Below are 41,965 nucleotides of genomic sequence, written 5' to 3' on the forward strand. Positions count from 1 at the left end.
TGAACGCCCCCACCAGGCGCTCGGCATGGACTGCCCGGCAGAGCGTTACGCACCCTCAACGCGGCCCTATGCCGGCCTGCCCGATCTCGATTATCCGTTTCACGACAAGGCCGTCACCGTCACCACCTGCGGCCGCATCTGCTATAACAGAAAGAAGATCAATCTCAGCCTCGTCTTCGCCGGCCAGACCGTCGGCATCAAACAGGTCGAGGATCACATCTGGCTGGCCAGCTTCATGGACTACGATTTGGGATATTTCGACGATGAGACATGCAGGCTCGAACCACTCCAAAACCCGTTCGGGCCAAAAGTGTTACCCATGTCTCCGGTATAAACCGTAACCTATGTGTCCAGAACGGACCTGGAAATATTGGCTCCCCGGGCCGGATTCGAACCAGCGACCAACCGGTTAACAGCCGGTTGCTCTACCACTGAGCTACCGGGGAACGGAGGCTCTTTGAGCAAGTGGCGCAGCCTATAGCAAACCCGTTTCGGCTTTGCAAAGCAGCATTTCGCATTTTGCCGAGACTTTTTCGCGCGGTGGTTTCTCGCAATCGGCTTTGCCCGCCCACATATTAGCCGTCTTGGCGACGAGCGCGGAACCGAAAGGGCGGTCGCGGCTTTCGTAAGATGGCATTATCGAGCCCCCAGACAGGCAGTTTTTCGCAATGACGGCAGCGGACGAAAACCGGATACCCGCACGAAAGATCTCGGTTTTCGGGCGCGAATTCACCATGCCGCAGTCGCGCGGTCTCAGAATCACCATCGGCGTGCTTTTGACGATTGGCGGCCTTCTCGGGTTCCTGCCGATCCTTGGCTTCTGGATGGTGCCGCTCGGACTGCTGGTACTCTCCTACGAAATCGCCATGGTCCGTCGCCACCGGCGCCGCTTGGTCGTCTGGTGGGAGCGGCGACGCCGGCCGGACTGAGCGGCCCTTGCCGGCGCATCTCGCACGGCGGTGGCCTTCGAAAGAGAATCAATCCTGGCGCCGTCTCTCCGTGCCGCCGACGGATTCCTCCGAATCGGGTTGTGTGCCTGCCTTCAAATCCTCGCTGATCTCCTTCAGGACCGCGGAAGCCGAGGCCAGACGCGCGCGATCACGCGGCGACAGCCTGCCGGTGCCTTCAATTCTCAGGCAGTCGATGGCATAGCGCACCAATTCCTCGCATCCCAGCAGCGACACGCTTTCCGTTTCGTGCGTCTCGTCCCTTGGCTTTGCCGTGGGCATGGCGCAGTCCTCCCTGTCTCTCAACGCAAGCCGGTGCGCGGCGTTTCGTTCGATCATCCGCCATGCTTAACGGATTGCTAATAGGGCGGTTGTGACGGCGATCCGACGGGGGGCGGAGCCGGCGCAGAGGAAAGCGTTCTGAATACGTCGTGGCCGCTTGACGGCATTTTCGCCGCAACCTATTGGAACCGGGTGGAACGCCGGGAGCAAAGAGGCCTCGTGGCGGAGTGGTTACGCAGAGGACTGCAAATCCTTGCACCCCGGTTCGATTCCGGGCGAGGCCTCCAATCTCAAGGCCAGGCTCCCGCGCGTCAGCGCCGGAGCCTGAGCGTCCTGTCCAATGGACCGCGATTGTGTCGCGGAAAGCGAGGCTTGGAACATGAGCGCTGATTTTTCCGAACTTCGCATAAAGATGGTCGATGGTCAGGTTCGCACCACCGACGTGACCAGCGCGCCGTTGCTCGACGCGATGCTTTCCGTGCCGCGCGAGGTTTTCGTTGGCGATCGCCAGCGGGATCTGGCCTATATCGACGAGGACATCCGCATCACCGGCAGCGCCGATGGCCCGCGCTACCTGATGGAAGCTTCGCCGCTGGCCAAGCTGATGCAACTGGCCGAGATCAGCGTGGCCGATTCGGCGCTCGATGTCGGCTGCGGCACCGGCTACGCCTCGGCGATCCTGTCGCGGCTGGCGAGATTCGTCGTGGCGCTCGAAAGCGATTCGGCCTTGGCGCAAACCGCCGCGTCGACCCTGTCCGGCCTGGGCTGCGGCAATGTGACCGTGGTTCAGGGCGCACTGGCGCAAGGCCATGCGGCAAAGGCACCTTACGATGTCATCTTCATCGGCGGCAGTGTCGGCAAAGTGCCGGCGTCGCTGCTCGACCAGCTCGCCGAGGGCGGACGCCTGGTCGCGGTCGAAGGACAGGGCAATTCCGGCGTGGCGCGGCTTTTTGTCAATGCGGGAGGGGTTGTAACCGGGAGAAGGGCATTTAATGCGGCAATTAAGCCACTACCCGGCTTCGAACGTGGGCATGCTTTCGAATTCTGAATGATTTGGCCTTGCAGCAAAGGCTTTGTCATGGTCGCTTGCATTTGAACGATCGTTGCTGATCCCAGACTGGGGGCACTTTGGGCCGAGCGACAGGGAACATGAAACACGCCACGCCGGCTGCTCCAGAAGGAGAAGCCGGCGCGGCGCGGTTCCCATGGAAAACGAATGAGGGATATACCGTGCCGTCAGTACGCAAATCACTTTTCACCGCCGTCCTTGTTTCGGCGACCGCGCTATCCCCACTGGCTGCATCGGCTGAAACCATCACCGGTGCCCTTGCAAAAGCCTATCAGTACAATTCCACACTGAATGCGTCGCGTGCCGGCGTGCGTGTGACCGACGAGAGCGTGGCCATTGCCAAATCGGGCTGGCGTCCGACAGTTACCGGATCGGCCAACATCGACTACACGAACACGCGCCGGGCAAATGACGGCGGCAATTCGAAGCTGACAAGCGGCAGCTACGGCATCCAGATCAACCAGTCGCTGTTCGACGGTTTCCAGACGAGAAACAACGTGGCGGCGGCTGAATCCCAGGTCAAGGCGTCGGTCGAAAGCCTGCGCAACACCGAGGAGAACACGCTGTTCAGCGCGGCCACCGCGTATATGGACGTGATTCGCGACCGGCAGATCGCGGTGTTGACCGAGCAGAACCTGCAGTTCCTGACAGAGCAGGCGCGCGCCGCGCGCTCGCGCTTCGACGTCGGCGAAGGTACGCGCACCGATGTCGCGCAGGCCGATGCCCAGCGCGCCTCGGCGGTGGCCTCGCTCAGTGCTGCGCGTGCGCAGGCATTGGCCAGTGCCGCGACCTATCACCAGGTTGTCGGCGACGAGCCGGGCAAGCTCAAGCCAGCCGCGCCATTGGGACGGTTGCTGCCGTCGAGCCTCGACGCCGCGATCGCGATCGGCTCGGCCGAACATCCGGCCATCCTTGCCACCCAGCATCTGGTCGACGCTGCGGCGTTCTCGGTGAAATCGTCCGAGGGCGCGCTGTTGCCGCAGCTGTCGGCCTCGGCCGGTATTTCGGAAAACTACCGCAAAGCCATCCCCGACGTGACGGGTTCCAACGGCAATTCGACCTCGGCCAATATCGGCGCAACGCTGACCATCCCGATCTATTCAGGGGGCCGGACCTCGGCGATCGTGCGGCAGAACAAGGAGTCGCTCGGGCAAGCGCGCATCCAGGTCGACGTCAGCCGTGACCAGGTGCGCCAGGCCGTCGCCACGGCATGGTCGCAATACACCGCCGCGCAGCAAAGCGTATCCGCCAACAGGCAGGTGATCGAAGCCGCACAACTGGCACTGAACGGCGTCATCGAAGAACGCAATGTCGGCCAGCGCACGACGCTCGACGTGCTCAATGCCCAGGCTACCCTCATCACCGCCAAGATCAACCAGGCCAATTCCGAACACGACGTGGTCGTGGCGAGCTATGCCATCCTCTCCGCGATCGGCCACCTGTCGGTCGACCGGCTTGCGCTGCAGGTGACGAAGTACAGGCCCGAAGAGCACTACAACGCCGTCAAGGACAAGTGGATCGGCCTGCGCACGCCGGACGGCCGCTAGGCCTTTCGTTCGCACGGCGTTTCCGGGCTGAGCGGTTCGATCGGAAACGCCTGACTGTCGTTGTCCTTCGGTGGGTTGCTGCGGGGACCGTCACATGGCTTTGGCGGAATCGCTCTAATCTGTTGAAATCCCACATGTCCCCAGATTGGGGATTCTCGTACGGCGATCCGTCGGTTACGCTGTCGTCATGATTCGAATCCGGCTGTTGCCGGAGCGGAAACCTGTAACGGGTCACAAGGGCGGCGGATGTGACGATGGCAACGGCAAGCAGCGCACAGCGCGAACCCTCCATGGAAGAGATACTGGCTTCCATCAGGAGGATCATCGAAGACAGCGACAACGGTCGTAAGCAGCCCGGCGAGGCCGATGAGTTGCAGCAGGATTTGGAGCCCGCGCCGAGTGCTGTTGCGGCCGCCGACATAGACGCGTTCCGCGCCGAACTGCGTGCCGTTCCCGAGGTCAGGAAACCGGTCGCTATGGCGGAAGCCCAGGCGCCAGCCGTACAACCGGCGATCACACGCACGGAAGCGCCGCCACGTGCCGATCCGGCTGTTGGCAGGACGCCGACGACCCTGGCCGAGGTCGGCGCCCGGGTTGCCGCCGAGCCGGTGCCCAGCCGCGACGCGCCAGCGGCTCCCGCGGAGCTTGCGGCGAGTGAAGCCATTATCGCCGATTGGCGTCGCGAGATCGCGGCGGTTGGCGAGCAAGCCAAGGCGATGCCGGACCGGAGCATCCGCAAGTCAGCGGCACGGCCGGAGGTGGCGGCGAGCGAAACGGCGGTGGACCCCGCGACCGAGCGGTCTTCGTCGAGCGATGCTCCGGGCGCGGCCCAGGCGCGCGCGGCGGCAAACGAAGCGCATGCGGTGCGTCCCGCGATTCTTTCCGAACATACCGGCCGGCAGGTTGCTGCCGCCTTCGGCGAACTGTCCGACGCCTTTGCCAGCCGCGGCAAGAAGACATTCGACGAGATGGCCGAAGAAATGCTGCGGCCGATGCTGCAGGATTGGCTGGACAACAATCTGCCGACGCTGGTCGAAAGGCTGGTGCGCGAAGAGATCGAGCGCGTGGCACGCGGGGCACAGTAGCGTCCAGACTTGCATTCCAGAAGAAACGCCGCCGTCGAGGCGGCGTTTCTCGTTGTAGCGAGGTCAACCGCTGGTCGCCGAACTGGCGAAGGCGATCAAATTGCCGTCGGGGTCGCCGACAATGAAGGTGCGGGAGCCCCAGGGCTCGGTTCGCAACGATGCCTTACGGCCGTCCGTTGAAATGAACAGGGCCGCGCCTATCTGCTTGTGATGATCCCGGGCGGCCCTCGCGGTTGACTTGACCAAGACCTTCCGATTTACACCGAACCAGCAAAATCCCGACAGCGCGGACCGTTCCCCATGCTTGAAAAGACCTACGACGCCAAGACCGTCGAGCCGAAGATCGCCAGGGTGTGGGAGGAAGCCGATGCGTTTCGGGCCGGCGCTGGGGCGGAGGAGGGGGCCGAGGCCTTCACCATCGTCATTCCGCCGCCCAATGTCACTGGCTCGCTGCATATGGGCCATGCGCTCAACAACACGCTGCAGGACATCCTGGTGCGCTTCGAGCGCATGCGTGGCAAGAACGTCCTGTGGCAGCCCGGCATGGACCATGCCGGCATCGCCACGCAGATGATGGTCGAGCGCCGGCTGATGGAAAAGCAGATCCATCGCCGCGATCTCACCCGCGAAGAATTCATCGAGAAGGTGTGGGAATGGAAGGCCGAATCGGGTGGGTTGATCTTCAACCAGCTGAAACGTCTCGGTGCCTCCGCCGACTGGTCGCGCGAACGCTTCACCATGGACGAGGGCCTGTCCAAGGCCGTGCTCGAAGTGTTCGTCACGCTCTATAAGGAAGGGCTGATCTACAAGGACAAGCGCCTTGTGAACTGGGACCCGAAACTGTTGACCGCAATCTCCGATCTCGAGGTCGAGCAGCAGGAGGTCAACGGCAATCTCTGGCATTTCCGCTATCCGATCGAAGGCGCGGCCTTCGATCCGGAAAACCCGAAAACCTTCATCATCGTGGCGACGACTCGTCCCGAGACGATGCTGGGCGACACGGCTGTCGCGGTGAATCCCGACGACGAGCGGTTCCAGCATCTCATCGGCAAGAACGTCGTCCTGCCGATCGTCGGGCGCAAGATCCCTGTCGTGGCCGACGAGTATTCCGATCCGGAAAAGGGGTCCGGAGCGGTCAAGATCACGCCGGCGCATGATTTCAACGACTTCGAGGTCGGCAAGCGCCACAAGTTGCCGGCGATCAACATCCTCACCGTCGAAGCCGCCATCAAGCTCAGGGATAATGAGGACTTCCTCGCCGGCCTCGAGGTGACGCCGGAGCGTCAGGCGGTATGGGACGAACTCGACGGCCTCGACCGTTTCGTCGCGCGCAAGAAGATCGTCGAACTGATGGAGGCCGGCGGCTTCCTCGACAAGGTCGAGCCGCATCGCCACGCGGTGCCGCATGGCGACCGCGGCGGCGTGCCGATCGAACCGTTCCTCACCGAACAGTGGTATGCCGATGCGGCCGAGCTCGCCAAGCCGGCGATTGCCTCGGTGCGCGAAGGTCGTACCAACTTCGTCCCGAAAAATTGGGAAAAAACCTATTTCGACTGGATGGAGAACATCCAGCCCTGGTGCATTTCACGCCAGTTGTGGTGGGGACATCAGATTCCGGCCTGGTATGGGCCGGACGGGCGCGTCTTCGTCGAGAAGACCGAGGAAGAGGCGCTGAGTGCGGCGATCGAATATTATTTGGCTCTGGAAGGGCCATGGAAGGCCTGGGTCGAGGACAAGCTCGAGAACTTCAAGCCGGGCGAGATACTGATCCGCGACGAGGATGTGCTCGACACCTGGTTTTCGTCGGCGTTGTGGCCGTTCTCGACGCTTGGCTGGCCGGACCAGACACCGGAACTGAAAACCTATTACCAGACCGACGTGCTGGTCACCGGCTTCGACATCATCTTCTTCTGGGTTGCCCGCATGATGATGATGGGCCTGCACTTCATGGACGAGGAACCGTTCCACACCGTCTATGTCCATGCGCTGGTGCGCGACAAGAACGGCGCCAAGATGTCGAAGTCGAAAGGCAACGTCATCGACCCGCTCGATCTCATCAACGAATATGGCGCCGACGCATTGCGCTTCACCCTGACCGTGATGGCGGCGCAGGGGCGCGACGTGAAGCTCGACCCGGCGCGTATCGCCGGCTATCGCAATTTCGGCACCAAGCTGTGGAACGCGACGCGCTTTGCCGAGATGAACGAAGTTGCGCGCAATGACGATTTCTGGCTGAACGACGCCAAGCTGGCGGTCAACCGCTGGATCCTGACCGAGTTGACGCGCGCCGCGCGCGAGATCACCGACGGCATCACCTCGTACCGCTTCAACGAGGCGGCTGGAGCGGCCTACCGCTTCGTCTGGAACCTGTTCTGCGACTGGTATCTGGAACTGCTGAAGCCGGTGTTCATGGGCACGGACGAGGCGGCCAAGGCTGAAAGCCGCGCCTGCGTCGCCTTCGTGCTCGACGAGATCTACAAGCTGCTTCATCCGATGATGCCGTTCATGACCGAAGAGTTGTGGGCGCAGACGGCGGGCGAAGGCAGGGAACGGGCCTCGCTGCTGTGCCATGCCGCATGGCCGTCACCGGATTTCGAGGACGCGGAAGCAGCCGCCGACATCAACTGGCTGGTCGATCTCGTCTCCGGCATCCGCTCGGTGCGCTCTGAGATGAACGTGCCGCCGGCGGCCATTGCGCCGCTCGTGGTGGTCGGCGCCAACGACGTGACGCGCGAACGACTGGTTCGCGAGGAGTCCGCGATCAAGCGGCTGGCGCGCGTCGGCGACATCTCGCTCGCCGATGCGGCACCCAAGGGGTCGGCGCAGATCGTGCTCAACGAGGCGACGATCTGCCTGCCGCTTGGCAGCCTGATCGACCTCACGGCGGAGGCCGTGCGGCTGCAAAAGGAACTGGTCAAGGTGACCGAGGAAATCGCGCGCCTGCACAAGAAGCTGTCGAATGAGAAATTCGTCGCCAGCGCGCCGGCCGAGATCGTCGAAGGCGAACGGGAAAAGCTCGCAGAATATCGCGACGCGCAGGACAAGCTTTCGGTGGCGCTGACCAGGGTTCGTGACGCCGGCTGAAGGGCAGATTCGGGAGATTTTAGCGCCCTCTAAAATGGGCGGTCTCGTGCCTCGAAAAACCGGCATTCCGTTGCGTTAATGTTGACGTAAACGGAAGTTTTTGCCCCATTGTTGCCATAATGTAACAATGGGGCCGCAGACCGCCTAAATCGGCCTTTTTTGAGCCTTTTCGGTCGCTTTTTCCTTTTTTTGGAGCGGTGAACCTCACCAAAGACCGTTTTTTGGGGTCGCGGCGTCCGCCTGCATTATGCCCGAAATACGTTGGGCGAACATGTACATGTACGCCCAACGTATTCGTTATTGCACCGTTAACGTGAATTGGTTCTAGCTTGATCCACTAGTTATTCGGGGAGGACATCCATGAACAATTCGCGTCTGAAAGCACTGCTGGGGGCGGGGTGCTTTTCGCTGGCTTTGATGGGCTCGGTTATTCATCCGGCGCATGCCGGCGGTCTGGAGCGCGGCGGCTACGATATTGACCTGCTGTTCGATCCGGCGCCATTCACTACGGAAGCTGAAGCGACCTATGTGATGCCAGATCGCAAGTATGAGAATGCGCGTGGTCCGGGCGGAGCAAATCTCGGCTTGGGCACCTCAGCCGATGGTGCCGAGGGTTATTGGGTTCCGCGCATTGGGGCCAAGGTCCAAGTTGTGCAAGGCGTCGATTGCATGGTCGACTATTCGCAACCCTGGGGCGCGCACACAGCGCCAGGTATATGGAACGGAGCGCTCTCCAATATCGAAACCGATATCAAGAGCGACAACTACGCAGGTACCTGCTCCTACAAGATGGATGCCGGCAAGGGCCAACTCCGCTTTATCGGCGGTTTGTTCTACCAGGATATCTCGGGCTTTAAGGAAAGCCTGGTGAATGTTTTTCCGGCACTGACGGGTCGTGTCGACCTGAAAACCAGCGGCTGGGGCTGGCGCGCGGGAATTGCTTACGAAATCCCCGACATCGCGTTGCGCGCAAGCTTGGTCTACAACTCGAAAGTCAAGCTCGACAATATCGAGGGAACACTGGATCTCACCAGTATCGGCAGGGGTATTACCCCCATCTACGGCTCAACGCAGTACATGCCTGATACCCTGGAGTTGAAACTTCAGTCAGGCATCGCGCCCGGCTGGCTCGCCTTTGGCTCGGTCAAGTGGGTCAACTGGAGCCTGCTGCAAAGCGTTCCGATCTGCCCGGTGGGTTTCCCCGCTTCGTCATGCTTCACCGGTTCGCCGGCCGCGGTGACTTCGCTCGATCTGATGTATCGTGACGGCTGGACCGTCACAGGCGGTCTGGGCCACAAGTTCAACGATCAGTGGAGTGCCGCCGGCCAGCTTTCGTGGGATCGTGGCACCTCGCATGGCTATGGCGCGCAGACTGATACATGGACGCTGGGTGGTGGCGTGGCCTATACGCCGTCGCCGAGCGTCGAAATTCGTTTGGCGGGAGCGGTCGGCGTGTTGACCAGCGGTCACTCAGGAGAATTGGCCGGTGAAAACGGCTATATTGCCGGCGAGGATGCCAGCTACGACTTCGGCAACGATCTGGTCACGGCAATTTCCGGTGGCGTAAAGATAAAGTTCTAAACTATTGAATATTATTGGAAAGGGCCGGGCGTTGCCCGGCTTTTTCATTTAAGCCGACATCACTGGTATGTCCGGTACCCAAGCGCCGTTGCATATAAGCCGCACTCTCGGCCGCCTCGCGCAATTGTGACGTTTCAGCAACACTTTCTGAACAACCCCTCCGCTAAGGGGCAGGCCGAGGAAATTGCCTATTTCCCGCCATAAACCCGGCGCACCTCGATCTTGTCCCGGGACATGCGTCAAAAGGCTCGGCGATGGGACAGGCCGCACCGCCCGCGGCAAGGATGAGAATGGACGCCAAGGTCATTTCAAAGGCTAAGCTCCCTAGCCGCCATGTGACTGTCGGTCCGGCGCGTGCGCCGCACCGGTCCTATCTCTATGCCATGGGCTTGTCGGCGGCCGAGATCGCGCAGCCGCTGGTCGGCGTCGCGTCCTGCTGGAACGAAGCAGCACCCTGCAACATCTCGCTGATGCGCCAGGCGCAGGTGGTCAAGAAGGGCGTCGCAGCCGCCAACGGCACGCCGCGCGAGTTCTGCACCATCACCGTCACCGATGGCATCGCCATGGGCCACCAGGGCATGAAGTCGTCCCTGGTGTCGCGCGAGGTCATCGCCGATTCGGTCGAGCTCACGATGCGCGGCCATTGCTACGATGCGCTGGTCGGCCTCGCCGGCTGCGACAAGTCGCTGCCCGGCATGATGATGGCTATGGTGCGGCTCAACGTGCCGTCGATCTTCATCTATGGCGGTTCGATCCTGCCCGGCAGCTATCGCGGCCGCCAGATCACGGTGCAGGATGTGTTCGAGGCGGTCGGCCAGCACTCGGTCGGCACGATCGACGATGCCGAGCTGCTTGAAATCGAGCAGGCCGCCTGTCCGTCGGCCGGTTCCTGCGGCGCCCAGTTCACCGCCAACACCATGGCCACCGTCGCGGAGGCAATTGGCCTCGCGCTGCCCTATTCCTGCGGCGCACCGGCGCCCTACGAAATGCGCGACCGTTTCAATTTCGCCTCGGGCGAAAAGATCATGGAGCTGATCGCGAAAAACATCCGCCCGCGCGACATCGTCACGCTGAAGGCGCTGGAAAACGCGGCGACCGTGGTTTCGGCCACCGGCGGCTCGACCAATGCGGCACTGCATCTGCCGGCGATCGCGCATGAGGCGGGGATCAAGTTCGACCTGTTCGACGTGGCGAAAATCTTCGAGAAGACGCCCTACATCGCCGACCTCAAGCCAGGCGGCAAATATGTCGCCAAGGACATGTTCGAGGCAGGCGGCATCCCGCTGCTGATGAAGACGCTGCTCGACCACGGCTATTTGCATGGCGATTGCCTGACGGTCACTGGCCGTACTTTGGCCGAAAATATGGAGCACGTTGCCTGGAATGAACACCAGGATGTGGTCCGCCCGGCCAACAGACCTATTACCCAAACCGGCGGTGTCGTGGGGTTGAAGGGAAACCTTGCCCCCGAAGGCGCGATCGTGAAGGTCGCGGGCATGGCGGAGTTGAAATTCTCCGGCCCGGCGCACTGCTTCGATTCGGAAGAGGAATGTTTTGAGGCAGTGACGAACCGCGCCTATCAGGAAGGCGAGGTTCTGGTCATCCGCTATGAAGGACCACGCGGCGGCCCGGGCATGCGTGAGATGCTGTCGACGACTGCGGCACTCTACGGCCAAGGCATGGGCGGCAAGGTGGCGCTGATCACCGATGGCCGCTTCTCAGGCGCGACACGCGGCTTCTGCATCGGCCATGTCGGGCCGGAAGCGGCGGTGGGCGGCCCGATCGGTCTCATCAGGGATGGCGACGTGATCACGATCGACGCGGTGAACGGCACGATCGAGGTGGCGCTGTCCGAGAGTGAGCTGGCGGCGCGAGCGAAGACATGGAAGGCGCGCACGACCGACTATCAGTCTGGCGCGATATGGAAATACGCACAGACGGTAGGGTCCGCCAGGGATGGCGCGGTCACCCATCCGGGCGGTGCGAAAGAAACACACTGCTATGCGGATATCTGAGTTGTTGAAGTCAACACCAGAGTTGTTGAGGTCATCCGTCCTTTCGGCACTGGTCGCGGTTGCGATCTTTGGCGCCGTGGGCCAGGCCATGGCCTTCGACGACAAGGTGTTCGACGACAAGACCGGCGTGAAGCCGCAGTCGAGCCCCTGGGCGGTGTTCCAGTTCGGTTTCTCCGCCTACAAGAGTGGCCACAAGGAGCAGGCCGCCGAGGCCTATAAATACGCCGCCGAAAACGGCCAGATCGGCGCCACCTGGAAGCTTGCCCGCATGTATGCCGAAGGCGACGGCGTGGCCCGCGACGATTATGAGGCGTTCAAGTTCTTCTCGGAGATCGTCGACCAGGACGTCGAGCCCGGCTCTCCGGAAGAAAGCTACGTCTCCGACGCTCTGGTGGCGCTCGGCGATTATCTGCGCACGGGCATTCCAGGCAGCCCGGTCACCGAGAACGAGGTGGCGGCGCAGGAATACTACATGCGCGCCGCCGCCAACTACCGCAATCCGAACGCTCAGTTCGAGATGGGCCAGATGTTCCTGAAGGGCGAGGGCGGCGTGAAGGCCAGCGTCAAGCAGGCCGGGCGCTGGTTCCAGCTCGCCGCCGAGAAGGGCCATGCCGGCGCACAGGCGACGCTTGGCCACCTGTTGTTCCAGAGCGGCAAGATCGTGCGCGGCCTGGCGATGATGACCGCGGCCCTCGAGCGTGCGTCGCCGGCCGATCAGCCCTGGATCCGCGGCATGCAGGAAGAGGCGTTCGCCGCAGCCGGCGAAGCCGACCGCCGCACCGCGATCTCGCTGGCGGACGATATCCTGACCAAGGGCAACAACACCGATCAGTAGGCTCTTTCTCCCGTCACCATGCGACGAGCGGAGGAGCGATCCGTGTAGTGGACGAAAAGCCAACTGCTTGGCTTTTCGAGCGACAAACGCCAGCAAGGCACTGAGGGGCAGCGTCGGCCTATCAAGGCTCGTCTCGACCTGAAGGCGAGGCAATCCAGAAGAAAATCAGTTTTCGGTCGGTTCCGTCGGCACCATGCTTGGCTCGGGTGTCGAGATCGGCGTGACGTGCACCTGCGGCGCCATGGTGTTTGAGGGGCAGCTATCGCCAACCTTGGTCCAGGATGTGTTGTTCAGCACCATGTCGCAGCGAGCCAAATGACTCTGATCGGCGACCCTCAGGCAGGCGACCTGGCCGACCGGATAGGATTTTCCATTGGCAAGACATTCCTGCGCGGCGAAGGCCGGCACGATCGCGACCGTGGCGAATGCCAAGCCGATCGGACAAAGAGCAAATCGAATGGTCATGGGAACCCCGGCCGCCATGATGATCTCCCATCATGCGTCGGAATGTGGCGAGATGAGGTCCTCCGGTATCGGCGTGCCCGGCACTAGCCCGCAGCGGCAGGCCCCAGGTCAGGCCGGCAGCAAGGCGAGGTCGATGGCAACCGGGACGTGATCGGACGGTTTTTCCCAGGCGCGCACATGCTTTTCGATCGAGGCCGATGAGAACCTGTTCGCGGCTTCCGGCGACAACAGCAGATGGTCGATGCGGATGCCGTTGTTCTTCTGCCAGGCGCCGGCCTGATAGTCCCAGAAGGTGTAGGTGTCCGAGGCATCGGTGACCGCGCGCACCGCCTCGGTGAAGCCGAGGTTCAAAAGCCGCCGGAAGGCTTGCCGCGTCTGCGGCTGGAACAGCGCGTCGCCCAGCCAGTTCTCGGGAAATCGCGCGTCGACCGGCTCGGGGATGACGTTGTAGTCCCCGGCCAGCACCAGCGACTCTTCCAGCCTCAGGCGCTCCTGCGCCCAGCGCTCCAGCCGCGCCATCCAGGACAGTTTATAGGGAAACTTCTTCTCGTCATCGATCGGGTTGCCGTTCGGCAGATAGAGCGAGGCGACGCGAAGCGCCCCCTTGTCGGTCGAGAACACGCCTTCGATGAAACGCGCCTGTTCGTCGGCATCGTCGCCCGGCAGGCCTTTGATAACCTCGTCGAAGCGCAGCTTCGACAGCAGCGCGACACCGTTGAAGCCCTTCTGGCCGTGGATTTCGACATTGTAGCCAAGCGCCTCGATCTCGGCGCGCGGGAACTGTTCGTCGACCGTCTTGATCTCCTGCAGGCAGACGATGTCGGGCGCGCTTTCGGTCAGCCAATGGGTCAGGTTGCCGATGCGGGCGCGCACGCCATTGATGTTCCAGGTGACGATTTTCATGACGGTCTCATTGTTCCTGCGGCGGAAGGCGTTCGACGAGTCCGATCGTATTGCCTGCCGGGTCCTTTATAAAGGCCATCCATTCGCTTTCCCCCGCCGGACCGAACTGCCCCTCGGTGTCGCGATGGACCAGCGTCGGCGGCGCGGTGAAGGGAATGCCGGCTGCCCTTGCCTCGGCGTGGAAGGCTTCGAGGCCAACACTATCGAGATAGATGGTGCCGGCCGGGATGCCATCGGTGAACAACAGCCTGACATCGCCGGCCATGATGAAGGCGATGCCGGGCGGATCGTAGCGGGCATGAACGCTCATGCCGAGGACATCGCGCCAAAAGGCCAACGTCGCGTCGAGGTCGCGACCGGCGGAGAGCGCAACCTGACGAACCGCGCCGGTTGCGGGCATCTCGGTCCTAGATGGAGAAGCTGGTGCCGCAGCCGCAGGAGGCGACCGCATTCGGGTTCCTGATCTGGAACGACTGGCCCATCAAATCGTCGACGAAGTCGATGACCGAACCGCCCATGTAGACCAGGGACAGATCGTCGATCAGCACCGTGGCACCGTCCTTTTCGATGGCGACGTCGTCGTCGTTGCGTGTGTCGACGAGGTCGAACTTGTAGGAAAAGCCGGAGCAGCCGCCGCCTTCGACGGAAACGCGCAGCGCTGTCTTGCCGGCTTCGGCCGAAACAATCCTGCCAATCCGCTTGGCGGCAGCCTCGGTTATCTCGACTTTCATGGCGGTCTTGGCATCCGCGCCCATAGGCGTCACCTTGCTTTCGGTTTCACATGATAGGTATGAAGCGCGACGGGGCAAGTCAACTGCGGCAGCATCAGCCATGACAAATGAGCTTGGCGACATCGGATTCGGCTATCGGCCGCGCGCGGCCTATGCCACGGATCCGGCCCGCTCGCGCGGCCGGCTGTTCGACGAGGTGGAAAGCCCGACCCGCACACCGTTCCAGCGCGACCGCGACCGGATCATCCATTCGACGGCGTTTCGGCGGCTCAAACACAAGACGCAGGTCTTCATCGCCCATGAAGGCGACCACTACCGGACAAGGCTGACCCATTCGATCGAAGTGGCGCAGATCGCGCGTGCGCTGGCGCGGGCGCTACGCGGCGACGAGGATCTCGCCGAAGCGGTGGCGCTGGTGCATGATTTCGGCCACACGCCCTTTGGCCACACAGGCGAGGACGCGCTGAACGAAAAGATGGCGGCTTGGGGCGGCTTCGACCACAACGCACAATCGCTGCGCATCGTGACCAGGCTGGAGGCTCGCTACGCCGAATTCGATGGGCTCAATCTGAGCTGGGAAACGCTGGAAGGTCTGGTCAAGCACAATGGTCCGCTCACCGACAGCAGCGGCCAAGGCCTGAAAGGGCCGGTACCGCAGGCGATCCGCGATTACTCGCAATTGCAGGATCTCGAACTTGACCGGTTCGCCGGCATCGAGGCGCAGTGCGCGGCGATTGCCGACGACATCGCCTACAACACGCATGATATCGACGATGGGCTGCGGTCAGGGCTGTTGACGCTGGACATGCTGAAGGGCGTTTCGCTGCCCGGAACGATCCTGACGAGTGTGCGTGAGCGCTATCCCAGGCTTGATGACGTGCGCACCGGTCACGAATTGATGCGGCGGCAGATCACGGCCATGGTCGAGGATGTGATCAAGTCGACGACCGCCAATCTGGAGCGGATCAGGCCGCCGAGTGCCGACGCGGTGAGGGCGGCGGGCGAGACGATGGTGACCTTTTCGGCCGAGATGGCGGAAGCCGAGAAGGAACTGAAGGCCTTCCTTTACAAGCACCTCTACCGGCACGAGGAGGTCATGCGGGTGCGCGCGGACGCCGAGCAGATCGTCAGGGACCTGTTCGATGTCTATTTTGCCGATCCGCGCGCCATGCCGGACGGCTGGCGCGAAGGGCTGGACCACGCGCAGGATCGCATCAAGGCGCGCAGCGTCGCCGATTTCCTGGCCGGCATGACCGACACCTACGCGCTCAAGGAACACAGGCGTTTGTTTGACCGCACCCCGGATTTGAGCTAGGGCGGGCTCGATTTGCCGGCCAAAGGGCCGGATTCGTCACAAAGCCGCCAGAGCATACACCATGAACATCTTCGCCGATTTCACCGCGCGAGTCGTAAAAGCTGTCGAAGCGCTTGACCTGAAAGACAAGGACGGCGTTTCGCCTGATCTGTCGCGTATCGCCGTCGAGCCGCCGCGCGACGCCACACACGGCGATCTCGCGACCAATGCGGCAATGGTGCTGGCCAAGCCGACCGGACAAAACCCGCGCGCGCTGGCCGAGAAGCTGGCGGAAGCGCTACGGGCCGACAGGGACGTCGCCGCCGCCGAGGTCGCCGGTCCGGGTTTCGTCAATCTGCGGCTCAAGGACGGTTTCTGGCAGGCGCATCTGTCGGCGCTTCTGGGCGAGGGGCGCAATTATGGCCGTTCGACGATCGGCGCCGGCCACAAAACCAACGTCGAATATGTCTCGGCCAACCCGACCGGGCCGATGCATGTCGGCCATTGCCGGGGTGCCGTCGTCGGTGATGCGCTCGCCAACCTGATGGCGTTCGCCGGCTACGACGTGACCAAGGAATATGTCATCAACGACGCCGGTGGGCAGATCGACGTGCTCGGCCGCTCGGTCATACTGCGCTACCGCGAGGCGCTCGGTGACGACATCGGCGAGATACCACCAGGGCTTTATCCGGGCGACTATCTCGTCCCTCTTGGCCAGGCGCTAGCCAAGGAATTTGGCCGGGGCCTGCTGCAGATGCCGGACGAGGAGGCGCTGGCCATCGTCAAGGATCGCGCCATCGATGCTATGATGGCGATGATCCGCGAGGACCTTGCGCTGCTCAACGTCCACCACGACGTGTTTTTCTCCGAACGCACGCTGCATGCGGACAATGCCCGGAAGATCCGCTCTGCGATCAACGACCTGACGCTGAAGGGCCATATCTACAAGGGCAAGCTGCCGCCGCCCAAGGGCGAGAAGCCGGACGACTGGGAAGATCGCGAACAGACGCTGTTCCGCTCGACCGCCGTCGGCGACGACATGGACCGGGCGCTGGTCAAGTCCGATGGCTCGTTCACCTATTTCGCCGCCGATGTGGCGTATCTGAAGGACAAGGTCGATCGCGGCTTCGTCGACCTGATCTATGTTCTCGGTGCCGACCATGGCGGCTACGTCAAGCGCCTGGAAGCCTTGGCGCGCGCGATTGCCGGCGACGACGTCAAGCTCACCGTCCTCTTGTGCAATCTGGTCAAGCTGTTTCGCGATGGCGAGCCGGTGCGTATGTCGAAGCGGTCCGGCGACTTCGTGACGCTGCGCGAGGTGGTGGAGGAAGTCGGACGCGATCCGATCCGCTTCATGATGCTCTATCGCAAGAACGATGCGCCGCTCGATTTCGACTTCGCCAAGGTGACCGAGCAGTCCAAGGACAATCCGGTGTTCTACGTGCAGTATGCCTCGGCGCGCTGCCATTCGGTGTTCCGGCAAGCGAGCGAACAGTTGGGGGAGGCGAATTTCGATCGCAACGGCCTGGCGGCCGCGGCAACGTCGCTGACCGACGAAGGTGAAATCGGCCTGATCCGAAAACTCGCTGAATATCCGCGTCTGATCGAGTCCGCCGCTCTTGCGCTCGAGCCGCATCGGCTGGCATTTTATCTCTATGATCTGGCTTCCAGTTTCCATGGACATTGGAACCGTGGCACGGATAATCCGGACTTACGTTTTGTTAAGGTTAACGACCGACAATTGACGCATGCCAGACTAGGGCTGGTGCAGGCTGTTTCGGATGTTCTCACGTCCGGCCTGACGTTGATCGGAGCCGCCGCGCCCACCGAAATGCGTTAGGTTTGACTAAAAAACCTGTCACCTTTTGCCCACATTGCGCTGGTAAGGGCCAACCCTGCGCGACGTCCAAGGCGTCCGAATGAGTGCGAGTTCGGGAACAATAATGGCAGACAGAACCCAGCTGAGAGTAGCCGACAACAACGATATCGGCGAGGATGATCCGTTCGCGGAACTGACCAGGATCATGGGATTCGACCCGCGCCAGCCGGTCAAGCCGGCCGAGCCGAAAGCCGCTGTCACCGATGGGGCCGCGGGAGAGGGCGATTTCGACATCGATCTCGAGAAGGAACTGATGGGCGAGTTCGACGCTGTCGATAGCGTTGCTGCTCCAGTTGTCGAAGCTCGTGAGCCGGCATTCGAGCCGATGACCGTCGATGTGGCGGACGACGATCTTGCGCTGTCGCTCGATGACGATTTCCACCTGGACATGGCTGAAGTCGATGACCAGACGGTCGCCGCAAGCCATGCGAACCCTGGCGCCTCGGAAGCCGTGCTGTCCGTCGAGCCTGCCTTTGACGCCGATTTCGACAGTGCCGTCGCCAGTTCTCTCGAAGACGTTTCGCCCTTCGATGACGATCTGCCAATGGACGACGAGCTTGCCGCCTCCCTCGACCAGGATTTCCATATCGAGGACGAGGCAGCCGAGACCCGGTATGCCGTTGAATCGCCGGTTGCCGAAGTGCCGGTGGCCGTCGAGCCGGCCTCCAATCATGAATTCGACGATGCGGTCGCGATCTCGCTCGAAGACAAGCTGGTGCTCGACGACCATCCGGCGGATCAGCGCCAAGAGGCTGCTGTCGAATATCCAGAACCTGTACTGGCCACCGCGAGTGAGACCCAGGCGATCTCCGAAGAGGATTTCGTGGGTCACTTCGACGACGCCCTGGCAGATGTCGACGTGGATCTTGACGTTCAGGCGGATGAGCCAGAGGCTTTTGACGACACGCAAGCGCACCAGTTGCTTGCCGATGCCGTCGACACGACCGACGAGGTTCCAGGTGTTGAAGCCATTTCGGACCATTCTTTCGACCTGAATTTGGACGAGGCGGTTGCCCAGCCTGGCGAAGAGCCCGTCGCTGAAATCGCCGCGGCTCCGGCGCAGTCGGCGCCCGTGGCAACCATTGCGCCGCCAGTGCAAGCCCCCATCGCGGACGAACGAAGCCTCGAAGACGAGTTGAACGCGCTTCTTGGCGCCATGACCGCGCGCACGCCGCCAGCGGCCAAGGAGCCGGTCATGGCTCAGCCTGTCGTGAACCAGCCGGCCGCGATACCCGTTCAGCCGCCTCTCGGCGTGACAGCAAAGGACGCGGAGGAACCCGCCGATCTTGTTGGTGATCTCGACTGGGATCTCGATGAGGCAGTATCCGAGGATGTGCATCACGCCGGATCCGCCCAGGCCGCCGGCGCCAACCTCGACGACCTGTTGCTCGATGAACTTCAGGACCAGGATTTCGGTTCGGATGGCGCTGAACAGGGCGATGTCGATCTCGACAATGATGCCTTGGACGCCGCCCTGGCCAAAAGCATCGATTCGCATGACGAAACAGCGTCCCGGCGGGATCAAGCCGATTCGCTCGATTGGCTGGCGGATCGCTCCGCACAGTCGGAGCCGGCCCGTTCCTGGAGCCGCGTGACACCGGTCCCCCAACAGCCGGCATTTGCCGCGCAGCCTGTCGCCTCGACGGCGGCCAGGACGGCAGCGCCGGAAGTGGCCACGGTGCCTTCCTACCGTTCGGCCGAGCCGGTTGCAGCTGCTCCCTATATGGCTCCGGTGTCGGCACCGCAGGCGCCGCAGTCCTCGAGCTATGAAAAGATGCCCGATGTCGAGACGGTCGATGTGCCGGAGCGTGTCGTGGCGCTGGCTGACGATCTCGACATTCCAGAGTTGCATTTCGAGGAAGATCAGCCGGCAGCGTCGGGTTATGACGATCTCGACGCCGAATTCGCCAGCCTTCTGACTGAGATGAATTCCGTGGAGGTCGCGCCTGCCGACGCCAGCGCCGCTGCTTATGCCGACGAATCCTACAATGCCGGGTACAATCCGGGATATGACAAGGTCAATCTGGGATATGGCGCAGCCAATCCGGGATATGACGGGGTCAATCCGGGATATGACAGCGTCAATCCGGGATACGACACGGTCAATCCCAGATATGGCGCGGCCAATCCGGGATATGGCGCGGCCAATCCGAGATCCGAAGAGCCCAGGCAAGCTTATCAACCGGAAGCGCGGACCTATGCGGCACGGCCGGCGAAAATGGCTGGCCGCGCGTCGGCGGTTTCGGCCTATGCCGATGCCGCCGAAGGCTTCGACCTCGACAATCTGCCCGGCAGCCAGCCGGTCTCGCAGGCGGACGATTTTACCGTCGATGAACTCGACTACGATCCCGAACTGGACGAAGCGATGTCGGTTCCAGGCCTCGGCCAGCGGGAAGCCGCCAGGTCGTCGGGCCGGCGCGGCCTGTTCATTGCCGCGATTGTCGGTGCCGTCGCGGTCGCTGGGGGTCTTGGCGCCTTCGCGCTCTCTTTGGGCGGCAAGGGCGGCAGCGAAGCTCCGGTGATCGTCAAGGCCGACAATTCGCCGATCAAGATCAAGCCGGAAAACCCGGGCGGCACCGTGGTGCCAAACCAGGACAACAAGGTCTATGACGCGGTGGTCAAGGGTGCGAAGCCCGCCGAGCCGGTCCAGCAGAAGCTTGTCACCAACGTCGAGGAACCGGTGAACGTGCAGGCGAAGGACGCGGCCCGCGCCGTCGATCTTTCTCCCGATCAGAACGCTGCCGCCGGCACGGATGGCGGCGGCGACGTTTCGACCGCTGGCGCGGCCCCGGCCGACAACGCGGCGCCCGCGCCGAAGTCGGAGGATCGCATCGCCCAGGTCCTGCAGGACGCCGACAAGGGCACCAACAATAATGTCGTTGCCGTTGCGCCGCGCAAGGTCAGGACCATGGTGGTCAAATCCGACGGCTCACTGGTGGCGCGCGAGGACCCGGCACCGGCGGCACCTCAGGTGGCCGCGGCGGAGCCGACCGATCCGGCGCCACAGCATGTGGCGCCTGCCGGTCAGGCTGAGGCCGACCAGACTGGCACCGACCAGACTGGCACTGACCAGACTGGCACTAACCAGACTGGTACCGATCAGACCGGCACCGTGGCGCCCGCCGCCGCGCAGGCCGACGATGCGCCGGCTCTGAAGCCCGCCGCCAAGCCTGCCAAGGCTGAAGCCAAGGCGCAGTCGGCCAACACGCCAGCCAAGGTTGCGATTGCGCCGCAGCGTCCGTCCGACCAGCCGGTCGACGTGGTCGGTGAGGTCAAGCCCGATCAGGTCGCTTCCATCGATCCGGCCTCGACCGCGACCGGCAGCGGTTCGTGGTCGATACAGATCGCTTCGCAGCCGACGGTGGACAGCGCCCAGTCGACCTACCAGGATCTGCAGCGCCGCTATGGCAGCGTGCTTTCCGGCCGCACGGCCAACATCGTTAAGGCCGAGATTGCCGGCAAGGGCACGTTCTACCGCGTCCGCGTTCCGGCCCAGTCGCGCAACGATGCCATCAATTTGTGCACCAGCTACAAGGCTGCGGGCGGCAACTGCTTCGTCTCGCGCTAGACCTCGATCCATCCCTTCAAAGCCGGCGCGGCCCAAGGCCACGCCGGCTTTTTCATATGGCGATATTCATATGCCTGACTTTTTCATGTGGAAGCATGTCTTGCAGTCCGCCGCATGCGGTCAGGCATGATTCCCTTTGATCGCGCGAAGCCCTAGACTCCTGAAATGACCGAATCAAAATCCATGATCCTCGGCTGTGCCGGGAAATCGCTCACCCGCGAAGAAATCAATTTCTATCGCAACGAATGCCCGTGGGCCTTCATCCTGTTTGCGCGCAACATCGGCGAGGCCGAGCAGATCCGCGATCTGGTCGCCGAGATGCGCGACTGTATCGGACGCCCCGACGCGCTGGTGTTCATCGACCAGGAAGGCGGCAGGGTACAACGCCTGCGGCCGCCGCTGGCGCCGAATTACCCGGCCGGCGGCGCCCTTGGGGCGCTGTGGCGCGATGACCACGACGCCGGTGCCCGCGCCGCCTGGCTGATGGCGCGGCTGCATGCCTTCGACCTGCTGCGCTACGGCATATCGGCGGATTGCCTGCCGGTGCTCGACGTGCCGATCGAAGGGGCCAGCGATGTCATCGGTGCGCGCGCCTACGGCAAGGATCCGCGTCCGGTCATCGAACTCGGCCGCGCCGCAGCCGAGGGCCTGATGTCGGGTGGCGTGCTGCCTGTGATGAAGCATATTCCGGGGCACGGCCGGGCCTTTGCCGACACGCATTTCGAACTGCCTGTCGTCGACGCCTCGCTCAGCGATCTGCAGCGGCACGACTTTGCTCCGTTCCGCGAGCTCAACCATCTGCCGATGGCAATGACCGCGCATGTCGTCTACAGCGCGATCGACCCCAAGAACCCGGCGACGACTTCCGGCAAGGTCATCGACGAGATCATTCGACGCGAGATCGGCTTCGATGGACTGCTGATGAGCGACGACACATCGATGAAGGCACTTTCTGGGGATTTCCCGACAAAGGCGGCCTCGATCCTTGCGGCGGGCTGCGATCTGGTCCTTCACTGCAACGGTGTTTTTGAGGAGATGGCTGGCATCGCATCGCGCACCACGGGGCTTGAAGGCAAGTCGCTGGAGCGCGCCAAGCGGGCGATGACCTATATAAGCAAGCGCGACGCGGCCGAAGAAACCGAGATCCGTGCCGAATTCGCCACCTATTTCGACGCGGTGGCCTAGCAAGAGGACGTGACAGGCAGTGGCGGAAGCATTGGAAAGCAAGGCCGCGAAGGCTGCACCGATGGACCGCCTGTGGGCCGAGAACGATGAGTCACGGCTGACGGGCGACCCGTCGCTGGTCGTCGACGTGGCCGGCTTCGAAGGCCCGCTGGATCTTCTCTTGCATCTTGCCCGTACCCAGAAGGTCGACCTGGCGCGCATTTCCATCCTGGCGCTGGTCGAGCAATATTTGACCTTTGTCGAGACGGCGCGGGCGCTGCGGCTCGAACTTGCCGCCGACTATCTGGTGATGGCGGCATGGCTGGCGTTCCTCAAATCAAAGCTCCTGATCCCAAAGCAGCCGGGCGAAGAGGGCGAAAGCGGCGAGGAACTGGCGGCGGTGCTGCAATTCCGGCTAAAGCGGCTCGAAGCCATGCGCGACGCGTCGGCGCGGCTGGTCAACCGCAACCGGCTCGGCCGCGACGTGTTCGCGCGCGGCATGCCGGAAATGGTCATCATCGAGAAGCGCAACATTTATTCGGCTTCGCTCTACGATCTCTTGACCGCCTATGCCCAGCAGCGGCAGAAGCAGGCGATCACCAATGTGACGATCGCCAGGCGCGGCGTCTGGTCACTCAAGGATGCTCGCGACATCCTGACCCGGCTGATCGGCTCGTTGCGCGACTGGACGACGCTCAACAGCTTCCTCATCCAATATCTGACCAGCCCGCAAGAGCGGCGCACCGCGATCGCCAGTTCGTTCGCGGCCACACTGGAACTGGTGCGCGAGCGCAAGATGGATATGCGGCAGGACGAGGTGTTCGCACCGATCTATCTGCGCGACCACCGCGCACAGACAATCAAGGCAGTCGAGGTGGCATCATGAGCGAACGCGCCAACGCTTCGGTTATTCCTTTCAAGATGGACGATGAGCCGGAAGAGGGTGAGATCGACCAGGCTTCGGTACAGAATCCGGCCGAGCGGCTGCATATGGCGGAAGCCGTGCGCATGGCCGAGGCGATCGTGTTCGCCAGCGCCGAGCCCGTCAGCGAAAAGCAGCTCGCCGCACGGCTTCCCGATGGCATCAACGTCGCCCTCGCCATGACAGAGCTGCAGCAGATCTACGCCCGGCGCGGCGTCAATCTGGTGCGGGTCGGCGACGCCTGGGCGTTCCGCACCGCCGGCGACCTGGCCTTCCTGATGAGCCGCGATACGGTGCAGCAGCGAAAACTGTCGCGGGCGGCGCTCGAGGTGCTGGCGATCATTGCCTATCACCAGCCGGTGACGCGCGCCGAGATCGAGGACATCAGAGGCGTCGAGACCTCGAAGGGGACGCTGGATACGCTGCTCGAGACGGAATGGGTGCGCATGCGCGGCCGGCGCAAAACGCCCGGCCGTCCCGTTACCTATGGCACCACCGAAACCTTCCTCGACCATTTCGCGCTCGAGGAGATCCGCGATCTTCCAGGTATGGAGGAACTGAAGGGTGCCGGTCTGCTCTCAGGCCGCATGCCATCGAACTTCTCCATACCGCAGCCGCCCGCCGATCCCGACGTGCTGACCGAGGACGAGGATCCGTTGACCGACATCGATCTCGAGGAGCTCGGTCTGCTGACGCCGCGCGTCACGGAAGATTGACCACGAGCGCCTATCAAAAGCCGCTTTACGCCTTTACATGCGCCGTTTGGTAGCGGGCCGCTTCGCTGAAAATGCGTGACATCCGACACCCTTTCATAAACTCTGTCGCGGTTGTGTTTGAATCCCAACGCGAAAACGCATAGATCATCGCCAGGGAAACCATTCGAGAGAGATTTGCTATGGGTTCATTTTCGATTTGGCACTGGATGATCGTGCTGGTCATCGTGCTTCTGGTGTTCGGCCGCGGCAAGATCCCCGAGCTGATGGGCGACATGGCCAAGGGCATCAAGAGCTTCAAGAAGGGCATGGCCGACGACGACGTCGCCGACGATAAGCGCACCGTCGAACACCGTGCCGATGAGACCGTTTCGGCCGCGAAGGAAAAGGCCAGCAAGAGCTGAGCCAAAGAGTTCTAGTCGGAACAGATTGCCATGTTTGAAGTCGGCTGGACCGAAATGCTGGTGATCGCGATCGTCATGATCGTGGTCGTCGGGCCAAAGGATTTGCCCAACATGCTGCGCACCTTTGGCCGCACGGCGGCGAAGCTGCGCGCCATGGCGGGCGACTTCCAGAAGCAGTTCAACGAGGCGTTGAAGGAAGCCGAGCTCGACGACGTCAAGAAGTCGGTCGACGAGCTCAGGGGCCTGAGCCCGGTTGCCGAGATCAAGAAGCAGCTCAATCCGTTCGAGCAGGCTGCGGCCGATGTGCGCGCCGGCGTCGACGCCGTGATGAAGCCGAAACCAGCCGCCGATCCGTCGGCCCCCGCCGCTTCGACGCCACAGGCGGCCGAGCCGTTGAAGAACGGTGCAACGACCATGCCTGGCGTCAACGGGCCTGAAGCCACGACACCAGCCCCGATTTTCCCGGCGATGACCGATGAATCGGTGGTGGCGGCATCCACGGAACCTGCCATTGCGCCGAAGGCAGCTAAGAAAACCGCGAAGACGGCACCGGCTGCGAAGGCGCCGTCCAAGACCTCGACGTCCGCGAAGACCGTGACGGCAAAAGCCGCGCCCGCGCCCAAGGCATCGACCAAGGCCGCGACAGCGGCAACGCCTGCAGCCGCGGCCGTGACGAAGCCTGCCGCCGCCAAGTCGACCGCCGCCAAGGCTGGGACGAAAGCCGAACCGAAGCCTGCTCCGGCGAAGAAGCAGGCGACCAAAAAGACGGCTGGAGCCGCCAAGTGAGCGTTTCGGACAAGGAAAAGGACGAGATCGAAAAATCGTCGGCGCCGCTGATGGAGCACCTGATCGAGTTGCGCAGGCGGTTGATCTGGTCGCTCGGTGGCTTCTTCGTAGCCTTCCTGGTCTGCTTCTTCTTCGCCAAGAGGCTGTTCAACATTTTGGTCGTCCCCTTCAAATGGGCGACGAAATGGGCGGGGCTCGACCCGCACAAGGTCGAGCTGATCTACACCGCGCCGCAAGAGTTCTTCTTCACCCAGGTCAAGCTCGCCATGTTCGGCGGCATGGTCATCGCCTTCCCGTTGATCGCCACGCAAATATACAAATTCATCGCGCCCGGCCTCTACAAGAACGAGCGCAATGCCTTCCTGCCGTTCCTGATCGCATCGCCCATCCTGTTCCTGATGGGCGCCTCGCTGGTCTATTTCTTCTTCACGCCGATGGTGATGTGGTTCTTCCTCGCCATGCAGCAGGTCGGCACGGACGACCAGGTACAGATTTCCCTGCTGCCGAAAGTGTCGGAATACCTCAGCCTCATCATGACGCTGATCTTCTCCTTCGGCCTGGTGTTCCAGCTGCCGGTGGTGACCAGCCTGATGACGCGTGTCGGCATGCTGTCGTCCAAAGCGTTGGCGGAAAAGCGCAAATGGGCGATCGTCATCGCCTTCATCGTGGCCGCGGTGCTGACACCTCCAGATCCGATGAGCCAGATCGGTCTGGCCATTCCGACCATCCTTCTCTACGAGGTCTCCATCTGGGCCGCGCGATGGATCGAGCGGGATCAGGAAAAACAGCGGCTTGCGCGCGAGAAGCAGGAAGCCGGCGAGACCGTGGCGGACAAGGCGCCGGACGAGCCGCCAGCGCCAGCTGCTTCGTAGGACAACAGGGCCGGGCCAGCGTCGGAAAACAGCAATTAGCCCATCTTGCATCGATCAAGGATGCGGTTTACCCCCTCTGACTGAAACGCATCGCCATAAAGGCGGTGCGTTTCAGTTTTTGTTTTGAGCATGTCGTTGTCCCAAAACCGCTGCGCACTTTTGGGCGACATGCTACCCGAGGAGCGTTCACACCATGCTTGACATCAAATGGATTCGCGACAACCCGAAGGCCCTTGTCGAGGCGCTCATCAGGCGCTCGTGGCCGTCGGCTGAGGCGCAGTCCACGGTGGATGATCTGATCACCCGGGATGAGGCGCGGCGCGAGCATGTCACCGAACTGCAGACCAAGCAGGAGCGCCGCAACGCCGCCTCGAAGGAGATCGGCAACGCCATGCGTTCGGGCGATGCCGCCCTTGCCGAAAAACTGAAAGCCGAAGTCGGTGAGATCAAGGCTTTCATCCAGAACGGCGAGGCGCGCGAGCGCGAGCTCGACAAGGCGCTGAACGACGCGCTGGCGGTGCTGCCCAATGTGCCGTTCGACGACGTGCCGGTCGGCAAGGACGAGCACGACAATGTCGTCAAGCGCACCGTTGGTGAAGTGCCGACGCGTCCGAACTGGGTGAAGGAGCATTTCGAGATCGGCGAAGCGCTCGGCATGATGGATTTCGAGCGCGCGGCAAAGCTGTCGGGCTCGCGCTTCACCGTGCTCAAGAGCGGCCTGGCGCGGATGGAACGCGCGATCGGCCAATTCATGCTCGACCTGCACACGACCGAGCACGGCTATGAGGAGATCATTCCGCCGCTGATGGTGAAGGACGACGTTCTGTTCGGCACCAACCAGTTGCCAAAATTCGAGGAGGATCTGTTCTTCACGCCACACGGGGAGGGCAGGCTTGGACTGATCCCAACCGCCGAAGTGCCACTCACCAATCTCGTGCGCGAGGAAATCACTTCGCATGAAAAGCTGCCGCTGCGCTACACCGCGCTTACGCCCTGCTTCCGTTCGGAGGCAGGCTCGGCCGGCCGCGACACGCGGGGAATGCTGCGTCAGCATCAGTTCTACAAGGTCGAACTCGTGTCGATCACCGACCAGGAGTCTTCGCTGGCCGAGCATGAGCGGATGACACAATGCGCCGAGGAAGTCTTGAAGCGGCTCGGCCTGCCGTTCCGCACCATGGTGCTGTGCACCGGCGACATGGGCTTTGGCGCCCGCAAGACTTATGACATCGAAGTCTGGCTGCCCGGCCAGAACGCCTATCGCGAAATCTCGTCCTGCTCGGTCTGCGGCGATTTCCAGGCGCGCCGCATGGACGCCCGCTACAAGGACAAGGACGGCAAGGGCAACCGCTTCGTCCATACGCTCAACGGTTCGGGCACCGCCGTCGGCCGCGCCCTTATTGCTGTCATCGAAAACTACCAGAATGAGGATGGCAGCGTAACCATTCCTGAAGTGCTGCGGCCTTACATGGGCGGCCTGGGAAAGATCGAATCGAAATAATGCGCATTCTTCTGACCAATGACGACGGCATTCATGCCGAGGGCCTGGCGTCGCTCGAGCGCGTCGCCCGCACACTGTCCGACGATGTTTGGGTGGTGGCGCCGGAGCAGGACCAGTCGGGTTATGCCCATTCGCTGTCGATCTCGGAGCCGCTGCGGTTGCGAAAAATCAGCGAGAAGCATTTTGCCGTGCGCGGCACGCCGACCGATTGCGTCATCATGGGCGTCAGGAAGATCCTGCCCGGCGCCCCCGACCTGATCCTGTCCGGCATCAATTCGGGTGCCAACATCGCCGATGACGTGACCTATTCGGGCACCGTCGCCGGCGCCATGGAAGGCGCGCTGCTCGGCATCAGGTCGATCGCTCTCAGCCAGGGCTACAGCTATGTCGGCGAGGACCGTGTCGTCCCTTACGAGACGACCGAAGCGTTGGCGCCGGCGCTGCTGAAGAAGCTCGTCGCGGCGCCGCTGCCCGACGGCGTCCTGCTCAACGTCAATTTCCCCAACTGCCTTCCCGAGGAGGTGGCCGGCACTGTTGTCACCACGCAGGGCAAGCTGGTCCACAGCCTGTGGGTCGACGAGCGCCGCGACGGCCGTGGCCTGCCTTATTACTGGCTGCGCTTCGGCCGCGAGCCGGTCGAAGGCAAGCAGGGAACCGATCTCTTTGCCCTGCGCAACCGGCTGGTGTCTGTGACGCCGTTGCAGCTTGACCTCACCGCGCACGAGATCCGTGACCAATTGAGCAAGGCGCTTGCATGAACCAAGGCTTTCCAATCGACGATCGCGAAGGATTTGCCGCTTTCCTGCTGCGCCTGCGCGGCAGGGGCACGGTGCCGAAGGCGCTGATCGCGGCTTTCGAGGCGACACCCCGGCGCGGCTTCCTGGCGGCGCAGTTCCACCTGATCGCCTGGTCGGATCGCATGCTGCCGATCGAATGCGGCGAGGCGATCGAAGGGGCTGACATGCAGGCGGCGGTGATCGCCGCACTCGCTATCGAAACGGGAAACCGCGTGCTCGAGATCGGCACCGGCTCTGGCTACACTTCGGCTGTCATGTCGCGGCTGGCGGCGCGCGTCGTGACCGTCGATCGCTACAAGACGCTGGTCGAGCAAGCCCGGCAGCGATTCGAGGCGCTCGGCATCGGCAATGCCATCGTGCGCCAGGCCGATGGTTCCAACGGATTGCCCAATGAGGGGCCGTTTGACCGCATCGTGGCCTGGGCGGCGTTCGACAGCCTGCCGCGCTTCCTGCTCGACCAGTTGTCGAGCGGCGGCATCGTGATCGCGCCGATCGGGCCGGAGGAGGGCGAGCAGGTGCTGGCCAAGCTCACCAAGGTCGGCAGCCGTTTCGAACGCGAGGATATCGGTATGGTGCGGCTGCAACCAATTCTGCGCAGCCTGGCAGCGGTTATCTAGTTTCAGGCCGGCTGCCAGATCTCTTTCGGGCCCGGCTATCGGCATCGCCGACCATCCTCAAATGTTTTAAGAAAATTTTCGTCAGATTCTAATGGGTTAACCGCCCAGTAACATTAACGCGCTTTAATCCTGTCCAGTTGGTGCAGAGTTTGTGCGGGTTAGTGCGATGCAACTCAATATTTTGACGGCAAATAGTCGCAATCTGGCGCGGGGCTGCGCTGTTCTCATGATTGCGGGCGCGGTGGCCGGGTGCAGTTCCCAGGCTTCGCGGTTCAACAGTGTCGATGACGTCTTCACCTCCTCGACAAACAATCAGCGCGCCATCATCAACAAGCAGGATGCGGTGCAGCCCTATCCGGGCGATGTGTCGGCCGCTCCGCTCGACGGCAGCCATACGCAGTCGGTCAGTCGCTCCAGTCTCGAACCGGTTTCCAGCCGGCCATTGCCGCCGCCGGCTTCCGCACAGGCGCAGCCGGCTCCAGCGCTGGCACCTGCCGCCAATCCGGTGCGTGTCGCATCGGCGCCGGCCCTGGTTCGGCCCGCTCCTCATGTCGACAGGACGACGACCGGTGCTGTCGCGCCGGCCGCCAAGCCTTTCAAGAATGCCCAGCCCGACGAACCGAAGATGGCCCAGGCAGGCACACCGCACGCGACAGAAATCGTCGTCAGGGACGGCGAGACCATTTCTGGCCTGGCGGCGCATTACAAGGTGCCGGCCGATGTCATCATGAAGGTGAACGGCCTGAGCCCGACCAAGGGGCTGAAGACCGGCCAGAAGATCGTCATCCCGGCCTATGGCTATTCAAGCAAGGGCGAGCCGAAGGTTGCCGACGCAAAGCCGGCGAAAGACGGCAAGCACGATCTGCCGGCCACCGCGCCGGACAAGGTCGCCGTGCTGCCGCAGCAGCCGAAGCTCAAGGAGGGTAAGTCCGCGGCTCAGGTCGACGCGTCGGCCGCCGCGAGCCAGCCCAAGGAGCCCAAGCCGGCGCAGCTGGCCAAGGCAACCGGCGCCGCGGGCACCTATACGGTCCAGTCGGGAGACACGATGTCCTCGATCGCCAGGAAGACCGGCGTCGGGGTCGTCGCGCTGAAGCAGGCCAATGGCATGAAGGATGGCTTGCTCAAGATCGGCCAGACCCTGAAGGTGCCGGCGGGCGGAACAGCGACAGTAGCCAGCGCCAAGCCGGCCAAGGTCGATCCGGTGACCACGGCAACCACGCAAGCTCCGGCAAAGACCACGCCGTCGGAAACGCTGGCATCCTACACGCCGCCGAAGAAGGACGCGAAGGTCATCCAGCAGGCCGAGGACGACGACGCGGTGGCGCCGGGTGCCACTGGGATCGGCAAGATGCGCTGGCCGGTTCGCGGCCGGGTGATTTCTGGTTTCGGATCCGGCAAGGACGGCGTCGACATCGCCGTGCCAGCAGGAACGCCGGTCAAGGCGGCCGAGAACGGCGTCGTCATCTATGCCGGCGACGGGCTGAAGGAATTCGGCAACACCGTGCTGGTGCGTCACGAGAATGGTCTGGTCACCGTCTATGGCCATGCCAGCTCGATCGAGGTGCAGCGCGGCCAGAAGGTCAAGCGCGGCCAGGAAATCGCACTCTCGGGCATGAGCGGCACGACGGACTCGCCGAAGCTGCACTTCGAAGTGCGCAAGAACTCGGCTCCGGTCGATCCGTCAGGCTATCTCGAATAGAATAAAAAAAGCGATTTGCGGGCCGTCTGACCTCCAGTCCGGCCCGCCGGCTCAGGCCCGCCCCGAAAGGAGCGGGCTTTTTCAGTTTTGTCGGATGCCTGCTTCTCAAGGCTCAAAGATGATCGCGTAGCGTGTCGGCTATCATGACCTCAAGGCTGCTGGCCTTGATACCGAGAAGCATCTCGGCGTCGGAAGAATCGACCAGCAAGGGGTTCTCGAAAAGATAGCTCATCTCGATGAGTTCATGCATGCCCAATGCCTCCATCTCGGCAGTGGAATAGGATCGGATTTCTGAAACCTCTCGTCGAAGCATCGCGGCGGTTTTCTGGATGAGCTCCCTGGGTGAGGCGTATTGCGAGGGGACGTGAAACGCGCGCCCCCATTCGCCCGCATAACGGGAGGCCGCGACAAGCGTCCTGGCGACGTCCTTGGTGAAGGTCCACGCATGCGTCGCATCGAGGTCTCCAATGAAAGCGGTGGGCTTTCCCTCGATGATGGAGGGCAGAGCGACCAGCGAGAAGTAGCTGATGGCGCCATGCCCGAGATAGTCGCTCGACCGCACTTCGATCGCCGGTACGTCGGCACGGACCGCCCGCTGCCACATGATCGTCCTGGCGGTTCCTTTCTTCGAAGTCGGGTCCAGGGGCAGGTCGGAGCGAAGCGGGCTGTCGGCATTTTCCCCATAGCCATACAGGTTTCCCAGCACGATGAGCTTCGCGCCGACCGCTTCCGCCGCGCGCACGGTGCCGTCGATGATGGGGAAGAAGTCGGTCGGCCACCTGTGATAGATGGCCATGGCACACATGAAGATGGCATCGGCGCCTCGGCAGAGACGCGCGAGTTCCGACGCATCGGTGGCGTCGGCTTGTACGACCCGCACATTCCGCAATGCGTTCGAACCGGCGCTCCGGCTGGTGAGGACGACATCATGTCCTTCCTCGCCAAGAAGACGAGCGGTTTCGCGACCGACCGGGCCGGCTCCGACAACAACATAGAAACTCATGGCATAGCCTCTCTTCCAAGTTTGATGGAGAGGCGTGAGTACAGGTCCAAGGCATTGAAAATCGCGCGGGAATTGCCAAATCTTGAACAGGTTTTGCCATGAATCGAGAGAGCATGCGTTCGCAATACGCTCCGGTCCAAGTCGCGTCCGACGTAACAATAGCCTCCCGGCATATCGAAGCCGGCGTCCACCGCCTGCCTCGGGCGCCACACCATCGCATCATGATGCATGCCAGCGCGGCGACGCGCTCCTACTGCAATCAGGTCGGACGATATTTCGTCAGGCGCGCCGGCGATATCGACCTGGTGCCGGCCGGTCAGGAGGGCGGCTTCGAGGCCGAAACCTCGTTCAACACGATCGAGATCGCGTTGCAGCCAGCCTTGATGGAAAGGGTGGCGGCGGAGCTTGGCGGTAAGGCGCATGCATTGCGGCTCGACACGCGTCACCTGCTTCGTGACCAGCGCATCGAACATCTCGCTCGAGCGCTCGAGAGCGAACTGAACGCAAACTCGCCGAGCGATCCTTTGTTTGCCGAAAGCATTGGCGCCGCACTGGCGGTGAGGCTGCTTGGCCTCGGTGAACCTGATATCGATCGAACGAACCGCTTGTCGAGTGCCCAGCTCCAGCGCGTGCTGGAACACATCGAGGCGGCTCTCCACGAGCCGCTTTCGATCGATCAACTAAGCCGTGTTGCCGGCGCGAGCAGTTCGCATTTGCGGATATGGTTCAAGGTGGCGACGGGCGTCACCCTGCACCGCTATGTGTTGCGACGTCGCGTCGAACGCGCACGTGTTCTGCTGCAGCGAGGCGATCTCAGCACAAGCGAAGTGGCTGAAATGACGGGCTTCGCGCACCAGTCACATCTGGCGCACTGGATGCGCCGCGAGATCGGCCAAACGCCGCGCGACCTGCGACGGGCGCAGCCGCCCAAATGACATTGGCGTTGATCGCGTTGGCGACGCTATCAAACGCCTCAATCCTTTAATGGCCTTCCGAGACGGCCGGCAAGATCCTGCGTGAACTGCCAGGCGACTCGGCCCGAGCGGCTGCCGCGCGTCGTCGCCCATTCCAGCGCCTCTGCCCGTAGCTGCTCGGGATCGACGTCGAGGCCATGATGGCTGGCATAGCCGTTGATCATATCGAGATATTCGTCTTGCGAACATTTGTGGAAGCCGAGCCACAGGCCGAAACGATCGGACAGCGAGACCTTTTCCTCGACCGCTTCGGACGGGTTGATGGCGGTCGAGCGCTCATTGTCGATCATGTCGCGCGGCAACAGGTGGCGGCGGTTCGAGGTGGCGTAGAAGATGACGTTGGCCGGGCGGCCCTCGACGCCGCCTTCGAGCGCTGCCTTCAGCGACTTGTAGGACGTGTCGTCATGATCGAAGGAGAGGTCGTCGCAAAACAGGATGACACGGAAGGGAGCCGTCTTCAGCAGGCTCATCAGCTTGGGCAGCGTATCGATGTCCTCGCGGTGGATTTCGATCAGCTTCAGCGGCAGGCCGGAGTGGGTCTTGGCATTGATTTGCGCATGCACGGCCTTGACCAGCGACGATTTGCCCATGCCGCGCGCGCCCCACAACAGGACGTTGTTGGCAGCGAAGCCTGCAGCGAAGCGCTCGGTATTGTCGACGAGGATGTCGCGGACCCGGTCGACGCCGCGGATCAGACCAATGTCGACGCGGTTTACCTTGCCCACGGGCTCCAGATAACCGGGATCGGCCTGCCAGACGAAGCAGTCGGCTACGTTGAGGTCGGTTTCAGGCACCGGCGGCGGAGCGAGGCGGCTGACGGCCTCGATCAGGCGGTCCAGTTTCTGGTTCAGGGCGTCGATGCTGGTCTCGGTCATATCAGGTCTTTTGCTTTGGTTCTTGCGATGGCAGGCGGACCCGGTTCGATTCCGGCGGTTTCGAAACCGGTTGCAACCATTTGTTCGAACGTGATCTTTTCCGAAAACCGGGTCTCGGTTTTCGTGATCCTGCTCTAACACGGCTAAACAGGCCGGAAAAGCAGCGGATTTGCCCGGCCGCGCAGTTGCATTGGCAACTTTACCGACTATATTCCGGCCAAATTTCGCGGGGCCGCCAATCTCGCTTAACGGTTTGGCGGCTGCTTTTCAAAATTCAGGAGTACCTCGATGTTCGTGACACCGGCATACGCCCAAGGCATCGGCGGCGCCTCTCCCGATATGTTCATCAGCATTTTGCCGTTTGTCCTGATTTTCGTGATCATGTATTTTCTGATCATCCGCCCGCAGCGCACGCAGCTGAAGAAGCGCGGCGAGATGCTGGCGGCGGTTCGTCGCGGCGACACCGTCGTCACCGGCGGCGGTTTCGTCGGCAAGGTAACGAAGGTGATCGACGACAACGAGCTCGAGATCGATCTTGGCGGCGGCACCAAGGTGACGGCGCTGCGCTCGACGATCGCCGACGTGCGCGTCAAGGGCGAACCGGTCGCTAACCAGAACGCCAAGAAATAACCAAATTCCAGGCGGAGCGATCCGCGGACACGCTCTGACGGACGACGCCATATGCTTTATTTTTCGCGCTTCAAGATGATCCTGATCTGGCTGGCCGTGGCCGCCACAGTGATCCTCGCCGCGCCCAATCTGTTCCCCGCCAGCACGCTGACCCAGCTCCCCAGTTGGGTGCCGAAGCGGCAGATGACGCTCGGCCTCGATCTGCAGGGCGGTTCGCACATCCTGCTGGAGATGAATCAGAACGATCTGATCAAGGATCGGCTCGAGACGACGCGCGATGAAATCCGTACACGGCTGCGCGATGCCAAGATCGGCTATACCGGCTTGGGTGGCACGGGACGCACCTTGCAGGTCCGCATTACCGATCCCGCCCAACTCGATGCCGCCAAGAAGGCGTTGAAGACCCTGACCGATCCTGTGGCTGCCGGCCTCTTCACCGGCGGTTCCATCCAGGAAATGTCGCTCGACGATTCCGAGCCGGGCCTGCTCAAGTTCACCGTCACCGATGCCGGCATCAAATACCGCACTTCGACCGCATTGGCGCAGTCGATCGAAGTGGTCGAGCGCCGCGTCAACGAACTCGGCACGACCGAGCCTATCGTGCAGCGGCAAGGCGACGACCGCATCCTCGTCCAGGTGCCTGGCTTGCAGGATCCGCAGCGGCTGAAGGAAATCCTCGGCCAGACCGCGAAGCTGACCTTCCAGATGGTCGACCAGTCGATGCCGGTGCAGGACGCGCTCAAGGGGCGCCCGCCGGCCGGTTCTTCTGTGCTCTACTCGCAGGACGATCCGCCGGTTCCGTACCTGATCGAGAACCGCGTCATCGTATCGGGTGAAAACCTGGTCGACGCACAGGCGACATACAATTCGCAGAACAACGAGCCGGTGGTTTCGTTCCGCTTCGATTCGAAGGGCGCCGCACGCTTCGGCCAAGCCACCGCGCAGAACGTCGGCAAGCTGTTTGCCATCATCCTCGACAACCAGGTGATCTCGGCGCCGCAGATCCGCGAGCCGATCCTCGGCGGCACGGGTCAGATCTCCGGCAATTTCACCGCCCAGAGCGCCAATGATCTGGCCGTGCTTTTGCGCGCCGGTGCGTTGCCGGCGACGCTGACAGTCATCGAGGAACGCACCGTGGGTCCGGGCCTGGGCCAGGATTCGATCCATGCGGGCAAGGTCGCCGGCATCATCGGTTCGATCCTCGTCGTCGCCTTCATGTTCGTCGCCTACGGTTTCCTCGGCTTCCTCGCCAACATCGCGCTGGCGGTGCACGTGGCGATGATCGTCGGGCTGCTGTCGCTGCTCGGCGCGACACTGACCCTGCCAGGTATTGCCGGTATCGTGCTGACCATCGGCATGGCGGTCGATTCCAACGTGCTGATCTACGAGCGTATCCGCGAGGAGCGACGCGCCGGTCGCTCGGTGATCCAGGCGATCGACACCGGCTTCTCGAAGGCGCTGGCGACCATCGTCGATTCCAACGTCACGTCGCTGATCGCCACCGTGGTGCTGTTCTATCTCGGTACCGGGCCGGTGAAGGGGTTTGCCATCACCTATGCCATCGGCATCCTGACCACGGTCTTCACCGCCTTCACCTTCACCCGCCTGCTGGTCTCGATCTGGCTGCGGCGTGCCCGTCCGAAGGAATTGCCGAAAGCACCGGTGACCTTCGTTCCACCGGGCACGAAAATTCCGTTCATGGGTATCCGCCGGTGGACGTTCGCGCTGTCGAGCACATTGTCGATACTGTCCGTGGTGCTGTTCATGAGTGTCGGCATCAATTACGGCATCGATTTCAAAGGTGGCTCGCTGATCGAGGTACAATCCAAGTCGGGCACTGCCGATCTCGCCGACATCCGCGGCAGATTGACGGAGCTGAACATCGGCGAAGTGCAGGTGCAGCAGTTCGGTGCACCCAACGACGTGTTGATCCGCGTCGGCACGCAAGACGCGGGTGAAAATGCCGAGCAGACCGTGATCGACAAGGTGCGCGGCGAGCTGCAGGACCAGTATAATTTCCGCCGCGTCGAAGTGGTTGGCCCGACGGTTTCGGGCGAACTGGCCAAGCAAGGAACGATAGCCATGATCGTCGCGCTGGTCGGCATCTTGGTCTATGTCTGGTTCCGTTTCGAATGGCAGTTCGCGGTCGGCGCCATTGTCGCGACGGTGCACGATGTGGTCATGACGCTCGGTTTCTTCGTCATCAGCGGGCTCGAATTCAACCAGTCTTCACTGGCGGCGATCCTGACCATCATCGGGTATTCGCTGAACGATACGATCGTCGTCTATGACCGCGTCCGCGAGGATCTGCGAAAATATAAGCGAATGCCGTTGCCGCAACTGTTGAACAACGCCATCAACGAGACGTTGTCGAGAACGACGCTGACGTCCGTGACGACCAGCTTGGCGCTGCTGGCGCTGGTGCTGTTCGGCGGTGAAGTGATCCGCTCCTTCACGCTGGCGATGCTGTTCGGCGTCGTGTTCGGCACGTATTCGTCGATCTTCATCGCGGCGCCGCTGCTGATCCTGTTCAAGCTGCGGCCGCAGGCTTCAGCCGATGAGGAAAAGCCGGTCAACGGTGGCAAGGCGGTCGCGACCTGACGCGGACCCGACGGGGGTGACAGAGTGGTGACCGGCAAAGGCATCGTCATCCGCGAGGCGCATTTCCCCGGCCGCGCGCCGATCGAGGCTTATGGCAATGGCGGCTTCCGCTTTGCCGACATGTCGCATCGCGGCTCGCTCATGTGCCTGCCGTCCGGCATCCACGGCTGGGAGCCGGCAAATCCCCTGGCGCTGACGGCCGCGGATTTCGACCGGCTTCTCGCCGAGGCCGACAAGGTCGAGATCCTGCTGGTGGGCATGGGCAGGGATCTGCGGCCGTTGCCGGCGGCACTGCGAGGGGCATTGAAGGATGCAGGCATAGCCTTCGACCCGATGTCGACCGGGGCAGCAGTGCGGACCTACAACGTCCTTCTGGCGGAAAACCGCGCCGTGGCTGCCGCGCTCATCGCCGTCGACTGATATGTCGCAGAATGCCAAAATCGTCATGGAGGCGGTGCGCGCCGCCGACCATGACCGGTATCTCACCGCCCTCTACGCGCCTGCCGACAAGCGCGACGCGCTGTTTTCGCTTTACGCTTTCAATGCCGAGATCGCCGGCATCCGTGACCGCATCCATGAGGCGTTGCCCGGCGAGGTGCGGCTGCAGTGGTGGCGCGATGTCATTGACGCCGGCGGCAAAGCGGGTGCTGGCCATCCCGTTGCCGAAGCCTTGAACGCCATCATTGCGGCATTCAAGCTGCCGAAACTGGCCTTCGAGAACATGCTCGAGGCACGTATCTTCGATCTCTACGATGACCCGATGCCATCGCGCACCGATCTGGAGGGCTATTGCGGCGAGACGGCGGCCGCGCTCATTCAACTCGCGGCGATGGTACTCGATTCCGCCGAGGCGCCAGGATTTGCCGAACTGGCGGGCAGGGCGGGCTGCGCCCAGGCAATAACGGGGCTTTTGCTTCTCCTGCCGCTGCACCGCAGGCGCGGGCAGTGTTTTATCCCGGCTGACATCCTGGCGGCGGCGGGCTCGTCGCCGGAAGAATTTGTTGCCGGTGACGGCGGGTCTGGCGCCCAGCGCGCCGTGGCCGCGATGATCGCGCTGGCGCGCGAACATCTTTCGGCCTTCGAGCGGGGTGCCGCCGCGCTGCCGGGGTCATTGCGTCCGGCATTCCTGCCGCTGGCGCTGTCACGGGCTTATCTCGACAAGATGGAAGGCCCGCGCCACGCACCGCTCGGCGGCGGGGCACAGCTGTCGGCATTGCGCCGGCATTGGTTGCTGCTGCGTCGTGCAGGCAAGGGCTGGCCGACACTTTGACGTAAACGTCAATCGTGTTAAGGAGTCCGCCTGCCGAGAACTGTCGCCGAAGACGACAGGCTGGCCAGGAGGAAACCCATGAGCTTGCCCGTGCTGGTCGCGATCGTCGTGCTAGGCATTGCGCTGTCGGTTGCCGCCGTGCATTTCACCGGCGGCAGCAAGGAAGCAACGCTGGCTGGCGCGGACCAGGTGTTGAGCCGTTTCGCGGAAGATTTTCCGGACGAGATGGCCGTCACAGTCTGCCTAACAACAGATGCCAAGACGGCGTTTCTGGATATCGGGCGAGGGCGCATCGGCATCGTTCATGGCATCGGCGACTGTTTCTTGACGCGTATCGTCACCGCTGCGGACGTCGCGGTGTCCGAACCTGACGAGACAAACACAATTCTGATGCGGCTGACGGACTTCACCTGGAAGGGCGGCCGCTTCCGCTTCGCCAATACCGCCGACGCGCGGGCCTTGCTGAACGCCCTCGAGCCGCGAGACACGAGTTCCGCCAGGGCGGCCGCGTGATGGACAGCTACGATTTTCCGCAGGTCACCCAACTGGCCATTCCGTTTTTCGTCGCCGCGATCCTGATCGAGCTATGGATGGTGCGCACAGGTCGCGCGAAGGGCTCGTTCGAGACGCGCGACACGTTGACCAGCCTGATGATGGGCACCGGCAATGTCGTTGCCGGGCTGCTGCTTGGCGTCGTCTCCTACTGGGCGCTGCTCTGGTTCTGGCAGTTCCGTATCTTCAATCTCGGCCTGTCGGGCTGGGTGTTCCTGGCCGTCTTCCTGCTCGATGACCTGCGCTACTACGTCTATCACCGTATTGCGCACCGGGTGCGCTGGGTGTGGGCGGAGCACGTCAATCACCATTCCAGCCAGCACTACAATTTGTCGACGGCGCTCAGGCAGAGCTGGACCGGGCTGTTCACCTTCATGTTCGTGCTGCAGGCGCCGCTGGTGCTGCTCGGCTTTCACCCGGCGGTGATTGCCTTCACCTTCGGCTTCAACCTGGTCTGGCAGTTCTGGATCCACACCGAGACGATCGGCAAGATGTGGGGCTGGTTTGAATTCGTCTTCAACACGCCCTCGCACCACCGCGTCCATCACGCCACCAATCCGCGCTATCTCGACGCCAACTATGCCGGCACGCTGATCATCTGGGACCGCATGTTCGGCACCTTCGTCGAGGAATTGGAGAAAGACCGGCCGCGCTACGGGATCGTCAAGAACCTGGGCACTTTCAATCCGCTGAAAGTGGCGTTCCACGAATGGATCGGCATGTTCAGGGATGCCTTCGCACCAGATTTGACGCCGCGCGAGCGCCTGAACTACCTTATCAAGCCGCCAGGCTGGAGCCATGACGGCTCGCGCGATACGTCGGAGAGCTTGAAAGCGGCGTATATCAGGAGAAATCCGGGCGAGGCGGGGGCAAGCCGGGACTGCCGCCGGCGAGCGTCGAGCCGGCGGAATAGTCTTGCTACGATGGCTCACTCGACCCGCCATCACGCATCAGCGCTTCATAGTCGCGACCGCCATAGAAGATTTTGACGATACGCACGAGGTCGTTGTCGATTGCGTAGGCGATGACGGCCGAGTGTTCGAACGGCACGGTTCGCAGCCCCGGCGCTATCCCGTCGCGGGACCGCCCGCCGCGAGGCGCATTGCCGATGCTCTGGCAGCGAAGCTTGATCCGGTCGACGAATTGAACGGCTACGCGCTCGCTTCCGCTCTGGTCGAGAATATAGCTCGCAATCGAATCCAGATCGGCGAGCGCCTCTGGCTAAGAATGACGGCGAGACGCTGGATCATCGCTCTCTCTCGCCAGCTCCGAGATTCGCTTCTTTACTCTCTCGATCGCTTCGTCCAGCGGGACGCCTGGCCTCGTGTCTTCGATCGAAGCTTTTACGCGCGCCCGGATCGAAGCCATACGTTCGGCATGTTCTTCTTCTTCGCGCTGAAAGGCGCGAAGAGCGGCACGGATGACCTCGCTCGCTGAGCCGAAAGAGCCATCCTCGACTTTTTCTCGGATCATACGTGCCATGGCGGGCGTGACGGTGACGGATAGTTTCTCGGCGGATTCCATGGAGCGGCTCCTGAGGCGCAAAGTAGGATACTATACCACTTTGCACTCTGACCCAAACAGATGCCGCAATCCGCTATTCCGCAGCCTCAGCCGTTAGTGCCGGCAAACCCAGCCATTGCCGGCAATCGGCCCGCGCACGCGACGTGATGGCATGCCTCTTGGCTACGGTCTTGTCCTTGCCGCGCAGGCGCTTGCCTTCGACTTTCTGTGCTTCAACCGGCGGGAACAGGCCGAAATTGACGTTCATCGGCTGGAACGATCGCTTGCCCGGCTCATCGTCGGAGACGATATGGCCGCCGGTGATGTGGTTGAGCAGCGCGCCGAAGGCGCTGGTGAGCGGCGGCAGCGATGGTGCATGGCCAAGCCGCTCGGCGGCGGCGAACCGGCCGGCGAGCAGGCCGATCGCGGCGCTCTCGACATAGCCTTCGCAACCGGTGATCTGGCCGGCGAAGCGCAGGCCGGGACGCAACTTCAGCTGCAGCGAGCCGTCGAGCAAGGTCGGAGAATTGATGTAGGTGTTGCGGTGCAGGCCGCCCAGGCGGGCGAAGTCGGCGTTTTCCAGGCCCGGAATGGTGCGGAAGATGCGCACCTGCTCGGCGTGCTTCAATTTGGTCTGGAAGCCGACCATGTTGTAGAGCGTGCCCAGCGCATTGTCCTGGCGCAGCTGGACGACCGCATAGGCCTTCACCGTCGGGTTGTGCGCATTGGTCAGGCCCATCGGCTTCATCGGTCCGTAGCGCAGCGTCTCGACGCCGCGTTCGGCCATGATCTCGATCGGCAGGCAACCGTCGAAATAAGGCGTGCCTTCCCACTGCTTGAATTCGGTCTTCTGGCCGTCGACCAGCGCCTGCACGAAGGCGAGGTATTGATCCTTGTCCATCGGACAATTGATATAGTCCTTGCCGGTGCCGCCCGGTCCGACCTTGTCGTAGCGCGACTGGAACCAGCAAGTGTCCATGTCGATCGTGTCGAAATGGACGATCGGCGCGATGGCGTCGAAGAACGCCAGCGCGTCGGCGCCGGTCGCCTCGGCGATCGATTGGGCAAGCGATGGTGCGGTCAGCGGCCCGGTGGCGATGATCGCCTGGTCCCACTCCGCCGGCGGCAGGCCGGGAACTTCCTCGCGCTCGATGGCGATCAGCGGGTGTGCTTCGAGTTTTTTCGTCACCGCGTCGGAAAAACCGTCGCGGTCGACCGCCAGGGCGCCGCCGGCCGGCACCTGGTTGGCGTCGCCGGCGCTCATGATCAGTGAGCCCGCGAGCCGCATTTCGGCATGCAAAAGGCCAACGGCGTTGTTTTCGGCGTCGTCGGAGCGGAAGGAGTTCGAACAGACGAGTTCGGCCAGGCCATCGGTCTTGTGGGCGTCGGTGCCGCGAACTGGGCGCATTTCATGTAAGATGACGGGAACGCCGGCCTCAGCCGCTTGCCATGCCGCTTCTGAACCGGCGAGCCCGCCGCCGATGATATGGATTGGATTTTTGCTCATGGCGCCGGAATAATCGCTTGCCGCGGCGATTGCAATTGTCGCGCGCGCGAAACGCCTGGTCGGGAAAGCCTGCCCCTGAAAACAACAACACCCGCCGGGGGAGGAGGTCCGGCGGGTGTCGTTTTGGGGTTCGACCCTCGGGAGGAGGTGAAGGCCGACCGTATTCGTCGTCGCCGGGGAGGAGGTCGGCTCAGACGAAATTCTTTTCGCATTTTTAGCGAGGGCGAAGCCTCTGGGGCAAAATTCGTTTCGCCCCGGGAAACAACGCCCGCCGCGGGAGGAGGTGCGGCGGG

General features: G+C 62.5%; 38 protein-coding genes, 2 tRNA genes and 2 pseudogenes. 30 read left to right on the plus strand and 12 right to left on the minus strand.

The window, feature by feature from the left end; all coding sequences use genetic code 11:
• A pseudogene (locus M653_RS01000000134195) lies at nucleotides 1–334 on the plus strand (integrase); the annotation flags it as partial.
• Between the two features lie 37 nt (nucleotides 335–371).
• Here M653_RS01000000134195 and M653_RS0131125 read toward each other — a convergent pair.
• Nucleotides 372–446, minus strand: a tRNA-Asn gene (locus M653_RS0131125).
• Nucleotides 447–668: 222 nt separating this feature from the next.
• Between M653_RS0131125 and M653_RS0131135 the strand changes: the two genes are divergently transcribed.
• Nucleotides 669–929, plus strand: coding sequence for a hypothetical protein (locus M653_RS0131135; RefSeq protein WP_027146779.1), 261 nt, complete (start codon nucleotides 669–671; stop codon nucleotides 927–929).
• A gap of 48 nt (nucleotides 930–977) precedes the next feature.
• On the opposite strand, the gene M653_RS0131140 is transcribed toward M653_RS0131135, so the two are convergent.
• Nucleotides 978–1,229, minus strand: a complete 252-nt coding sequence (locus tag M653_RS0131140; RefSeq protein WP_027146780.1) for a hypothetical protein — start codon at nucleotides 1,227–1,229, stop codon at nucleotides 978–980.
• Between the two features lie 213 nt (nucleotides 1,230–1,442).
• Between M653_RS0131140 and M653_RS0131145 the strand changes: the two genes are divergently transcribed.
• The 4 genes from M653_RS0131145 (at nucleotide 1,443) to M653_RS0131160 (ending at nucleotide 4,930) form a co-directional block, all read left to right on the plus strand.
• A tRNA-Cys gene (locus M653_RS0131145) sits at nucleotides 1,443–1,516 on the plus strand.
• Between the two features lie 92 nt (nucleotides 1,517–1,608).
• On the plus strand, nucleotides 1,609–2,277 hold the full coding sequence (locus tag M653_RS0131150) for a protein-L-isoaspartate O-methyltransferase (protein WP_027146781.1): 669 nt from the start codon (nucleotides 1,609–1,611) through the stop codon (nucleotides 2,275–2,277).
• A 182-nt stretch (nucleotides 2,278–2,459) separates the two neighbouring features.
• Nucleotides 2,460–3,845, plus strand: a complete 1,386-nt coding sequence (locus M653_RS0131155) for a TolC family outer membrane protein (protein WP_027146782.1) — start codon at nucleotides 2,460–2,462, stop codon at nucleotides 3,843–3,845.
• 254 nt (nucleotides 3,846–4,099) lie between these two features.
• Nucleotides 4,100–4,930 (plus strand): PopZ family protein, encoded by an 831-nt coding sequence (locus M653_RS0131160; RefSeq protein WP_027146783.1) that lies wholly within the window; start codon nucleotides 4,100–4,102, stop codon nucleotides 4,928–4,930.
• Between the two features lie 63 nt (nucleotides 4,931–4,993).
• Here the strand turns inward: M653_RS0131160 and M653_RS1000000138050 are convergent, their stop codons facing one another.
• Nucleotides 4,994–5,176 (minus strand): hypothetical protein, encoded by a 183-nt coding sequence (locus M653_RS1000000138050; RefSeq protein WP_027146784.1) that lies wholly within the window; start codon nucleotides 5,174–5,176, stop codon nucleotides 4,994–4,996.
• Nucleotides 5,177–5,230: 54 nt separating this feature from the next.
• On the opposite strand from M653_RS1000000138050, the gene M653_RS0131170 reads away from it, so the two are divergent.
• The 4 genes from M653_RS0131170 to M653_RS0131185 all read left to right on the plus strand — a co-directional run bounded on the left by M653_RS0131170 (nucleotide 5,231) and on the right by M653_RS0131185 (nucleotide 12,445).
• Entirely contained in the window at nucleotides 5,231–8,014 is a 2,784-nt protein-coding gene (locus tag M653_RS0131170; RefSeq protein ID WP_027146785.1) for a valine--tRNA ligase, read from the plus strand.
• Nucleotides 8,015–8,374: 360 nt separating this feature from the next.
• Complete coding sequence (locus M653_RS0131175) at nucleotides 8,375–9,595, plus strand: OmpP1/FadL family transporter (RefSeq protein ID WP_027146786.1); 1,221 nt, start codon at nucleotides 8,375–8,377, stop codon at nucleotides 9,593–9,595.
• 290 nt (nucleotides 9,596–9,885) lie between these two features.
• Nucleotides 9,886–11,610, plus strand: a complete 1,725-nt coding sequence (gene ilvD / locus M653_RS0131180; RefSeq protein ID WP_027146787.1) for a dihydroxy-acid dehydratase — start codon at nucleotides 9,886–9,888, stop codon at nucleotides 11,608–11,610.
• The gene (locus M653_RS0131185) at nucleotides 11,597–12,445 is read left to right on the plus strand and encodes a tetratricopeptide repeat protein (protein ID WP_027146788.1); all 849 of its coding nucleotides are present in this window, start codon (nucleotides 11,597–11,599) and stop codon (nucleotides 12,443–12,445) included. The genes ilvD and M653_RS0131185 overlap by 14 nt, the downstream gene beginning before the upstream one ends.
• A gap of 165 nt (nucleotides 12,446–12,610) precedes the next feature.
• Here the strand turns inward: M653_RS0131185 and M653_RS0131190 are convergent, their stop codons facing one another.
• The 4 genes from M653_RS0131190 to erpA all read right to left on the minus strand — a co-directional run bounded on the left by M653_RS0131190 (nucleotide 12,611) and on the right by erpA (nucleotide 14,568).
• Nucleotides 12,611–12,928 carry a hypothetical protein gene (locus M653_RS0131190; protein ID WP_027146789.1) on the minus strand — a complete coding sequence of 106 codons (318 nt, stop codon included), beginning with the start codon at nucleotides 12,926–12,928 and terminating at the stop codon, nucleotides 12,611–12,613.
• Between the two features lie 90 nt (nucleotides 12,929–13,018).
• A complete protein-coding gene (gene xth / locus M653_RS0131195; RefSeq protein ID WP_032936612.1) occupies nucleotides 13,019–13,813 on the minus strand; it encodes an exodeoxyribonuclease III in 795 nt (264 codons plus the stop codon).
• Nucleotides 13,814–13,820: 7 nt separating this feature from the next.
• Complete coding sequence (locus tag M653_RS0131200; protein WP_027146791.1) at nucleotides 13,821–14,213, minus strand: VOC family protein; 393 nt, start codon at nucleotides 14,211–14,213, stop codon at nucleotides 13,821–13,823.
• Between the two features lie 7 nt (nucleotides 14,214–14,220).
• Nucleotides 14,221–14,568 carry an iron-sulfur cluster insertion protein ErpA gene (erpA, locus tag M653_RS0131205; RefSeq protein WP_027146792.1) on the minus strand — a complete coding sequence of 116 codons (348 nt, stop codon included), beginning with the start codon at nucleotides 14,566–14,568 and terminating at the stop codon, nucleotides 14,221–14,223.
• A 76-nt stretch (nucleotides 14,569–14,644) separates the two neighbouring features.
• On the opposite strand from erpA, the gene M653_RS0131210 reads away from it, so the two are divergent.
• The 13 genes from M653_RS0131210 (at nucleotide 14,645) to M653_RS0131275 (ending at nucleotide 30,757) form a co-directional block, all read left to right on the plus strand.
• The gene (locus M653_RS0131210) at nucleotides 14,645–15,859 is read left to right on the plus strand and encodes a deoxyguanosinetriphosphate triphosphohydrolase (RefSeq protein ID WP_027146793.1); all 1,215 of its coding nucleotides are present in this window, start codon (nucleotides 14,645–14,647) and stop codon (nucleotides 15,857–15,859) included.
• Nucleotides 15,860–15,920: 61 nt separating this feature from the next.
• Complete coding sequence (gene argS / locus M653_RS0131215; RefSeq protein ID WP_027146794.1) at nucleotides 15,921–17,678, plus strand: arginine--tRNA ligase; 1,758 nt, start codon at nucleotides 15,921–15,923, stop codon at nucleotides 17,676–17,678.
• 103 nt (nucleotides 17,679–17,781) lie between these two features.
• Nucleotides 17,782–21,285 carry an SPOR domain-containing protein gene (locus M653_RS0131220; RefSeq protein ID WP_027146795.1) on the plus strand — a complete coding sequence of 1,168 codons (3,504 nt, stop codon included), beginning with the start codon at nucleotides 17,782–17,784 and terminating at the stop codon, nucleotides 21,283–21,285.
• A 165-nt stretch (nucleotides 21,286–21,450) separates the two neighbouring features.
• Nucleotides 21,451–22,470 (plus strand): beta-N-acetylhexosaminidase, encoded by a 1,020-nt coding sequence (nagZ, locus tag M653_RS0131225; RefSeq protein ID WP_027146796.1) that lies wholly within the window; start codon nucleotides 21,451–21,453, stop codon nucleotides 22,468–22,470.
• Nucleotides 22,471–22,531: 61 nt separating this feature from the next.
• Nucleotides 22,532–23,335: a ScpA family protein gene (locus M653_RS0131230; protein ID WP_051442898.1), complete on the plus strand. Its 804-nt coding sequence runs from the start codon at nucleotides 22,532–22,534 to the stop codon at nucleotides 23,333–23,335.
• Nucleotides 23,332–24,087 (plus strand): SMC-Scp complex subunit ScpB, encoded by a 756-nt coding sequence (gene scpB / locus M653_RS0131235; RefSeq protein WP_027146798.1) that lies wholly within the window; start codon nucleotides 23,332–23,334, stop codon nucleotides 24,085–24,087. Before M653_RS0131230 ends, scpB begins: the two co-directional genes overlap by 4 nt.
• Nucleotides 24,088–24,266: 179 nt before the next feature.
• Nucleotides 24,267–24,488: a twin-arginine translocase TatA/TatE family subunit gene (locus M653_RS0131240; RefSeq protein WP_015317533.1), complete on the plus strand. Its 222-nt coding sequence runs from the start codon at nucleotides 24,267–24,269 to the stop codon at nucleotides 24,486–24,488.
• Nucleotides 24,489–24,518: 30 nt separating this feature from the next.
• A complete protein-coding gene (tatB, locus tag M653_RS0131245) occupies nucleotides 24,519–25,274 on the plus strand; it encodes a Sec-independent protein translocase protein TatB (protein WP_027146799.1) in 756 nt (251 codons plus the stop codon).
• Nucleotides 25,271–26,146, plus strand: coding sequence for a twin-arginine translocase subunit TatC (gene tatC, locus M653_RS0131250; RefSeq protein WP_027146800.1), 876 nt, complete (start codon nucleotides 25,271–25,273; stop codon nucleotides 26,144–26,146). Before tatB ends, tatC begins: the two co-directional genes overlap by 4 nt.
• A gap of 193 nt (nucleotides 26,147–26,339) precedes the next feature.
• Nucleotides 26,340–27,644, plus strand: coding sequence for a serine--tRNA ligase (serS, locus tag M653_RS0131260; protein ID WP_027146801.1), 1,305 nt, complete (start codon nucleotides 26,340–26,342; stop codon nucleotides 27,642–27,644).
• Complete coding sequence (gene surE / locus M653_RS0131265; protein WP_027146802.1) at nucleotides 27,644–28,402, plus strand: 5'/3'-nucleotidase SurE; 759 nt, start codon at nucleotides 27,644–27,646, stop codon at nucleotides 28,400–28,402. Before serS ends, surE begins: the two co-directional genes overlap by 1 nt.
• Nucleotides 28,399–29,058, plus strand: coding sequence for a protein-L-isoaspartate(D-aspartate) O-methyltransferase (locus M653_RS0131270; protein ID WP_027146803.1), 660 nt, complete (start codon nucleotides 28,399–28,401; stop codon nucleotides 29,056–29,058). The genes surE and M653_RS0131270 overlap by 4 nt, the downstream gene beginning before the upstream one ends.
• A gap of 166 nt (nucleotides 29,059–29,224) precedes the next feature.
• On the plus strand, nucleotides 29,225–30,757 hold the full coding sequence (locus tag M653_RS0131275; protein WP_027146804.1) for a peptidoglycan DD-metalloendopeptidase family protein: 1,533 nt from the start codon (nucleotides 29,225–29,227) through the stop codon (nucleotides 30,755–30,757).
• Between the two features lie 112 nt (nucleotides 30,758–30,869).
• On the opposite strand, the gene M653_RS0131280 is transcribed toward M653_RS0131275, so the two are convergent.
• Nucleotides 30,870–31,760: an NAD-dependent epimerase/dehydratase family protein gene (locus tag M653_RS0131280; RefSeq protein ID WP_027146805.1), complete on the minus strand. Its 891-nt coding sequence runs from the start codon at nucleotides 31,758–31,760 to the stop codon at nucleotides 30,870–30,872.
• 113 nt (nucleotides 31,761–31,873) lie between these two features.
• Between M653_RS0131280 and M653_RS0131285 the strand changes: the two genes are divergently transcribed.
• Complete coding sequence (locus M653_RS0131285; RefSeq protein ID WP_032936617.1) at nucleotides 31,874–32,695, plus strand: AraC family transcriptional regulator; 822 nt, start codon at nucleotides 31,874–31,876, stop codon at nucleotides 32,693–32,695.
• A 38-nt stretch (nucleotides 32,696–32,733) separates the two neighbouring features.
• Here M653_RS0131285 and M653_RS0131290 read toward each other — a convergent pair whose 3' ends face one another.
• Nucleotides 32,734–33,609 carry an ATP-binding protein gene (locus M653_RS0131290; protein WP_027146807.1) on the minus strand — a complete coding sequence of 292 codons (876 nt, stop codon included), beginning with the start codon at nucleotides 33,607–33,609 and terminating at the stop codon, nucleotides 32,734–32,736.
• Nucleotides 33,610–33,897: 288 nt separating this feature from the next.
• On the opposite strand from M653_RS0131290, the gene yajC reads away from it, so the two are divergent.
• The 6 genes and pseudogenes from yajC (at nucleotide 33,898) to M653_RS1000000134870 (ending at nucleotide 39,575) form a co-directional block, all read left to right on the plus strand.
• Complete coding sequence (gene yajC, locus M653_RS0131300) at nucleotides 33,898–34,239, plus strand: preprotein translocase subunit YajC (RefSeq protein WP_010909882.1); 342 nt, start codon at nucleotides 33,898–33,900, stop codon at nucleotides 34,237–34,239.
• A gap of 51 nt (nucleotides 34,240–34,290) precedes the next feature.
• Nucleotides 34,291–36,840, plus strand: a complete 2,550-nt coding sequence (secDF, locus tag M653_RS0131305; protein ID WP_027146808.1) for a protein translocase subunit SecDF — start codon at nucleotides 34,291–34,293, stop codon at nucleotides 36,838–36,840.
• Nucleotides 36,841–36,867: 27 nt separating this feature from the next.
• Nucleotides 36,868–37,260 carry an Mth938-like domain-containing protein gene (locus M653_RS0131310; protein ID WP_027146809.1) on the plus strand — a complete coding sequence of 131 codons (393 nt, stop codon included), beginning with the start codon at nucleotides 36,868–36,870 and terminating at the stop codon, nucleotides 37,258–37,260.
• A gap of 1 nt (nucleotide 37,261) precedes the next feature.
• Nucleotides 37,262–38,110, plus strand: coding sequence for a phytoene/squalene synthase family protein (locus M653_RS0131315; RefSeq protein WP_027146810.1), 849 nt, complete (start codon nucleotides 37,262–37,264; stop codon nucleotides 38,108–38,110).
• 78 nt (nucleotides 38,111–38,188) lie between these two features.
• Nucleotides 38,189–38,623: a hypothetical protein gene (locus M653_RS0131320; protein ID WP_032936621.1), complete on the plus strand. Its 435-nt coding sequence runs from the start codon at nucleotides 38,189–38,191 to the stop codon at nucleotides 38,621–38,623.
• Nucleotides 38,623–39,575: pseudogene (locus tag M653_RS1000000134870) on the plus strand (sterol desaturase family protein). The gene M653_RS0131320 and the pseudogene M653_RS1000000134870 overlap by 1 nt, the downstream one beginning before the upstream one ends.
• A gap of 5 nt (nucleotides 39,576–39,580) precedes the next feature.
• Here M653_RS1000000134870 and M653_RS1000000136475 read toward each other — a convergent pair.
• The 3 genes from M653_RS1000000136475 to trmFO all read right to left on the minus strand — a co-directional run bounded on the left by M653_RS1000000136475 (nucleotide 39,581) and on the right by trmFO (nucleotide 41,672).
• Nucleotides 39,581–39,865 (minus strand): type II toxin-antitoxin system RelE/ParE family toxin, encoded by a 285-nt coding sequence (locus tag M653_RS1000000136475; RefSeq protein WP_084637099.1) that lies wholly within the window; start codon nucleotides 39,863–39,865, stop codon nucleotides 39,581–39,583.
• Between the two features lie 18 nt (nucleotides 39,866–39,883).
• Complete coding sequence (locus M653_RS1000000136480) at nucleotides 39,884–40,186, minus strand: type II toxin-antitoxin system ParD family antitoxin (protein WP_084637101.1); 303 nt, start codon at nucleotides 40,184–40,186, stop codon at nucleotides 39,884–39,886.
• A gap of 73 nt (nucleotides 40,187–40,259) precedes the next feature.
• Nucleotides 40,260–41,672: a methylenetetrahydrofolate--tRNA-(uracil(54)-C(5))-methyltransferase (FADH(2)-oxidizing) TrmFO gene (gene trmFO / locus M653_RS0131335; protein ID WP_027146813.1), complete on the minus strand. Its 1,413-nt coding sequence runs from the start codon at nucleotides 41,670–41,672 to the stop codon at nucleotides 40,260–40,262.
• Nucleotides 41,673–41,965 lie beyond the last annotated feature (293 nt).

Origin of the sequence: Mesorhizobium sp. WSM3626 (genome assembly GCF_000513935.1) — a bacterium.
Lineage (GTDB): Bacteria > Pseudomonadota > Alphaproteobacteria > Rhizobiales > Rhizobiaceae > Mesorhizobium > Mesorhizobium salmacidum.

What these genes read in the sequence shown, in the direction of transcription:
- M653_RS0131160 (WP_027146783.1), top strand. Translation starts at nt 4,100, where the DNA reads ATGGCAACGGCAAGCAGCGCACAGCGCGAACCCTCCATGGAAGAGATA.
- ilvD (WP_027146787.1), top strand. Translation starts at nt 9,886, where the DNA reads ATGGACGCCAAGGTCATTTCAAAGGCTAAGCTCCCTAGCCGCCATGTG.
- M653_RS0131190 (WP_027146789.1), bottom strand. Translation starts at nt 12,928, where the DNA reads ATGGCGGCCGGGGTTCCCATGACCATTCGATTTGCTCTTTGTCCGATC.
- M653_RS0131270 (WP_027146803.1), top strand. Translation starts at nt 28,399, where the DNA reads ATGAACCAAGGCTTTCCAATCGACGATCGCGAAGGATTTGCCGCTTTC.
- M653_RS0131210 (WP_027146793.1), top strand. Translation starts at nt 14,645, where the DNA reads ATGACAAATGAGCTTGGCGACATCGGATTCGGCTATCGGCCGCGCGCG.
- M653_RS0131220 (WP_027146795.1), top strand. Translation starts at nt 17,782, where the DNA reads ATGGCAGACAGAACCCAGCTGAGAGTAGCCGACAACAACGATATCGGC.
- M653_RS0131240 (WP_015317533.1), top strand. Translation starts at nt 24,267, where the DNA reads ATGGGTTCATTTTCGATTTGGCACTGGATGATCGTGCTGGTCATCGTG.
- M653_RS0131290 (WP_027146807.1), bottom strand. Translation starts at nt 33,609, where the DNA reads ATGACCGAGACCAGCATCGACGCCCTGAACCAGAAACTGGACCGCCTG.
- M653_RS0131275 (WP_027146804.1), top strand. Translation starts at nt 29,225, where the DNA reads ATGCAACTCAATATTTTGACGGCAAATAGTCGCAATCTGGCGCGGGGC.
- tatB (WP_027146799.1), top strand. Translation starts at nt 24,519, where the DNA reads ATGTTTGAAGTCGGCTGGACCGAAATGCTGGTGATCGCGATCGTCATG.
- M653_RS0131135 (WP_027146779.1), top strand. Translation starts at nt 669, where the DNA reads ATGACGGCAGCGGACGAAAACCGGATACCCGCACGAAAGATCTCGGTT.
- M653_RS0131315 (WP_027146810.1), top strand. Translation starts at nt 37,262, where the DNA reads ATGTCGCAGAATGCCAAAATCGTCATGGAGGCGGTGCGCGCCGCCGAC.
- M653_RS0131230 (WP_051442898.1), top strand. Translation starts at nt 22,532, where the DNA reads ATGGACCGCCTGTGGGCCGAGAACGATGAGTCACGGCTGACGGGCGAC.
- M653_RS0131175 (WP_027146786.1), top strand. Translation starts at nt 8,375, where the DNA reads ATGAACAATTCGCGTCTGAAAGCACTGCTGGGGGCGGGGTGCTTTTCG.
- M653_RS0131285 (WP_032936617.1), top strand. Translation starts at nt 31,874, where the DNA reads ATGCGTTCGCAATACGCTCCGGTCCAAGTCGCGTCCGACGTAACAATA.
- M653_RS0131170 (WP_027146785.1), top strand. Translation starts at nt 5,231, where the DNA reads ATGCTTGAAAAGACCTACGACGCCAAGACCGTCGAGCCGAAGATCGCC.
- argS (WP_027146794.1), top strand. Translation starts at nt 15,921, where the DNA reads ATGAACATCTTCGCCGATTTCACCGCGCGAGTCGTAAAAGCTGTCGAA.
- secDF (WP_027146808.1), top strand. Translation starts at nt 34,291, where the DNA reads ATGCTTTATTTTTCGCGCTTCAAGATGATCCTGATCTGGCTGGCCGTG.
- trmFO (WP_027146813.1), bottom strand. Translation starts at nt 41,672, where the DNA reads ATGAGCAAAAATCCAATCCATATCATCGGCGGCGGGCTCGCCGGTTCA.
- M653_RS0131280 (WP_027146805.1), bottom strand. Translation starts at nt 31,760, where the DNA reads ATGAGTTTCTATGTTGTTGTCGGAGCCGGCCCGGTCGGTCGCGAAACC.
- nagZ (WP_027146796.1), top strand. Translation starts at nt 21,451, where the DNA reads ATGACCGAATCAAAATCCATGATCCTCGGCTGTGCCGGGAAATCGCTC.
- erpA (WP_027146792.1), bottom strand. Translation starts at nt 14,568, where the DNA reads ATGGGCGCGGATGCCAAGACCGCCATGAAAGTCGAGATAACCGAGGCT.
- surE (WP_027146802.1), top strand. Translation starts at nt 27,644, where the DNA reads ATGCGCATTCTTCTGACCAATGACGACGGCATTCATGCCGAGGGCCTG.
- M653_RS1000000136480 (WP_084637101.1), bottom strand. Translation starts at nt 40,186, where the DNA reads ATGGAATCCGCCGAGAAACTATCCGTCACCGTCACGCCCGCCATGGCA.
- M653_RS0131200 (WP_027146791.1), bottom strand. Translation starts at nt 14,213, where the DNA reads ATGCCCGCAACCGGCGCGGTTCGTCAGGTTGCGCTCTCCGCCGGTCGC.
- yajC (WP_010909882.1), top strand. Translation starts at nt 33,898, where the DNA reads ATGTTCGTGACACCGGCATACGCCCAAGGCATCGGCGGCGCCTCTCCC.
- M653_RS0131140 (WP_027146780.1), bottom strand. Translation starts at nt 1,229, where the DNA reads ATGCCCACGGCAAAGCCAAGGGACGAGACGCACGAAACGGAAAGCGTG.
- M653_RS0131320 (WP_032936621.1), top strand. Translation starts at nt 38,189, where the DNA reads ATGAGCTTGCCCGTGCTGGTCGCGATCGTCGTGCTAGGCATTGCGCTG.
- scpB (WP_027146798.1), top strand. Translation starts at nt 23,332, where the DNA reads ATGAGCGAACGCGCCAACGCTTCGGTTATTCCTTTCAAGATGGACGAT.
- xth (WP_032936612.1), bottom strand. Translation starts at nt 13,813, where the DNA reads ATGAAAATCGTCACCTGGAACATCAATGGCGTGCGCGCCCGCATCGGC.
- M653_RS0131150 (WP_027146781.1), top strand. Translation starts at nt 1,609, where the DNA reads ATGAGCGCTGATTTTTCCGAACTTCGCATAAAGATGGTCGATGGTCAG.
- M653_RS0131185 (WP_027146788.1), top strand. Translation starts at nt 11,597, where the DNA reads ATGCGGATATCTGAGTTGTTGAAGTCAACACCAGAGTTGTTGAGGTCA.
- serS (WP_027146801.1), top strand. Translation starts at nt 26,340, where the DNA reads ATGCTTGACATCAAATGGATTCGCGACAACCCGAAGGCCCTTGTCGAG.